Source organism: Komagataeibacter diospyri, assembly GCF_006538165.1.
In the GTDB taxonomy this organism is placed as follows: domain Bacteria; phylum Pseudomonadota; class Alphaproteobacteria; order Acetobacterales; family Acetobacteraceae; genus Komagataeibacter; species Komagataeibacter diospyri.
Genome location: NZ_BDLU01000066.1, coordinates 1 through 57671, shown reverse-complemented (window position 1 = coordinate 57671; position 57671 = coordinate 1). Strand labels below are relative to the sequence as shown.

Sequence of the window (57671 nt, the reverse complement as noted above, 5' to 3'; positions counted from 1 at the left end):
GGCCATGCTGAGCGTGTCGTGGCCCAGGTTGAGCGTCCCGCCGATATTGCCGTGCCAGTTGGTGTAACTGGCGATCGACTGCGTGGGATAACGATGGTCATCCATACCTACCGACGCCCCCAGCGCGTGACGCCGCCAGCGTGAATTGACGCTGACATTGGCCGAAGTCTGTACTACGGGGCTGCCCGACCCCGGGATACCCAGCGTGTTGGAATTATAACCCACGTTTTCCGACGCGCTGGGCCGTAGCAGCCAGCTACCCAGGCCAATGCCGTCCGTCTGCTGGCCCATCATCTGCCGGGTTACGACCGACCCGGTCATATCCGTGGAATAACCGGGAATATCAGACGGGAAAAGCTGCTGGATCAACTGCGCATGCGCACCGTGCGCATGCAGACCGATCCCCAGCACCACCACCCCGACCGGTCCCCGCGACAGGCAGCGCCATACCCTGGCACCATCCTGCAACCGCCCTACCTTCATACCTTACCCTAACCTGTAATCGTAAGACGGGGATTGCCCCCCGCACGCTGGATAAATCGGTGAGCCATGTCACGCAGTCCCGGGTCCAGCCGGTATGCAGCGACAGCCATCGCCAGCCCCGCCATGGTGGCGGCGCATGCGGAAGCTATCAGATTCATGGGAATCAACAGACTCACAATCAGCGCCCCTGTCATTATCAACACCCCCGGCACAAGTCGCCAAGTCTGCTGTGACAGGCAATCCGACAACAGGTAAAGAGCAATTAAATTAATCGTGACCCGCAACGTCCAGGCCGCGGCGGCCCCCGGCAGGCCCCACCATTTTATCATGACCCACAGCACGCAGAAAAAGGGCAGGATCTCCACCATCGAGACCTTGGCCGTGATATGGGGCCGCCCCTGCCCCTGCAGCAACCCATACGGCAGGAAGGCAATACCGTTGGTCCATGCCCCGAACATCAGGATTTCAGCCACGGGGCGCGAAACATCGGCAAAGCTCCCACCAACCCACATATGCAGGAACGCCCCCGAAAACAGGATGCCCGGCGCGCAGATCATGCCAAACCCGTAGGTCAGCGACGCGGTGGCCCGCCGGGTCAGGTCGACCGCCTCCCCCCTGTCAGCGCGCGACAGGCGCGGGAACAGCGTGCGGGCCAGCGCCGTCGCCACAACCTGCGAACGCATGGCAAGGTTCATCGGCACGGTGTACTGCCCCACCGATGTCACCCCCAGCGTCGCACCGATGATAAGCTGGTTGGACGTATCCAGCAGCGGGTTTATCAGGCTGGAAATACTGACCCATGATCCGTAGCCCAGCAGGCGCTTGAGCCATTTCACGTCAAAATCCATTGGCCGGATCGGCCATTCCAGCACCATGACCACGCAATAGGCCAGCCCGATCATGGCCAGCCGTGACAGCACGATGGAGGGAAGGACAACCGTAAGTTGCGGACCGAAAAAATGGATGCAGATCAGCGGAATGATCTGCCCCGCCATGGTGGTGCTGGAATTGAGCATGTTGGACAGCAGGAAGCGTTCACGCGATTCCAGCGCCCCCGTCGCCACGCCATTGACCATGCCCAGTGGCAGCATGACCGCCATCCAGGGATAGGCGTGGCGCGTTTCCGCCAGCAGGTCGGGCGGGATACGCACGAAATGCAGCAGAACCATGTCCCCGATCGGATACAGGATCAGCCCCCCCAGCGCCCCCAGGCCAAGATTGCTGTAGAACGCCGTCATCAGCACGGGCGAACGCTCACGCGCCGTGGCGTGCCCCAGCTGCGCCAGCGCATTGGCCGATGCGCGTGACAGCCCGAAATCCAGAAACCCCAGATACCCCAGCAGGATCCACGAAATCGCAACAATGCCGTACCGGTCCGTGCCAATAAGGTGAAGGTAGAACGGCACGGTGCCCAGCGAGACGATGATCGGGAAAATGGAACCGAATACGTTGAACAGGAAATTGGTGGAAAATTTGCTCTGCGCCATCACTCCGCCCCTGCTGTCGCCATGACGGATCGTGGCCCCGCCTGACCCAGAACCTGTTGATAGAGGCGCACATATTCCTGCGCGACACTGTTCCAGTCGTAACGGCTGGCCACTTCCATATTACGCGCCCGCAATGCATCCGCCGTATCGGGCAGGGATGCGGCCAGTGCCTCCACTTCCCGCGCGCCGGGGGCAAGGTTGTCAGGATCGACCATGACGCCTGCCGCTCCCTGCTGCATGAGCCGGGCAAAGGGTGTGATGTTGCTCAGGATCGGGACCAGCCCTGCGGACATTGCCTCCACCGCCGCAAGGCCAAATCCCTCATGCGCGGACAGACAGCCAAAGAAGCTTGCCTCCCCCATCAGGTCACGTAGGGCGGCATCCGACGGGCCTGACACGATACGCAGGGCATCCGTAATGCCACATGCCTGTGCCTGCCGCTGCAGATCGGCCACCGTCAGGTTGGAATCCTGCCCCGCAACGATCAGTTTCCAGTCCGGACTTTCGCGCCGCAGCAGGGCGACAAGCTGGAACAGGAGCTTGAGCCGCTTGTGCACGGCAAAACGCCCGAAGGCGAGGATGGTGCGCCCCGGCGCATGGGATGCCGCATCACGGAAGCGCGTCTGGTTGATGCCGTTTTCAATCGTCTGCAACCGTCCCGCCGCCACGGTACGGAACAGGTCGGCATCACTGTAGCTGCATGCGACAATGCGTTTATATGCCCGCACGGAAACCGGCGTGATGGTGCGGAACCATATTTCCTTGATCCGCCGCAACGCACCGGTATGGAAAAAACCGCCATGGGTGGACGCGATCATGGTCTTGCGGTGGAACGGCCATGTCCATGCCAGAAAATCGAAAAAGAAATCGATCGCATGGACATGCAGCAGGTCAAACGTCCCGATATGCCGCAGCACCTGTGGCGCCAGCGGATAGCGGGTCGAACCCCGCCACGGAATGCGGATGACCGGTATGCCATCGACCATGTCACGATGCGCAAGCCTGCCCGGGCGCCCGAATACACTGTCGAGCGTCAGGACCTGCGCATCAATGCCCATATCCTGTCTCTGGCTGCGGGCAAGGTTGAGCAGTGAATCCTCCAGCCCACCGACAGAGGGACTGAACTGGCGACAGATATGCAGAACTTTCAAGATTTCGTCCCCCTGTTGTTCATTTCTCGTCAAAACGGCTCAGGATCTTGATGTCCCGGTTGCCGTAGCTGTAGCCCATCACGTCCATGGCGTTATCTTCCACCATGGTGGCCACCACGCCCGCCACTGGCGCGCCATATCCCTCCAGCCGTTCCAGGCAGGCCATGACGGCGCGCTGCGCAGTGCTTTTCCAGCGGCAGACAAAAATGACCTGATCGGCCATGTTGGCGTGCACCAGCGCGTCACTCAGTCCCAGCAGTGGTGGGCAATCGATGATGACCAGTTCATACGACCGCTTCAGTTCCGTCAGTATCGCGCGCAGGCGCCGGATTTCGACGGGGCTGAAGGCATGCTGCATCGTGCGGCCTGCGGGAATGTAGTCAAAACCGGTATCGGGGTCGGTGCGGATGACGTCGGCCACCGGCACCCCTGTCGTCACAAGATCACTCATGCCCAGTGAGGGACGGCCCGTCGTGGCATCGGCCAGGTACTGGTCCAGCATGCCCCGACGGTGGTCGGCATCGATCACCAGTACCTTCTGCCCGCCCCGCCGTGCCACTGTCGCCATCCACAGCGCCAGCGTGCTCTTGCCTTCTTCCGGTCCGGCAGAGGTAATGGCAAGGCACATCGGCTGCCCCGCTTCATGCACCCGCATGGACAACTGCATGACAAGACTGCGTACCGCCTCGGTCGCGCGGGAATACGGGTGGTCGATCACATGCCGTCGCACGGCCTGTTCCGTCCGTCCCCCCACCTTGGGCACGACCGCCAGCAGTGGCAGCGGAACGGCGGCACGCAGGCGTTCGATTTCGGTAAAACCCGCGGCAAAGTAATCACGCAGCAGGACAGCCCCCGCCCCGGCCGCCAACGCCACGGCCATCAGCCCCAGACCGATTTTCTTGCGGTTGGGAAAGCTGGGCACATCAGGGGCGGAGGCGTGCGAGACGACAGCGATGGGCGGCTGCAGCAGGGCTGCGCGGTCCACCACTTCCTTGGCGTGCTCCAGAAAGGTTTCATACACGGCGCGTGCGCTCTGCGCTTCCTGGTCCAGCGTGCGGTACTCCGCCTGCGGAGCACTCTGCCCGCCTGCCTTCTGGCGCAGCAGGTCCAGGTTTTCATTCAGGCGCTGGACTTCGGCGCGGGCGGAAATCTGGTCTTCGCGGATGGTGCTCAGGGCCGCCTGCGTCTCGGCTTCCAGGCTGGCGCGGGTCGTTGCGATCTGCTGGTCCAGCGCGCGCAGGCGCGGGTGCTGCGGACCATAGGTGGCCGCTTCCTCCTGCCGTGTGCTCTGCAACTGCATGAGCGCATTGGCCGTAGCCACCAGAATGGGTTCCTGCGACAGGGCAACCGCCGCACGCGCATCCCCCCTTGCGGCCGCATCACGCAGCGCGTCGGCACGGGCCTGCGCTGCGGCCAGCCGCCCTTCCGCCTGACTGAGGTTGGCGGAGGTGTCGGCAATCTGGCGTTCGATCAGCGGCGTGCTGGTACTGCCCTCGGTGGTATTGGTCAGGCCATGGGCATTATCAAAGGCATTGGCCTTCTGCACCGCATCCAGCCACCGCTGCCGCAGGGCGGCCGTCCGGTTGTCCAGCCATGTCGCCACATGATTGATGTCCGCCGTCTGCCGCGCCAGCGCGATGCGCTGGTAATTCGTGACCACGGCATTGGCCAGGGCCGCCGCACGCAGGGGATTGCCATCAACCACGTTGATATCAAGGATCTGCGTGCGGGGTTCCGGTGTTATGGTCAGGTTGTTGAGGAAGGCGTCTTCCTCATGCTCACGCTGCACCTGCGGGTCAACCGGCGTGCTGGCATGGCACAGGAACCCCAGCCCCATGTGGCACAACCGGTCGCGCATGCCCACATGGGCTGCGGCGGCCGGTGGCGGCAGTTCCGCCAGGACGGCGGCAGCGACATCACGCGAATGGATCATCGCGGCTTCGGTCGACACCAGTTCATCATCTGGCGGGGCCAGGTTCTGCTGCTGCCCGTTGGGGGCCAGCGGGTCCTGCTGCGCGCGCCCCGACACCACGACGGTCGTGGTCGCGGTATAGCGCGGCTTGAGCGTCAGCATGACCGCCCCGCCCGTGACCAGCACACCCAGAACGGTCAGCGCGAACAGCATCCTGTGCCGCAGGAATGCCCGTATTGTCTGACGGATGACAAGGCCCACATCGTGCGCTGTCCATGACATTGAAGTGGCCCGCCCCTGTATGGAAACGTAATTCATGCTGTTTATCCGGCAAGTTTCCGCGAAATGGACGACGAGGACCGATGCAACAGCCTGCGCCGCAAATAAACGAGGACATGAAACCCGAATACAGGCAGTCCCAGCAGGTAACGCCGCCACAGCCTGCGCGGTTCACGCACCAGCCGCACAAGCCATTCCAGCCCCATGTTCGCCACCCATCGGGGGGGACGGCGCACACGTCCGGCCGCATGGTCAACCAGTGCGCCCGCCGTAATGATGACACCGGTGGAAAGGTGATCCATATTGTCATACAGCCAGCGTTCCTGTCGGGGCATGCCCATGGTCAGCAGGATGATGTCAGGTTGCGTCGCCCGCAGGCGTTCAAGCAGCAGCGTGGATTCACGCGATCCGGGTGTCGGGTCAAAAAAGCCATGCTGCGTGCCCACCGTGTGCACGCCATACCTGTCGGAAAAGGCTTTTGCCGCCCTTTCCACCACATCCGGCTTCCCCCCGATCCAGAACACCGATGCATCCCGCCCCAACTGCGACAGGGCCGCCCCGATCCATTCGGGTGGCGTGGTGCGTGGCAGGTGACGCCCCGTCAGCATGATGCCCGCAAGCTGCACACCCGCCCCGTCACAGAACGCAATGTCGGCACGTCGGAACAGCGTGCGCAGCCATGGCTGTTTTTGCGAAACCACCGCCATATGGGCGTTGGCGTTGACGACTGTCATTTTCTGTCCCGCCCGAACTGCATTCACCACGCGCTGGACAATGTCCGTACGCGATATGTCGTGCAGCGGCAGGCCCATGACATCGACAATCGTGTCGTCCACTGCGATTCCTGTATTTGCGTTCATTTGAATACACCGTTCATCATCATGAAAATTGAGGAATTCAGAACGCATTCCGACTGAAAATCTCGCGCTTTATGGTCAGGAAAATGATCTTGATATCCAGCCAGATCGACCATGCGCGTATGTATTCCAGGTCCAGTACCACACGGCGGCGCAGGTCATCACGCGTGACCAGTTCCCCCCGCGATCCATTGATCTGCGCCCAGCCGGTAATGCCGGGCTGCACACGGTGACGGGCGACATATTCCTCCATCGCCTCATGCAGCAGTTGTCCGCCCGCACGCGTCTGCGGTGCATGAGGACGTGGACCGACAAGCGACATCTCACCGCGCAGCACATTGAAAAGCTGCGGCAGTTCATCAATGCTCAGCCGTCGTATCCATCTGCCAACACGGGTTACGCGCGGGTCGGTGCGCGACGTCTGGCGCGCGGCGTCCATATCCGACATATCCGTGTACATGGAGCGGAACTTGAATACGTTGAAGTAACGGTTGTTGAACCCCTGCCGTGGCTGACAGAACAGCACGGGACCACGGGAATCCAGCTTGATCGCCAGTGCGACAAGCCCCAGCACCGGGGCCAGCGCCACAAGCAGCAGCATGCTGGCGGTCAGATCGAACGCGCGTTTTTCCAGCATGTCCCATTCACTTAACGGACGGCGCTGCAATACGGTCAGGGAAAACGGTCCGAAGCGTTCAACCGGCCAGCCGTGACAGTCCTCCGTCATAAGCGATGGCACGACATAAACATCCGCCAGCACGCCACGCAGGCGCCACAATATGTCCATGACATGCTGCTGCCCGCCCTCGGCCGGGGAAAAGCATATGATGACTGCATCAATGTCATCCTCCCGCGCATGCGCGACCAGCTGTTCTATCGTGCCGTCAACATTGCTGCCCTGATCGTCAAAAATCCCGACGAGGCGGAACATGCGCTGCATGCGGGTATTGATGCGGGTGGCCATCTGCGCCGCCTCCCCGCCCGAACCGATGATCGCCACCTTGCGCGCCAGGCGACGGGTCACCGTGCGCGTATGCACGATATATGTGCCCACACACCGTTCCAGCATCAGCGCAATCACCACAAAGGCCAGCCATTCCGCCCCCATGCGCAACGTAACGGCAGGCGGCCATGACAGCATGAGCAGAACGGTGCAGAAAATCACCTCGCCGAACACGACAGGCAACAGCAGGTAGCGGATCTGACACGACACCCGCGTCAGGTCGGGAATATCCAGAAGCGGAATATTCTTGGGGAACAGAAAAAACGCCCCCGCCGCCATGATATTGGCCAGCAGAAGGGCGCCAGACAGTTCATCAGGTGTGTCATAAATACGCTGCCACGTAATACATGCCATGATGGCAAGGCATACGGACATGGCATCCGACACGACCACCGCCTGTGTCAGAACGGGATGACGGTAGGCGAAGCTGTCATCCCCGGTGCGCGCCGTATGAACCCGTCGGGGGATGCTGTCGATCCCGGCAGATAGCGACGACAGGTCCGTTTCATCATTTTTCAAGTGCCTGAGTGCCTCGCTCATTTTGAAACATCTCCTGTCGGCGCGGAATGCAACCTGACGCCACGTAAGGCTTCGCCTGCCATTTTCCGCACTGCACAATCGAGTGCGAAATGATCCTCATCTGTTGTTGTTTTTTACAGTGCCCGGAATGCCCGGTTATCCTGACCGGGATGTTCCGGGTATTTTAGGGCAAAAATATGTCATGACACAAATACATGGAAAGAATTTCCCACTCATATTTTATTCATGACAGCCGCATATTTTTTACAAGTACGTTATTATAACGTAACGATATGAACGCATATCCGGAAACATGGACTGTTCAATAAAAAAGCCGGTAGCCACATGCGTGAAACCCTTACTGCGACCTTCACGCATGGACCGACACTTTATCTTACTGCCGACCGTAAGTGTCCTCAAAGCGGACGATATCGTCTTCACCCAGATATGGACCCGACTGGACCTCGATCAGGGTCAGGGGGATACGCCCCGGGTTTTCCAGCCGGTGCATACACCCTAACGGCAGATAGACACTTTCGTTTTCCTGTAACATAAGTTTTTCTTCATTCCGCGTGACGATTGCGGTCCCACTGACCACAACCCAGTGTTCCGCCCGGTGAAAATGCTTCTGCAGCGACAGCTTCTGGCCCGGATACACCACGATCCGCTTGACCTGGAACCGTTCACCCTGAATCAGCCCTTCGTAAAAACCCCATGGCCGGTAACAACGATTGTGAATTTCGGCTTCCGCCCTGTTGGTCGTCCTGAGATGTGACACAAGAGCGGAAACATCCTGCGCGTAATCACGATGAATCGCGAGAACCGCATCAGATGTCACCACCAGCACGATATCCGTAAGCCCCGCCACGGCCGTCAGCATCCCTTCGCTGCGCACGTAACAGTTATGGGACTGTTTCAGTACGACATCGCCTACCACCACATTCCCGCTGGCGTCCTTGTCCCCCAGTTCCCATAACGCATTCCAGTTCCCGACATCCGACCAGCCCAGATCAGCGGGAATGACCACGGCGCGGTCCGTGCGCTCCATGACCGCGTAATCAATGCTGACATTGGGAGAACGCAGGAAGGCTGTGGTTTCCAGCCTGCGGAAAGTCAGGTCGTTTTCACTGTTGAGCAATGCCTGCCGCACGTTTTCCAGTACGTCGGGTTCATGCCGTTTCAGTTCTGCCAGCATGACGGATGCCGGGGCAAGGAACATGCCCGAATTCCACAGATATCCCCCTTCATTCAACATTTCGGTCGCACGCAGATGGTCAGGTTTTTCAATAAAGCGGGCGACCCGGTACACGCTGTCATCAGGGTGATCGGGATACAGGGGCACGCCAAGGCGTATATAGCCGTACCCCGTCTCAGGCACGTCGGGTTTCATGCCGAATGTGACGATATAGCCCTCGCGCGCCACGACTGATGCTTTTTCCAGAATTGCAGGCAGGCGCTCGGGATACCGAAAAACGGCATCGGCGGCCATGATCCACAGAAGGGTTTCGGGATCATCCTGTGCCGCCAGCAGGGCTGCGGCCGCAATCGCTGCCGCCGTATTGCGCACGGCGGGTTCCAGGATGATACGCCCGTCCTCGCACCCGTTTTCGCGCAACTGTTCCGCGACAAGAAAACGGTGCGCGTTATTACAGACGACAATCGGCGGCGCGAACGCCGTCCCCGTGGCGCGTTGCAATGTTTCGCCGATCATTGTCTGGCTGGATGCCAGTGCCCAGAACTGCTTGGGGTGGCTGGCACGCGAAACGGGCCACAGCCGCGTTCCCGTCCCACCGGACAGGATAACGGGCGTAATGGTCCGGTTACGGGGTTCAGGCACAGATACGGTTACATCCGTTGCTGTCATAAACGTCATGATCGTGACTCCGTCCTGCGTGTTTCATGCTGCACGTATCCGCTGTTTCCCGAAGGGAACAGAACCGGTCATGGCGGACATTGATGTTGCGAATGCACTTAGCGGAAATTTTTTTGTCAAGAATGTGGTGCTCAAACATATTTTCGTCGTGATCATGCCCTTGTGTAGCATCCGCATGACATCTTCCGGGTTACGGAACATGCGCATCTTATTACTTTTGTTTTTATTCAACCCGCTTTGAAAAGCTTTAGATTCCGGCCTGTTACGGACAACAGGCCGTGATACGAAATCAGGGAGGTCCAGGTGCGAATTGCTATGATTGGTGGAGGCTACGTTGGGTTGGTCTCCGGTACATGTTTTGCTGAATTTGGCACCGACGTTGCCATTGTTGAAACCAACCCGGACCGCCTGACCGCCCTGCGTGAAGGGCGTATCCCGATTTATGAACCCGGCCTGGACCGCCTGGTTGAAGAAAACGTGGAAGCAGGGCGCCTGACCTTTGGTGACGACATTGCCGCCGCGGTCAAGGGAGCGGATGCGGTGTTCGTGGCGGTGGGCACGCCATCGCGCCGGGGCGATGGACAGGCGGATACAAGTTATGTCTACGCCGCCGTAGAACAGATCGCGCGCGTGGCGGACGGCTACACCGTCATTGTCACCAAATCGACCGTGCCCGTTGGTACGGGGCGCGAAATTGCGCGTATCGTGCGCGAAACGCGTCCGGACCTGGATTTCGATATTGCATCGAATCCGGAATTCCTGCGTGAAGGCAACGCAATTCAGGATTTCATGCGCCCTGACCGTGTCATTATTGGCACTGACCAATATAAACCTGAGGGTACGGAACGAGCACAGAACATATTGCGCAAGCTGTACAGGCCGCTCTACCTGCTGGAAACGCCCATTGTCTTTACAGGACTGGAGACGGCGGAACTGATAAAATATTCCGCCAATTCGTTCCTCGCGATGAAAATCACCTTTATCAATGAAATCTCGGACCTGTGTGAAAAGGTTGGCGCCAATGTCAACGACGTGGCGCGCTCCATCGGGCTGGATGGACGTATTGGCAAGAAGTTCCTGCACCCCAGCCCCGGCTTTGGTGGGTCCTGTTTTCCTAAGGATACACGCGCACTGACGGCAATCGGGCGCAATGCGGGATCACCCGTACGGCTGATCGAAACCACGGTTGCGGTCAATGATCAGCGCATGAAGGATATGGGTGAACGTATCATCGCCTTTGCCGATGGGGATGTACGGGGGCTTACGATCGGAGTGCTGGGACTGACTTTCAAGCCTGAAACCGATGACATGCGCGAGGCGGCGTCCATTACCGTTCTCGACATGCTGGACAAGGGGGGGGCGCATATCCGTGCGTTTGATCCCGCCGGCATGACAACTGCCCGCCCCGTGCTGCCACACTCCGTTACCTACTGCACGGATGCACTGGACGCGGCGAAAGGTGTCGATATTCTTGTGGTGCTGACGGAATGGAATGAATTCCGCTCACTTGCCCCGGAAAAGCTGGCGCGGGAAATGAAGGGCCGCAAGATTGCGGACCTGCGCAATATCTGGGACCCCAAAACCATAAAGGATGCGGGGTTCAAATATATCTCCCTCGGGCGGCCGGACGCGGTTCAGCCGCGCTAACCACAGCACAAAATCCGGACCATGCATGCGCATGGTCCGGATGCTTATTGCGACATTTTCCAGAAAATGCTCGAAAACGGATTATTGATAAAAACAAAAATTTTCGGGTACTGCCTTTTCAAAAAAAACGGTACCCGGGAACTTTATTTCTCATCAATGAACTATTTGAACACCATACCGGACATCAGGAATGGCATAACCTGCGCCTGAGTGCAGCCGCCACCTGCCGGATCATGGCAGGCAGGAATGCCGGTCGCCGCATGATACGCCGGAAAATCGCCCCTACTGCCCCTGAACGCAGCGCCACGGACACAAAATAGGAATCATCCAGACGCTGCAGTCCCGCCGCACGCTGGTGCAGCAGGTCCACCAGTTCGGGATTGTCCCGGATACGTGGATCCCGCGCCAATGCCAGCGCGGTATCGTGCATGTCACGATAGGCAATGACCGTACGCGACATGCCCGATGCACGTCCACTGACACTGCCCTGCCGCTGTGTATAAAGATACGTGGCATGATCGATCAGGAAAAACCTGCCGCCAGCCATAAGGAAGGCGATCATAAGCAGGAAATCCTCCCCATGCCGCACCACCGGATCATAACGTATGCCATGGGCAAGCATGAATTCCCGCCGGAAAACAGGCTTGAGCAGCCCCCAGTCAAATCCGTCCCCGCCCGAGCGGTTATGGGCAATGTAATCACGCAGGCCAACAGGATTACGCGGCACCTGCCCCGCCCCCATCGCGCGGCCCGTCACCTGGCCTGCCATGGCGTCATAATAGGCCAGATCATCCGCCACCGCGTCACAATCCCCGACTGCGGCACGTGCCATCAGCACTTCCAGCCTGTCGGGAGCAAAGGCATCATCCGCATCAAGAAAGGCGATCCAGTCGCCCCGTGCGGCACCCAGCCCCACATTGCGCGCAACCGATGGTCCCCCGTTATACGGCGTGGACATGACGCGGATACTATCATGCGCACGCGCCAGCCTGTGCAGCAGATCTGGCGTGCTATCGGTGGAACAGTCATCCACTACGATGATTTCCATCGGCGCATGCGTCTGTTCCAACGCGGAACTGACGGCACGCATGATGAAGGCCTGTGCATTATAGGTGGTAATGACCAGACTGACGGACATGGGAACGTTCATGGGATGCGTCCTGTCATACTGTCGTAAATGTTTTCCAGTGTTGCCGCCCAGCGGGCGACGTCATGCTTCTGCGCCACGAAAACCGGCCCGGCCGCAGACATACGTGCTGCCAGATCATCATCACGCAACAGGTCCAGCAGGCGCGCGGCCAGCGTCGTGACATCCCCTTCGGCAAAGGCGAAGCCTGTCGTGCCATCAATAATGCCCTCCGTCGCACCACCCCGCGCCGATGTTACGACCGGGACTCCACTGGCCTGGGCTTCCAGCAGGACCAGGCCCATGCCTTCCGCATCACCATTGGCGGCGGTGACACTGGGCAGACAGAAAACACGGGCCTGTTCCAGCAGCGGCTGCATTTCGGCTGCTGAATACCGGCCGTAAAACGAAACACCATCCATTCCCGTGGCAAGGCTGGTCAGCATCGGGCGTTCGGGGCCGTCCCCCGCAATGACCAGTTGCGCATCGGGCATTTGCGCACGAACGGTGCGAAAGGCATCGATCAGGTAGCGACAGCCCTTTTTTTCCACCAGCCTGCCTGCGAACAGGATAACCGGCGCCCGCCGGGCAACCGGCTGGCCGGTCGGATGAAAGCGACGGACATCAATCCCGATGGGACAGACATGGATACGCTGTTCGGGCAGGCCCGCACGCAGCGCGGCCTCACGTATGCTGTGGGATACCGCTACGAAACTGACCTGTGGCACGGTAGCCAGCTGTTTCAGCCTGCCGGGATAGGCACGCCATCGCCGTCCCCCGCCACCTGCGGCGAACCAGTGCATATGGGTCGTGATATCCGATCCATGCAATGTGACCAGCAGCGGCACATGCAATGCCCGCGCCACGGACCATGCCTCCACGCCGTCAAAACCGAAATGGGCGTGCACCAGATCCGGATTTACCGCGCGCGCCAGTTTCATCATACCCGGCACGGGGCGTTCCAGGTAACGCGATCCCATGCCGATCAGGCGCTGGAACAACGTGGGCGGCCCATCATGCAGCGCCCGGATGGCCATGCCGTCCAGCGGCAGCTGCCCTATCGTCCGCTCCCCGATCAGCACGGGGCGCCAGCGTATCAGGGCACGGGCCTGATCGCGCACGAATGTTTCCGACCATGGCAGGATCTGCGTTCGGTATATTGCCACACAGGGCCTGGATGCACCAGGCGTCCCTTCCTGTGCCATCATTTTCATGCCGCAACGGCCTGCGCGGGGACGGTCTGGGTCTGGGTTACGCCGTGGCCATGCCCGCGACGACACGCACGATCGGTACGCGAGGATTCCCGGCCATAACGCCGCACCAGCGGTGCAAGCAGTACGCCCAGTACAAGGTCCTTGTACATGGCGCGATTGCCGAAGGTCCAGAATGAACGTTCACTATACCCCCCTTCGCGCACCAGTCTCACAAAGGCTGCGATGCGGCGTGGCAGGCTGCTGCCGGAACAGATTTCGGCGCGCGTGGTATAAAGTCGCTCCAGTTCGCGCCATGCTTCGGCTGCAGTACGCGCACGGGCGCGCAGCGTTTCAGACCAGGATGCCGTCTGGGCCAGATCGGCAAACATGTTGCTGTCCTGCACCGTCATGCGTGCAAGGTAGCGGTAGGTATCAGCCCGATCTTCCAGCCGGTAACGCCAGCGATCCACAAAGGTGGGTTTGGTCCGCTTGCCCGACCCCACCGTATTGCCACCATGCAGCCGGTATTCCGTCAGTTCGTCATCCAGATAGACAATGGTGCCAATACCGGATGCGACAAGGAAAAAAAACAGGTCATGGCCCATTTCCTTGCCCGGGTTGTAATGGTCCCCCATGCGTGCCCACAGGGCTGCCGAAGGTTTCAGGTCCGCGCGGAATGTCTGCATGAAACCATAGGAAAAACACCACGGCTGCAATGTCAGCGGACGCGAAACGGGGGGAACGGGCGGGGTTGCATAAAAAGGCGATATGGGCACGCGCCGTTCATTCACCAGATGCGCGTTATGAAAGACCATCATGACGTCAGGGTCGTTCATGAATGCCTGCCGCACACGTTCCAGGTTATCGCTTTTCCAGAAATCATCCTGATCGCAAAAGGAAATCAGATCCCCTGAACTCAGGCTGACCGCATGCATGAAATTACCCTTGTAGCCAAGGCGTTGCGCATTGCGGTGAATCTGCACCGGAAAGGGTGCCGTACGGGCGAAATCGGCCACGATATCCAGCGTGGCATCAGTCGAACCGTCATCCGTCACGACCAGTTCGGCAGGCAGGCACGTCTGTGCCGCCAGACTGTCCAGCTGTTCGCGGATATGGGCCGACCCGTTATAGGTTGCCATGACAACCGAAATGCGTGGTCCGTTATCACCTGCCTCAGTCATGTTCTCGCTCTTTCCTAATACTTTGCACAGGGACAGGCCTGCATTCAGACACGCGTGTCGGGATAGGCTTCGGGGGTCAGGATACGCTGCACGATTTCAGGCCAGCTATGGGCATCAAGTTCGATCACGTCCGATGACTGCAGGGCGGCATCAATCGCGCGCCCGATGGATTGCGCATCCCCCGGCCTGTAACCATACCGGCCAGCCGTGTCATTCAGTGCAAAATCGGGACAGACGGCGGGAATACCAAACAGCGCGAACTGCCGCAGTTTCAGGGACGTATCCAGCAGGTAACGGGGCGTATTCGCGTCACGATACGGGGCGACGCCAAAACTGGCATGCTGGAGATAGGACAGCGTGCGTTCAAACGCCATTTCGGGATGAATGATGATATTGGGCGCATCCAGCCCATCCGCCGCATGGCCCGCACCTATGATATGGAAATCGATATCCGGCCTGATCTGTGCCGCGATCTGGAAAAAGGTCCGGTCAAACAGCATTGACCCGATCGAAACACAACTGATCCGACCGGGCGTATAGGGATTGGGATAGTTTTTTTCGGCAATGCCACGATCAATGCCATGTGGTGCAAAAACGGCTGAACGCGCATGGGGCAGGCGTTCAAGCAGATAGCGCGAGGGCATGCGCACCGTGTCGATCATGTCGAAATTTCGCACGAAATCATTCTTGATGGTATCCGCACATCCCACGACTTCCAGGTCATCGGACATCAGATAAATAATGCGGGCCGACGGATTAAGTTTCCTGACATCGGAAATAAATATCGGCGCCATACCGGATTCAATAAAGACAGTATCAGCACGTCGTATCCATTTTCGCGCAATGGCGGGCAGCATCTGGCGGTACAGCCAGAACATCCCCCGCTCTACCGGCGCCAGCACCGCACGCCGCATGTTGAACGGATGCCATTTCATGCGCCACAGATAGCATTCCACACCGTCCACCGTTTCCACCTGATTGGCACGGTCCGCAAGGCTGGCGCGCGTATCCCCACGCCGCAGCGACAGCGAACTCAACCCGATGGACAGGAACGCGGTAGGCCCACGGCGGGCCATCTCCGCTGCGATGAAATGGACACTGGCCTTGCGCAAACTCCTGAAATCATGGACGGAAATAAACAGGGAGCGCGTCATGGAATTATGGTCTCCTGCCGTGCGCCACGTTGGCGGCAGGCCGCATGCGCATGGCGCGCGGCCCCTGGGTTCATATCGATCGCGCAAAAACATCCGGACCGTCACGCAGCCCGTTTCACGCCGTGCCAAATCCACAGTGTGATTGCGGCAAGATCATGACATGATCGTGCCGCGATAAAGGCGGCGGCACAAAGAATTGTGTAGGCACATTTTGCATGTTTTCTACATTTATATTCTGATACGCTGTGTCCGCCATAACAGAATCACTGTATTGCCTGCATCACGCCATGCCATTCATGCACCGGGGGAACCGACGATGTCGTCTGTGACGGAAACTTCGGGAACGGAACGAAATTATCTGCACCAGCTGACATCCCTGCGTGGCGTTGCGTGCCTTGTCGTACTGTTCGGTCATGCCATACAGGTTTTCCGTTACCAGAACCCGCAACGTACGGGATCACAGGCAGCAATGCATGACATTGTGACCTACGCATTCAATGCGGAAGCGGCGGTGGTACTGTTTTTTGTACTCAGCGGGTGCGTCCTGTCGCTGTCACTACGCAAATACACGCATCTGACAGGCCGGATTGTTGGCAGTTTCTATGTCAAGCGTGTGTTCCGGATCTATCCGCTGCTGTGGTTTTCAATCGGGCTGGCCATCGCCAGCATGGTTGTTGCGCGCGGATGGGTCAGTGATGGTGTATTTGTCGGCTGGCTGTCGCGTAATCTGCAGACACCGGTGTCCATCCGCAACACCATCATGTCGGTTGCGGGCGTTTTCACCCGTTATAATGGACCGATGTGGTCGTTGCGGGTGGAACTCATGTATTCCGTGGCCTTTCCGTTCCTGTTCTGGCTGGTGCGTGCGCCACGGCTACGGGTGGTTACACTGGCGGGCCTTGCCGCAATCGCCCTGCTGCCCCTGCCGCATGAAGTGGGTACGGTCTTTGCACTCTCGTTTGGTGTCGGCGCCCTGATCCCGCTGCTGCCGACAGCCCTTTCCCCCCGGCATGGACTTTATGCGCTGCTGGCGCTGGTTGTGCTGCTGTATGACCGTTACGGTCTTGTGGCGATGGGACTGAACGTACCTGAACGTATTCCTGACATGATTGAAACGGTCGCGGCTTTTGTGCTGATCCGTGACCTTTATGCATCGGGGCGGCAGTATCGCGTGCTTCTCAGCAGGCCGGTCATCGCCATCGGGGAATTGTCCTATGGCATTTACCTGCTGCACCTGCCCATCATGTTGATGGTGTTCAGCATAATGGGACATGCCATGGGGGCGTCCACCCTTCTGTCGCATCCGTCACTGACCCAGGCGGGGCTGGGGATCGTGACCGTCATGCTGACCACGGCACTGGCAGCCATAACCTATAATATACTGGAACTGCCCCTGCATAATCTGGGACGGCGACTGGGTAATGCCCTGCTTGTACGGCCTGCCCGTCCGGTGTCCCCATCACAGGATGCAGATAGGCATGCGTCACGCATCTGATACGGGAAGCATCATGTCCGCTACAGCGCATGTTCACCTGCCCCATCGGTCCATGACCAGCGCGCCCGCCCTGTCACGGGTGGATGGCATATCATGGCTGGTGGTGGCGGGGGCGATTTTCAACCTTGTCCTGTGCTTCATCAACACACGTCATGTCATCACGATCCGCAGTTCGGAAATCGTATTGTGCGAACTGGCCATCATCTTTCTGGCGTTTATCGAGGTGCGCAACACGATTTCCCCTGCCGTGGTGCGTATTACGGGAGTCATGATCTGTTTCGAGATCGGGGCCAAGCTGATCAACCCCCGTCTGGACATGAAGATCCTGCATGATCTGGCCATTGCCTATGTATTCTACCAACTGGGCACCCGTTCCACCCTGCGGTCTGGTGAGCGTACCATGTGGGTGATGATGGCCATGATCATGTTCGTTGGCTTTTTTGAACTGCTGTTCACCAACCTGTTCGGCACGATATTCGATGTCTGGACCTATTACGTGAACAAGGGTGTCATCAGCAGCAGCACTGTCAATTACAGCAATACGAACCTGTTTATCAGCGGAAACCGGGGGGCTGCCGCGTCCCGTACGTTTTTCCAGTCCATATTCGGATCGCACCGCGTGTCGTCGCTGTTTCTGGAACCGGATTCACTGGGCAATTTCTCGGCCATCGGGTTTGCGTGGTGCCTTAGCACAAACCTTGGCTCCCGGTTGCGGCATGCGTTCCTGTTCTTTCTGTCGGGGTTGTGTTTCGTGCTGGCTGATTCGCGCTTTGCCTCGGGCTGCGCGCTGGGCATGATCCTGTTGCGCATGACACCGCTTTACCGTTCACGCTTCGTGGTGTTCGCCATGCCGGTTACCGTGATGATGGGCCTGATGCTGCAGGGCGCGAATCACGAGATGCCCGGTATCCTGCCCTCCATCATTGGGGACAATTTTTCCGGCCGACTGCTGTTTTCCGGGCGATTGCTGGATTACTGGAACCTGCCGCAATGGTTCGCGATGGCGCCGTCGCAGGTGTACACGGCCGATACGGGCTATGCCTATATCATCAACAACCTTGGCCTGCCGCTGACGCTGTTCCTGCTGGCGCTGTTTACCCTGCATCCTGCACGCACCGAAGCAGCCGTGTCGATGAAAGCGATGATCTCGCTTTATTTTTCCACATCCCTGTGCATCGGCGCATCGGTCTTCACCATCAAGACGGCGGCGTTGCTGTGGTTCCTGTACGGCACGACCAACAGCGTCGTTGCACCATCGGAACCAGAAGTCAGGGAAAAGGTGCCTGAACGCCTGAAATCATTCCGTTTCAACCGGTTTTCACCCGCAGCGGAGCATATCGCATGACATTACCCCGTTTCCCCCGCTTATGCCGCTGGCTTTGTGGCTGCATGGTCGCAGTCCCCCTTACGCTTTCCGTCCATGGACAGGCGGATGCGCAGACATATCGTGGCGTAAACCTTGCGGGGGCTGCCTATTCCTCCTCCAAGCTGCCGGGCCGTTACGGGTATGACTACCTTTATCCCAAGTCTGCGGAGGTGGATTATTTTACCGCACAGGGCATGAACACATTCCGCCTGTCGGTATTGTGGGAACGTCTTCAGCCGACCCTGAACGGCGCGCTGGATGAAAAGGAACTGCAGCGCGTACAGCAATTCATTGCCTATGCGCAGGGCAAGGGTGCCACAACAGTGCTCGATATCCATGATTACGGGCGCTATCGCGGGCAGGAAATCGGGTCCACAGCCGTGCCGGATACGGCCTTTGCCGATTTATGGTCGCGGCTGGCACAGGCGCTGGGCAATAACCCGCATGTCCTGTTTGGTCTGATGAACGAACCACAGCAGCATTCGGCCGAGGCATGGAAAAACTCGGTACAGGCCGCGATTGACGCCATCCGCAAGGCCGGAAGCCATAATACCATCCTCGTGCCCGGCATTGGCTGGGACAGCGCACAGGGTTTCCCGAAACTGAATGGCGATGCGCTGGGGCAGTTACACGATCCCGATAACCGTCTGGTTTATGAAGTGCATGAATACTTTGACCCTGATGCATCGGGCACCAAACCGGCATGCATTTCACAAGACCAGGCCCTTGGGCGGCTCAAACCCTTTACCGACTGGCTACACGCCCACAAGGCGCACGGTTTCCTGGGAGAATTCGGGGTCAGCCGCCAGCCGGAATGTGTCGCCCTGCTCAATCCCATCCTGTCCCACCTGCGTGAAAATGCAGATGTATGGGATGGATGGACCTATTGGGCGGCTGGGCCGCTATGGGGCAATTACATGTTTACGCTTGAACCCGACCACGGTCAGGATCGCCCCCAGATGACGGCCATTAAGCCTTTCCTAAGCCAGACAAAGCAATAACGCGGATATCAGCCACCACCGCACGGACAGGAGAACAGGGGATCCCATGGAAATACAGACATTTAACATCGCGGGCATGATTCTGCTTACCCCACCGCGTTTTGGTGATGAACGTGGTTATTTTTCGGAAACGTTCAACGCGGCCCGCATGAAGGAAATTGGCATTCCCGGCCCCTTTGTGCAGGACAATCACAGTCTGTCACGCCAGCGCGGCGTGGTACGCGGACTGCATTGCCAGCTTTCCCCCCACGCGCAGGGCAAGCTGGTCCGCTGCACCCGTGGCAGCATATGGGATGTAGGCGTGGATATCCGTACGGGATCACCCACCTTCGGCCAGTGGGTGGGAGCTACCTTATCCGAGGAAAACGGGTCGCAGTTATGGATCCCGGCCGGCTTCCTGCACGGTTTCTGCACATTAAGCGACAATGCCGAGGTGCAGTACAAATGCACCGATTTCTGGGATCGTGACTGCGAACGATCCGTGCGCTGGGATGATCCGCTGCTGGCGATCGACTGGCCCGTTGCGGAAAAAGACGCGATCCTGTCTGAAAAGGATGCTGGGGCCCTTCCCTTCTCCAATGTTGATGACTGGTTTCATATATAAAAGGCAGCACAAAAAAATTTATTTTATCAATAGGTTGCTTTCAAAAAAATCTCCAGGGGTGGCATGTAAATGCCCGACCTTCCCCGTTTCATATGAAAGAAGAAGCAGCACGTGATGCATACGCAATCGATTCTGGTAACCGGGGGACATGGCCAGCTTGCAACGGCGTTATCCAACCATGACGGCGTGGTGCGGGTCGGGCGACCGGATTTCGATTTTGACCGGCCCGATACGATTGATGCCGTTATCAGGGCGCATAACCCGTCCGTGGTCGTGAATGCCGCGGCATGGACAGCCGTGGATGCTGCGGAAACAGATGTGGAAGGGGCACAGCGCGCCAACCATACCGGCCCCGCACGTATGGCGGCGGTATGTCGTGAACTGGGTATTCCGCTAATCCATGTTTCCACCGATTATGTCTTCAGCGGGAATAAAGGCAGTCCCTACGTGGAAACGGATCCGGTTGATCCCCGCTCGGTCTATGGGCGGACCAAGGCGGAAGGTGAACAGGCGGTGCTGCTGGCGCAGCCTGACAGCATCATCCTGCGCACGGCATGGGTCTATTCCCCCTATAATCGCAACTTCGTCCGCACAATGGTCGATGCCGCAACCAAACGACCAACCCTGCGGGTTGTCAGTGACCAGATTGGCAACCCGACCAGCGCGGATGCACTGGCGGATGTCATCATGCATATCATCAGACAGATCCGCGATACCGGATGGAAAGCGGAGTATGCCGGGATCTATCATGCAACCGGACAGGGTCAGGCAAGCTGGTACGAACTGGCCTGCACGGCAGTAAATGCCGCGGCAAGCCACGGCAACCCGCAGCCGGTCATGGAAGCCATTACCACAGCCGACTGGCCGACACCGGCACGCCGGCCGCCAGATGCGCGACTTGACTGCACACGCCTGCAACAGGTGTTCGGCTGTGCGCCCGGCCCGTGGGAACCTGAGGTCAAGCGCGTTGTGGAAAAACTTCTGTCACAACCAGCATAAGCATGCCCTTACGGGGCGCCGCACACCTGTCGCAGCCGTTCGGCCGCACGCAGCATGGCGGCACGGTACAGTTGCCGCCGTGATATGGCACCGGGAAAACGGCTGAGTTCACGCCGTAATGTACTGCCGCGCATAAAGTAATGGCGCACGAAATGTGTCTGCCGCAGCAGGCTTGCAATATACCTTTTCTGGTCCAGGACAGGATGCAGGAAGGTATGCCCGCTTTGTGGCAGTACAAGGCCCGTGGACAGTATTGGCGGAAACCAGGAATAGCGCGAAACATCACCATAACGCGCAAGCGGGATGAAGGTCAGGTCCGCCGCCGCCACTTCGGATGCGACAAAGGCTTCCCCCAAGGGCCAGAAACCCGTTTCATCCATATTGGCTGACATCGCACGCCGCCGCTGCGCCAGATGGTTCAGGGCACGACGGGAAAAAAACGAAATACAGTTCAATGATGCCCGCAACTGTCCCGCAGGATAAATACCTGTATGGAAGCGATGCCAGTACCATGCCGGTCCTGCATCAAGGGGATGGGATATGAAATCCGCCTCATCCGCAATCATGTCAGCCAGCAGACGCGTTCCATTCCCGGCGATACAGGCGTCATATTCCACGAAAAGGTAATAATCATAGTCCGGAATCTGGGCCTGCACCTGATAATGGGTGTAATCGGCGTTCCACCATAGCAGACTGCCCTTTTCAAACCGGTTGGCAAATCCTAATGCCAGCATTTCTGCATTACATGTGCGCAGCACCCGGTCATATGGAATGGTTCCCGCAAAACCATTTGTTTCATCAATGGAAATAAAAATATCAGCTTCAGGAAATGTCGATTGCAACCGTTGCAGCTGCAGTTGCACGAAGCTGTCCCATGTATAGGTTTTCAATACAACCGCACATTTTTTTTCTGCAATCACGTCAGTCATCCCGCATCACTGGATTACATCATTCACAAAATAAAAACCGATCATTTTACTTAATTGTCGAATATGTCATTCGGGTAGGAACGATCCGTAAATCATGAAATTGCATGAATTCCCTATATTATTTTAAAATATCATATATTCCATACGCGCATAGTAATCACATAAACGTGTAGTAAATAATATACTAATATTTGCATTGAATGTGCATGAATTATCTGCTTTTAACGTAAATGGCCAACGTGACACGCCACCTCCCCTGATATCTGCCAGACATCATGATCAGGTCATCTGTTTGACGAAACCGGAATACAGAAATGTCCTATACGGAAATATCCTTCATACGTTCAAATATTCCGAAAATAAGCCAGTTGGCCGATGGCATTATCGCAATGGAAAACTCTGGCATCTATACCAATTACGGGCCAATAAACCAGAGATTCGAAAAACGTCTGGTTGAACAGATGTTCAGTGGCGTGGGCCATTGCGTCACGGTATGCAACGCCACGATCGGATTGATGATGGCGCTGAAATACGCAACACGACACAAGGATACCCGTGTGGCGCGTTATGTTCTCATGCCATCCTTTACTTTCGCAGCCGCGGCCCATGCTGTATTATGGGCAGGCTTTACACCCCTGTTCTGCGATATCGACCCTACGGACTGGATGGCGTCCCATGCGGCGGAAAATGAATTACTGCATGAATATGGTGAACAGATTGCAGCAATATTTCCCTACGCCACATTCGGGAACGCAACCGATATCAACCATTATACGGAACTGGAAAAACAGACAGGTATTCCCGTTGTCATAGATGCGGCTGCATCCCTTGGAGCACATGACGCACTGGGACAGGGATTTGGAACCGGTTCGCCGCATGCCATCATATGTTCCCTTCATGCAACAAAAACAATGGGGATCGGGGAAGGTGGTTTCATTTACGCCAATAACCCCGACATGATCGAAGCCCTGCGGGCCATGGGCAATTTTGGCTTTGGCCAGATCCGCCATGCCACGATGCCCGGTCTTAATTCCAAGCTACCCGAAATCGGTGCATTGCTTGCCCTGTCGGGACTGGACCATCTGGAAAGCGTCGTTGAAAAGAAGTGCCGTATAGAACAGATGTATTACGACCTTCTGCCCGGTTTTGGCTTCCAGCGGCAGCGTGGCGCACGCATGTCCTATCAGTTCCTGCCAGTACGCCTGCCGCCACAATATGCACCACACCGCAGTGCGATACTTGCCCGCATGAAAGAAAAGCGGATCGGTACATCAACCTATTTTTCACCCCATCTGTATGAACAGAGCTATTTTGTCACCCATTGCAGGGCAGGTGACCTGCAGGCAACCAATGCACTTGCATCTTCCATTGTGTCCCTGCCCTTATGGCATGAAATGACGCCGGAAATGGTACGTTACGTGTGCCAGGAATTCATGAACGCCTGCAACGCTACAGATATGTAAGCCCCCGTTCCTTATCACCTATGGAAAACGGATACATGCAGCCATGTCCACAGATACAACAACGCCCGTCCTTATTGTCGGTGGTGGCCCCGCCGCCATTGCCGTCCTGCTTGCTGCATCACGCATAGGCGAACTGCCACGCCTGCTGGATGAAGGCCTGACGCTGGTTGAGCGGGGGCCGCATATCGGTTCGGGCATGCTGGGGCGCTATGTCATCAATTCCGACAGTGCGGCGGAAACATTCGTTGATGCGATAACGGACAATCCGGTGCCCGAACTGGCGCGCCTGACCTACCATCCACTGGTGGCAATGATACGCAGCCGGGGCAGGCTCCCATTGCCGTTACGTGTTGTCGCGGATTTTCTGGATATGGTGGGGCAGGTACTGACAACCCTCATCACGGCCCATCCAGCATCACGGATACTGACCGGATGGCAACTGAAAAGCCTGCACCAGAACGTGGAAGGTAAATGGCGGGGTTACCTTATCTCCAGCGATGGGGCACATACGCAACACGTCATCGCCAACAAGGTCGTACTGGCAATGGGCGCACACCAGCCGGAACAGCGGCTGCATGATGAAGTAGTGGGGGATAGTCCCCTATTGCCCCGCCATGCAGGCAGGGTCATGCAGTCCGACGCCCTGCTGTCCCCCGATGGCATCGCCAGATTACGCACCATGACGGCAGAACAGGAAAATCCCAGGATTGCCGTGATCGGGGGTGCCAGCAGTGCGTTGTCTGCCGCACGCGTCATAATGCGTGACATGGCGGACCGACTCGTGCCAGGCAACCTGACACTACTGCACAAATCCCGCCTGAAACTGTTTTACCGTACGGCGGAAGAAGCCGTGGCTGATGGATATACGGAATTCCATGAAGATGATATCTGCCCGGTCAGCCAGTTTGTTTACCGCTTTGGCGGCCTGCGTTATGATTCGCGTAATCTGGCCATGCAGTTGATGGGCATTGCCAATGCCCCGCCCGAACCCCGCCTGCGTGATGTGCAGATAACGGACGATAATCATGCGGAAGTACAGGCCATTGTTGATAATGCCGATGCCATTATCGCCTGCTTTGGCTACCGCCCCCGCCGTATCACCATAATGGATGCGTATGACCGTCCGATTGCCCTGTCTGCCGATGCACCCGATGGCTGCCTGACCGGTGCGGAATGCGGTATCCTGGATGCAACGGGAAAGGAAATTCCGGGCCTGTTTGGCCTGGGCCTGGCATCGGGGTTCCGTCCCACAGGGGCGATGGGGGGCGAAGCCAGTTTCCGTGGTCAGGTCAATAGCCTGTGGCTATGGCAGACCGCCATTGGGGAAAAGATCCTGCATCATCTCCTGCCCCCCGAAACGCCACTACTTGTCCCGGCGCCACGTCTGCGTGCCCCTGTTCTGGAACCTGCACGTGGACATCTTCACCCCTGAATGCCCTTTTACAAAGTATACCTACTACTTCCTGCGCAATCAGAACATGCGGGACATTTTTATTGTCCCGCCATGCCCATATTATCAGAGACTGTCTGAAACACCCTGCATATCATAAGGACGTTTCTGGGAAATATTCTTTCAAAAACCATCGCGAAACGCTGCCTTAACAACGGCGGCATCCATGAACTTTTGCTTTGTATTATGCCCGCACAGTCAGTCAGGTCAGGGTATTGAACGTACCCGCCTTGAGGGCCGTTTCGATTTCTTCCAGTGATCGCCCGCGCGTTTCGGGCACATAACGCCAGACAAAAACAAAAGCGAGCAGATTGATCGCGGCATACATCCAGAACGTGCCTGCTGCCCCCAGCGCCTGCACCAGTGACAGCGTGGTCAGCGAAATCAGCAGGTCCGCTGTCCAGTGTGTCGCCGCGACAAGGCTCATACCTTTGCTGCGGCACGACAGGGGGTAGACCTCCGCCCCCACCAGCCATATGGCGACAGACAGGCTGCCCACATTGAATATTGCATAACTGACCACTGCCGCTGCCGTTATCCATGTATTGATGCCATGGGTTGACCCGATGGCAAACATTGTGCCCAGTACCATGAGGGAGACAACCGCACCGGGAATAAGCCGCAGCAGCAGCCTCCGCCGCCCCCATGCATCAACCGCCCAACTGCCAAACGCAGTGGACAGCACCATGGCGACCCCGATGGCAATGGAGGTCAGCAGGGCGGACGCCTGCCCAAAGCCAACGCCTGCAAAAATGGTGGGGGCATAATACAACACCGCGTTAATTCCGGTAATCTGGCAGAATAACGCCACCCCGACCGATGCGATTACTGCCGGGCGCACCCATGGTTGCAGCAATGCGGACCATGGTGCCTGCTCATCATGCATCGCGACAATGGAATCCAGTTCGATCCGCGCGGCCTGCGGGTCACGCCGCAGGCGCTGCAGTACTTCGAACGCGCCTTCAAGGTTTCCTTTCATGGCCAGCCAGCGCGGACTGCGTGGCAGGACCGACATACCGACAAACAGGATGATGGCAGGCACGATGCCAAGCCCGAACATAAGCCGCCATGACTGGTGTCGGCACAGATACCCCGCAATGAAGGAAACAAGGATACCGCACACAACCGCAAGCTGGAACAGGACCACCATCTGCCCGCGTTTTTCACGTGGGGCGATTTCCGCAATATAGACCGGCACGATCTGCGAACACATGCCCACCGCCATCCCCAGGATGAAGCGCGCGCAGACCAGCACCGCCACCCCGGGTGCCAGCGACGCAACCAGAGTGCCGACAATGAACACAAGGGCCGCGAACATGATCATGTAACGCCGCCCCAGCCGGTCCGACAGCGGGGCCGCCACAAGACAGCCCCCCAGCGCACCGGCCACGATGGCGGATGTCACGACCTGCTGTCCCAGCGTGCCCAGGGTAAAATCAGTGGTAATCTGCAGCAGTGCTGCGGAAATTATACCGGTATCGTAACCGAACAGTAACCCACCCGTTGCGGCCACACCCGCAATGAGGTTCACAATACCGGATCCAGGGGTCGTCTGCCTGTCATGCGCCATTATTATGCGTTCTTTCCAGCTTGCCCTTCAGGCTTATTTCAGGGGAATGCGCACCACCAGCCATGGCCGCTCTTCCATGTCGTGACCGTCATGGAATACGGGTAGCCGCCCCCACTGGCCTACCGTCAGCCACAGGGCGCCATCTTTCAGGGTCAGTCCATCCGGGGCGACCAGGCGCGGGTCATGCGCGACAACGGACAGATGACCATCAGCCGTGCGGCGCAGCACGGCGTGACGTTCGATGTCCGTCAGATACAGGGTATTATCCGGGCCTGTGGCCATGCCATCGACCACCGCATCTTCCCCCTCGTCCTGCACGGCGCGTTCCAGTTGCGCAGACTTGACGGCGGGGTCGGACAGCAGGGCCGTGGGTGCGCTGTAAAGCCTGCGGCTGGACAGGGGCTGCCAGTACAGGCGGCTTGAATCCGTGCTCAGCGTCACGCCATCAATGCCCCCCTGCCCCATGGCCGGGTGCGCCATGTCATAACGCAGCATCTGTCCGTCCAGTTCCATGGCGAAGCCTGGTTCCGCACGGGTCGAAGGAGCGTTTTCCAGCACGCGCCGCGCGTGCCCGGTGGCGATATCGACCACGATGATCGCCGGATGGTCCATAAGCGATGTATCACTGACATAGGCCGTGCCCTGCGCGCCATGCGTCATGTCCACACGCACGTCATTGACATGGCTGTCGGACCGCGTGGCACCCGCGCCCAGCGGTATGGTCGCCACGATCTGCCCGGTATGCCCATCCAGCCCGATCAGCGCCGGGGCGGCCTGTGCTGTCTGTCCGGCAACGATCCCTTCATCCACGATCCACAACCGACCGGTTGCATCCACCGTCATCCCAAGAGGGGAGACAAAACGCGCCTGCGTTGCCGCATCGGGAAAGGGAACAGCCTTGCCTTTCTCCAGTACACCCAGACGCGGTCCCTTATGGTCGGCAGCACTGCGCGGAAAGGCCAGCACGATGCGCCCATCGGGCAGGGTTGCGATGCCCGACGGCTGCATGTCGTAAAAGCGCGCGACAACGCCAATATTCCCCGATGGGGCCGCGCCATGGTCCACACTGTCGCGGGCAACCGCCGCCACGGGGGGCAGAAGCCCCAGCATGGTGGCCGCACATACGGGATATAATGCCTTGTGAAATAAACCTGTCTTCATAATGCTCTCCGTTCCCCCCCTGTTCATGACGATATGGTCGGCATGGTCATTATAGGCCTATAACAGCCTTTTACCCGATCGGGACATGCCACAGGCATGACAGCATGCCCATTCAGGCAGACCGCACGTCCATTGTGGAACGAAGGGCAGGATAAAGCCTGCGGTAGAACGCCAGTGGCGCGGCATAGGCGTGAGTCAGGTCAGGATCGGGAACCAGCGTTTCCGCACGCGGCTGTGGCAGGCAGACGGTATCCACCGCCTCCCCCGTGACGGCCATGCGGGCCAGGCGGGCGGCGCCGAATGCGCCCCCCTGTTCCCCATGCGCCAGACGGTGCAGCGACAGGCCCGTGACGCTGGACAGAATGGAAACCCATGTGCGGCTGTTGGACCCGCCGCCAATAACATCGGCCTGCGTCACGATTGAACCGGCATCCGCCAGCGCATCCACCACGTCGCGAAAGGAAAAGGCGACACCTTCAAGCACGGCCTGCGTCATGTCCGCGCGCGTAGTGCCGGGGGACAGGCCGGCAAACATGCCGCGAATACGGCCGTCATTATGGGGGGTCCGCTCCCCCGACAGGTAGGGCAGGAAAACAACGGGCGACGGACGCGTGATGCGCGCGGGCAGTTCCGCCAGCAGATCGCACTCCGCCATGCCGGTCGTACGCGCCCACCACGCAAGCGAGGACGCAGCCGACAGCGTCACCCCCATCTGGTGCCATGTCTCGGGCACGGCATGACAGAAAGCATGGATGCCCCCCTGTGGATGCGGCCGAAACCGGTCGGTTGTCACCCACAATACGCCCGACGTACCCAGCGACAGGAAAGACGACCCGGCCCTGACCGCCCCCAGTCCCACCGCACCCGCAGCATTATCTCCGGCGCCCCCCGCCATGACCGGGCGTGTATTCATGCCCCAGCGTCGGGCAAGGGTTTCATGCAGCATGCCCGCGGGTGCCGTGCCTTCCACCAGCGCGGGCAGGTTGTCACGCCGCAGGCCGGTTGCCGCCAGCGCATCATCGGACCAGCAGCGATGGCCGACATCCAGCCACAGCGAACCCGCCGCATCCGACATGTCCTCGATCATGTCGCCGGTCATGCGATAACGCAGCCATGCCTTGGGCAGCAGGACATGACGGGTCGCGGCAAAGACCTCCGGTTCATGTTCCGCCACCCATATCAGCTTGGGCGCGGTAAAACCCGGCATGGCGATATTACCACATATTTCACGACTTTTTGGAAACCGGCGCTCGAATTCCGCGCATTGCGCCGCGGCGCGCACATCATTCCACAGGATGCACGGACGCAGCACATCGCCATCCCGCCCCAGCAGGACCGCACCATGCTGCTGACCGGACAGGCCCATGCCCGTAACCTGTGCCATTTCTCCGGGATGGGCCGCCGCCAGCGCGTCCATAACCCCCAGCAGGGCCGTCCACCAGTCCTGTGGCGCCTGTTCATTCCATCCCGGGTGCGGGGAACTGACACGCAGCGGATAGGAATGGCTGCCTATGACATGCTGGTGGCTATCGACCAGAACGGCCTTGAGGGCGGAGGTGCCCAGATCAATTCCGACAAACATTATTATTATTCCCATGCCGTCACTGGTTTTCCAGTCCGGCTATTCTTGCTTTGCCGCTTTGTTATGTCCCAAGTGAATACACATCGGGGATGGCATGGCAAGTATGGGTGGGACACCTTCTGGTGACCTGCAATCACAGAAATTTTTCCGTCATTTCGATATATTACAGAACATTACTGGCAGAACAGGAACAGTATCCGCCATCATTCCAAATTCAAAACCATTACCTGTAGAACAGGACCGTTTCCGTGCTTCCGTGAAAGAACCTGCACTTCATAAGGGGGATCTGAAGTGAATAATTGAATATAGTGTCCGGGGAAACTCCACCTGTTTGAAAAAAGGCGATACCCAAAAGCTTTTATTACTTCCCCAATAGGCTGTTTTGAAACAGCCTCCTGGCCGAGGATGGCAATGCAGGCTGAAACCTGCACGCCATCCTGGAACGGCCTTTGTATTTACGTGGCGATGACTTTTGATTTCATGAAGTCTTCCACCATTTCGTTGACCTTATCTGCGCATTCAAGCTGTGGCATATGCCCGATATCAGGCAGGATATGCCGTTCAACCGAAGATGACAGGCCATCGGCCTGTGTCGCGGGCAGGATTTCATCCTCCCTGCCCCATATCACCGTTACCGGGACATCTTCCCCCGCCAGCACGGGACGCAGGTCATCACCCTGATGTCCGCCCGGGAAACAGGCATCCGCCACCGTGCGCAGAGCGGTCTGCACCCCATCCAGCCGTTTGTAGCGCAGCACATCATCAGACATGCGCCGTCCGATCAGTGATTTGTCATGCACAAGGTATTTCAGCACGTCCTGCACCGCGCGCACGCGATCGGCTTCGATAAAACCGTTGATGAAGTCCATGTTGATCTGCGGCCCAAGCCCGGCAGGCGCCACCAGCACCAGCGAAGCCACGCTTTGCGGAACAGTATGCGCCAGCGTCAGCGCAATACCACCGCCCAGCGAATGCCCCATGACATGCATCTGCCTGATCTTGAGCTGCGCCAGGAGCTGCGCCGCGACATCCGCGAAGAACGCCAGCGTGCCCGGCCCGACATCCTTCGATGATTCGCCATGTCCCGGCAGGTCAAAGGCAATGACGCGCCGCCCGCGCGCAAGGGCTGCGTGGTTGAGCATCCAGTTTTTCAGGTCACCGCCAAACCCATGGATCAACAGGAGGGGCGTGCCGTCGCCTTCCCCACGTTCATGCACGCGCAGGGTATGATCGCCGACTGTCATCATGACCGGTTCATCAACAGCGGCATTGTCCGACTGCGTATCGGATGACGCGGCAAAGTCAGCCTGAAAACGGGTAATGAAGGCGTCAATATCCGTATCGGGCACCGCCGGATCGGCTACCACGCCAATCAACGCGCCCACGGGCAACATTTCCCCGTTACTTGCGACCTGCCGCCGCAACGTGCCTGTGACAGGACTTTCAAAGGCATTGGTGATCTTGCTGGTTTCGATATCAACCAGTTCATCGCCGGTTTTTATTGCGGCACCTGGTTCGACCATCCACCCGGCAATCTTGCCTTCAGTCATGGCCAACCCGAATTTGGGCATGGTGATGGGGGTTATGTCATGGGTCATGTCAGACTTTCTCCACTACGCGGTGGGCCATGGTGGCGGTCACGGCAGCCTCGATCCTGTCCACGCTGGGCAGATAGAGCGTTTCCAGAACGGTGGCGAAGGGAACCGGCGTATGCGGCGGCACCACGCGACGGATGGGCGCGCGCAGGGTATCGAATGCTTCTTCCGCCACCAGGGCCGCGATATCGGTGGCCATGTTACACCGCGGGCTGGATTCATCGACGATCACCAGCCGCCCTGTATCGGCCACGCATTCCAGAATGGTGTCGCGATCAAGTGGGGAGGTCGTGCGCGGGTCGATGACAGTACAGCTTATGCCCTTCTTTTCCAGCCGGTCAGCCGCCTGATTGGCCAGTCCGACCATGCGGCCAAAGGCGACAATGGTGACATCGCGTCCCTCCCGCGTCAGGTTGGCTTCGCCAAACGGGATGGCATAGGGTTCATCCGGCACGTCTTCCTCCTCATCATACATCACCTTGTTTTCAAGGAAGATGACGGGATCATCGTCACGGATGGCCGAAATCAGCAGCCCCTTGGCTTCGTAGGGTGAGGACGGGATGACCACCTTCAGGCCGGGAATATGGGTAAACAGGGGATACAGCGCCTGACTGTGCTGGGCGGCGGCATTGAAGCCTGCGCCAAACATGGCACGGATCACCAGCGGGGTCCGCGCCTTGCCACCAAACATGTAGCGGAACTTGGCTGCCTGATTCATGATCTGGTCCAGGCAGCAGCCGACGAAATCAACAAACATCAGTTCCGCCACCGGGCGCAGGCCAGTCACGGCGGCACCTGCGGCGGCCCCGATATACGATGCTTCGGTAATGGGCGTGTCCAGCACGCGGGTGTCGCCAAATTCCTCCAGCAATCCCTTGGTCACGCCCAGCACGCCGCCCCATGCGTCCTTTATGCCAGCCGATCCGCCACGTCCGCCGGCCACGTCTTCACCCATAAGGATGACGGTGGGATCCCGGCGCATTTCCTGCCGCAGGGCTTCATTGATCGCCTGACGAAAGCTTTTCTTGCTCATGGTTCATTTCTTCCGTGCATTGGAGGCTGTTCGAAAAACAACTTGGTGATAAAAAATAAAAGTTTCCGGGTGCCACCGTTTTTCAAGAAGGTGGCTTCCTTGAAGCTTTTTGAAAAATCTTCACCAGAAACTTCCTTATGATTGCAGGATGTTTCCTGATCTGGCTTTCCAGGCAGCCTCCTGGGGATACGTATCAGTAACGGACATACACATCCGCCAGCAGATCAGCAGACTGGGGCAGCGGGTCGTCCTTGGCCTGCACCACGGCGGCCTCGATCTCGTCCGCGACGGCGGCATCGACTTCATCAAGTTCACTGTCTTCAAACAGGCCTGCCTGCGTCACGCGCGTACGGAACAGCTTGAGACAGTCATGGTCGCGCCGGGCGTTGGTCACTTCATCCGCTGCGCGATAGGTCATGGCGTCACCTTCAAAATGCCCGTACCAGCGCGCCAGATGGACATGCAGCATGACCGGCCCCTTGCCTGCACGCGCATGGGCGATCGCCTCGCCTGACGCCTGATGGACGGCGAAATAATCCGACCCGTCACATTCGAGATAGGGCATGCCAAACCCCGCCGCCCGCGCCTGCTGGGTGCCGGCGCAGGCATAGGATGCGGCGGTGGCCTCGCCATAACCATTGTCCTCCACCACGAACACGGCGGGCAGGTTCCATACGGAGGCGAGATTGAGGCTTTCGAGTGTTGATCCCTCGTTCGACGCCCCGTCACCGTAGAACGCCACCGCCACCCCGCCGTCACGCAGGGTCTTGTGCGACAGCGCCGCCCCGCAGATCAGTGGCGGCCCGCCACCCACGATCCCGTTGGCCCCCAGCATGCCACACGCAAGGTCGGCAATATGCATCGACCCGCCCTTGCCACGGCATACGCCGGTGCTGCGGCCATAGATTTCAGCCATCATGCCCGCCACACCCACGCCCTTGGCAATGCAGTGGCCATGACCCCGATGGGTGCTGGCTATGGTGTCGTTATCCGTCAGGTTGGCGCACACGCCCACGGCGGATGCTTCCTCACCACAATACAGATGCACGAAACCAGGGATTTCCCCCGTGGCAAATTCAACATGCAGGCGCTCTTCGAACATGCGGATGGTACGCATCGCCCGGTAGGAGCGCAGCAGCGTTTCACGCGCTATTTGCATGGTTGTTTCCCCTGTTTTTTCTGGTCCCGCGGCACTGCGTCCGTGCATGCCGCCGGGCTGTGTGCAGCACACACGCATTGCGCCATTGCGGACAAGGATACACCATGGTCCCTTCACGCCCATGTGACACGGGGCGTACGAAGTGTCGCGAAACCGCGACACTCGGGCAGGTGTTTACCCGCCAGCATTCCTGAAACACTGAACGCAAAGAAACAGCATGCTGCGTGGTCCCGGCTTTTTGCGTCCTGACCTGACCTTTTCCGCCATGGCCATGGTCCAGACCGGGCTTGATGCCTCATGGCATCGCTGCCAGCATGAGTACGGCCTTGACCCCGCTGCCGCCCCCCTGCCGGATGTCTTATCGGGCGCGGAACTGCGACAGGCATGTCTGCACATGGGACGACTGTTGCATTTTGCCGGGCCGGAAATGGAACGACTGCATGCAGCCCTTGCCCCGGTGGGCTATACCGTCATGCTGTCGGACATGGATGGCATCGTGCTGACGCATCAGGCAGCCGGCGCCCTCCGGCGCGGTTGCCGCAGATGGCATTTCTGGCCCGGTGCTGTATGGAATGAACGTCATGCCGGGACAAACGGCATCGGAACATGCCTTGCCGAACAACGCAGCATAAGCGTGCATCGCAACCAGCACTGGCGCAGTAGCCTGCATGGTCTGGCGGGCATTGCAACGCCGGTTTATGATGCATCGGGTCGGATGGCGGGCGCGCTGAATGCCAGTTCGTTCCGTCCATCGCCTGACGGCAGCCTGGGCGTGCTGATCGCATCCAACCTGCTGCAGGCGGCGCACCAGATCGAACAGACCTGTTTCATGGACCGGTATCGGGGCCACGCCATCATGCTGCTGGGCAATGCAGTGGGCGCGTCCGTCCCGCTGGTCGCACTGGATCGCGACCGGCACGTGGTGGGCGCAACCCATGCCGCACGCGCGCAGATGGGCATCCCGCCCCTGACGGATGTCAGCATGTGCCTGCTTGATGATACGGCCACCCCTGCCCCGACCGCACCACTTCGCGAAGCGCAGACCATGGCCATCCATACGGCGCTGGCCAGCGCACGTGGCAAGGTTGCGGTCGCCGCGCGCATGCTGGGTGTCAGCCGGTCCACCCTGCACCGCAGGATCCGTAACATTGCAGAACAGGAACAGGCCGGGACGCGCTCCTGAAGAACAGCCCCGCCATCCACCGGATGGCACGGACATATATGAAGCATGACGGCAAGACTACCCATTTCCCTCAGGGACAACCAGCCTGTTTTCATGCCCATGGTAGCAGGCTGTGGCCGTTCGTTTACGGATTGATCATTTTTATAAAATAGACTGCGAATTCAGATTTTATGGACTTTCCGGTGTCAATCGCTCCAGAAAAAGGTGTCAGCCATGTCATTCATGAAAATAAAAATCCGTCATCATAATTTTAAAATAAATACATAAGTGCATAAGGATAAATAAAAATGCCTGATTCGACCATTCTTTATGCATACGGGAATACCGTCGACACCAGCGGTGACTATGTCCTTGCTCCGGCATTATGGGTATTGGGTGTTGCTGGTGTAGGCGGAGGAAGCGCTACGTTCGAAGGGAGTGATGTCAATGCAACCCTTTCCTTCGCCCCGACCGTAATAGGCCTGCTGAGCCCCTATTCCGTAACGTCCGAGGACGGAGCACATGTCACACTGACAGGAACCGACGGGTCCCTTGTTTCCGCCCTGACTGGTACCACGATTACCGCGAACGGGGGAACGGTTACGCTGGCGGGCGAAGATGCCATTTCAGCCCTGTCCGGTACCACCTATAATATTGAAAATGGTGGCACGTTGATGATCAACCAGGTGCAGGGGGCCGATGCCATCGCCGCACTGGGGGGGTCAACGGTCAATTTCGGAACGGGTGGTGGAACACTGGTCATCACCCCCGGGTCCAACGTATCCATTCTGGAATTCCCCAGCATCACCGGGTTTGACCAGCCGGGCGCAACCATAGAAATTCCAAATGCAACCGCCATTTCTTCCGTATCGCAATCCGGCAGTGACACCAATATCGTCACAACCACCGGCCAGACCATTCAGGTTCAGGGTGATTTTTACGATTACGCGACCCAGCACAACCTGTTCCAGTCAACCAGTGACGGGAACCTGTATATCAGCACCACCCCCGTAAACAGCACAGGCGATACGGGTGTTCTGGTCTGTTTCCTGCCGGGTTCAATGATCTCCACCCCCTCCGGCACGGTCGCGGTGGAGGATATCCGGGAAAATGATGACGTCATGGCCTGGGTGGACGGTCAGCAGATCCCGCGCAAGGTCACATGGGCAGGCAAGGCACGGGCGAATGTGCGTGCGGGCATGCCCGATGATGAAGCGGGATATCCCGTGCGTATCCTTCCAAACGCCATTGCCGACGGCGTGCCCTATAAGGACATGCTGGTAACTGCTGAACATTGCCTGTTTTTGGACAGCCGGTTCATCCCTGCCCGCATGCTGGTCAACGGACGGTCGATTTTTTATGACCGCTCAATCACTTCCTATGATTACCATCACATCGAGACGGAAGAACATTCTGTCATCATGGCCGATGGCGTAATGACCGAAAGCTATCTTGATACCGGGAACCGCCGCGCCTTCCAGCAGGCTGACAATATCATCCGGATCGGGGAAAAGGTCCGTAACTGGTTACATGATGCTGCAGCCCCGCTTGGCGTCAGTCAGGCTTTTGTTGAACCCCTTTTTCGCCAGATTGCGGCGCGGGCCATTGCAGCAGGCCGGGAAAACGTATCTGAAGCCCCTGTCCTGAGTGATGATCCGGCACTTTACCTGTTGACGGAAACAAATGCCGTCATCAAACAGATACGCGCCGCCAACGGATTTGTCTTTTTCATGATTCCCCCGGGTGTGCAGGACGTACGCATCATGTCCCGTACCAGCCGCCCGTCGGATACAATCGGCCCCTATGTGGATGACCGTCGCCGACTGGGTGTTCTGGTCAAGGATATCAAACTGTTTGAAGGCAATGCCGTCCGTGCCATCACGACGCATCTTGCACAAAATGCACCATCTGGGTGGTACGATGGCTGGTACGCACCATCCAATGTCCCCTGCCGATGGACAGATGGTCAGTCATCCCTGCATCTGGGTACTACGCATCGCGCTACTTCCATGGGCCTGCTCTGCATCGAAATTCTGGCAGGAGGCCCTTACGCTGTTGTAAACAACGCCACCCCTGCAACAGATATACCCCGCCTTACAGCCTGAACTGGCACATTTACTGCAGATAAGCGGTAATGTCAGCCGATCAGGGAAGCAGATGCTGGCGCTGCTTCCCTATCGTGCAGACCCCATCAACCCGGCACCCATGAATACTGTTCGGTCTTGACTTGCCTGTACCCGCATCTCTCTCTTTTCCAGACCAGCAGCAAGCCGGTTTCAGGATACTTTATGCCGACTATTTACCACCCCGCTGAAAAATGGTCCGCAAGTCTAAAAAAAAATCTGGTGAAGATTTTTTTAGATATTCGAAGAACGCCGCCTTTTAAAAAAGGCGGCACCCAAAAATATTTATTACTCCAGTTAATTATTTTGATTTCGGCTGACCAGGCGCCTGTTTTTTACCAAGAGCCTTGCGCATCGCTGGCATGATCTTGCGTGGTTGCCTGAACCACGCTTCAAGATCCTTGGGCGCCATGGGTTTCGCGAACAGATAGCCCTGCATGACATCACAGTGCAGGCTTTCCAGAAGTTCATACTGCGCTTCTGTTTCAACCCCTTCGGTGACAACCGTCATACCCAGACGGTTACCAATCCCGATGACGGCGGTCGTCACGGCCTGCGCATTCGCATCATGTTCCAGATTCATGATGAAGCTACGATCAATCTTGATTTCCGTAAGCGGCAGACGGGTCAGGCGAGACAGCGATGAATAACCGGTTCCAAAATCATCCATGGACAGGCCAACATCCAGGGCACGGATGGCATTCAGCACATCCATCGTGTCCTTGTTTTCATCCATCATGACGCTTTCGGTTATTTCTACCGTCAACCGCTTCGGTGCGATACCGAACCGTGTCAGCAGATTGGAAATCATTTCAGGCAACTGACGTTTGCGGAAATGCCCGGCGGACAGATTGACGGATACAGCCGGGATCATGACACCATCACGGTCCCATGCGACAATCTGGCGGCAGGCTTCTTCCAGGCACCATGCACCGATAGCCTCGATCTGCCCGGTATCTTCCGCCACCGCGATAAAACGTGACGGGAAAATGTTGCCCAGATGCGGATGATGCCACCGCGACAGGGCTTCCACACCGTACAGTTCCCCTGTTTTCGCCTCGATCTGTGGCTGGTAATGAAGGTTCAGCAAGCCCTTGGCCAGGGATTCACGCAGGGCGGACCCAAGAACAAGACGATCCTGCGCCGCTGCATGATCTTCCGGCGTTGCAACACGGAATGTGCCCCGTGCTTCCTTTTTGGCAAGGCGCATCGCGGCTTCGGCATGACCGATCAGGGATTCACTGTCCGGCCCGTTTTCGGGGAACATGCTGATCCCCACGCTAACCGAGGCCGCAAGGAAATTGCCCCCGATTTCGATGGGTTCTTCCATGCCCGCGATCAACGTTTCGGCAAATGCCGTTGCATTGGCGGCCTTTGTGTCAGGCAGGATGATGACGAACTCATCCCCGCCTGCGCGGCTGAGGATATAATGGCTACGGCAAAGGCTTTTGATCCGTATGGCTACCGCCTTCAGGAAATCATCCCCGTTGGCATGCCCCAGCGCATCATTAATGTCGCGAAAACGGTCCAGATTGAGCATCAGAACGGCAAAATGGTTATCTCCCGGCTTGCCGACCAGGGTTTTCAGGACTTTATGGATCGCGGTCCGGTTGAGGAAACCCGTCAGGGGATCATAATTCGCCAGTTGGGAGATATGGTGCCGGGCATCATACTGCTCGATCAGCACACTGCAGAAGGGCACGCAGCCTGCCACGACTTTTTGCGGCCAGTCGCTGGTTTTATTCAGGTTGCGTGAAAACAGGGCGAATATTCCCGATATCTTCCCATTTCCTGCCTTGATCGCCGATGCCCAGCAATGATGGAGACCCAGCGAAACCCCAAGGGATTTATAGCTGTCCCACACCACCGTCGCAGCTTCGTCCAGATCATTGGACAGGGCCATGATATCCGCATCGGAAAGGGTCACGTTCTCCAGCGCCCCGGCATAACGTCGCGGCAGGCCAGGACCCGACAGAACATGCAGGCGGTGATCCTCACCGATCAGGACCAGAATGGCGACAGTATTAGGAACGAAATTTTCAACCTCGCGACAGACAAGATCAGCCACATCCTGAATCTGCATTTCGGTCGAAAGGGACTGAAAGACCGTATTCTGCAGATCCAGCAGCTTCTTGCGATGGTTTTCCTCCGTTACGGCCTTGATGGACGCCAGATAGTATTTCGCGCCCTTCGGACCAACGGGGCTTGATGACAGGGTCAGTTCGCCAGTGATGTAATCGCCATGCTTGTTCTCGAATATGATTTCCCGTGATATGCCAATAATGGTGCTGGCATCCGTTTCCCGGTTATGGGCAACGTGACCATCATGTTCATGCCAGACGAAATCCGGGACAAGCATCCTGACGTTATGGCCAAGAACCTCACCCTGCGTATAACCCCACAGCTTTTCCGCCCCGGTGTTGAAAAAGATGATGTCATTCTTGTCGTTGACAACGACAATGGCCTCGGTCGCGTCATGGAGCAGGGCCAGTGCCGCATCCCCTGAGAGGGCGGGTTTCCTGGACGGCGGGGAAAGAAGAAGTTCGTTCATGATGATGGGCCAGTTCACAATTGGGCAGGTACGGTGCGTTAGTCTGCATCGGACGGTAAAACGGGGTCGTGGGTCAGGCTGATTGCAGTCCCAGTGCCTCAGGACGGGCCGGACGCCCCAGCAGGAAGCCCTGTCCCGCCACACAGCCTTCGCCCCGCAGGACTTCAAGCTGTCGTGGCGTTTCAATCCCTTCCGCCAGCACGGAGATATTCATGGTGCGGCCAAGGGCCAGGACCGAGCGGACAATGGCGGCGGCATCCGAATTGGTTTCGATCCCCTTCATGAAACTGCCATCCAGCTTGATCCGGTCAAATGGGAAGGACCGCAGCGTATCGATGGATGAATAACCCGTCCCGAAATCATCCAGTGCAATCGCAACGCCCAGTTCCTTGATCCTGCGTACGATTTCCAATGCACGTTGCTTGTCATCAATAATTGAAGTTTCCGTTAATTCCAGTTCCAGCCGGGCTGGCGCCAGCCCGGTATTTTCCAGCGTTTCCTGAACCAGCCGAAACAGGTCAGGATGAAAGAACTGTACCGGCGACAGGTTTACCGCCAGTTTATAGGCAGGATCCCAGTGGGCCGCCTGTGCGCAGGCGGTCTGCAGCACCCATTCACCCAATGGAATGATCAGGCCATTTTCTTCCGCCACGGGAATGAACGTGGCGGGAGGCACCTCGCCACGTTCCGGGTGGTTCCAGCGCAGCAGGGCTTCGTAGCCAAATATCTCGCCCGTCGCTATGGCCGTCTGTACCTGATAATGCAGGGAAAGTTCACCCTTCTCCATTGCAGTCCTGAGATCCGCCGCAAGCGCACGTGCCTCACGGACCGTTTCATCCATGGATGGTTCATAATAGGCGACAGTCCGCACCGGGTCCGCCTTGGCGCGATACATCGCAAGGTCCGCGCGTGTCACAAGTGTTTCCTTGTCGGTCGCATCCTTCGGGAACAGCGCCAGCCCCACGCTTCCGCCGGTAGTGACGGCGTAATCATCAATCGGGATGGGCAGGTTGATGGCTTCCTCGATCCGGGCAACAAAAGCCGTCAGTTCGTCGGGATTGCTGGTCAGGTGGACCGCCGCGAATTCATCACCACCCAGACGGGCCACGAATTCCCCTTTCCCCAGCATTTCGGTAAACCGGTTGGCAATGGTGACCAGAACGGCATCCCCTGCAGCGTGCCCCCTTACATCATTGATTTCCTTGAATTTATTTAGGTCAATGCCGATCAGGGCAAATTGCGTTCCGTCCTTTTTGGCATCCTCGATCACCTGATCCAGATGATCGTTGAAGCTGACACGGTTCGGCAGCGACGTCAGGGCATCGTGCAGGGCCATCTGCCGCATGCGTTCATAGGATTCCGCCCGCGTCGCATCATCAATCGAAAAGCTGTTGCCCCCCGTGGCGACAAGCAGAAGGGTCGTGATGGCCAGCGCAACCCCGAGCACGACCGGTGCATTGCCACCAGATGTAAGGTCAGCAGACAACATGGTCGTGCGCATGGCTGACACGCCGACAAAATGCAGTCCGGCAATGGCAGCGACAAACAGGACCGTCGCCAGAAATTCGCGGTGCCGGTTCGCGCTGCGCAGCAGGCACTGAAGCGACAGGGTGCCAAAAACCATGCCCAGCAGCAGGGACAATGCGATTGTTGGCGCGCTCCATGCCATATGTTCGCCAAAATCTACTGCATACATTCCTGAATAATGCATGCCAGCAATAGCCAGCCCCAGTACGGCGCCCCCCATGGCCGGCCCCATCCGGCTTTTGCTGGTGGTCGCGATGACGGTTGCCGCCAGTACGCCCCCGGCCGCCACAATGAACGAAAACAGCGTGAGCGGAATGTTCAGCAGGCCAGCAACGCCGGGCATGTAAGCCAGCAAGGCCAAGAAATGGGTGCACCAGATGGTGGTCGCGCCAGCTGCCGCACATTGCAGATACCATGAATGGTTTTGTCGTCCTGGCGTTGCAGCGATACGCGCCATGATACGTACAGTGATCCACGAACCCGCGATACAGACGATCAGGGCAGAAATAAGAAGGGGCATGTTGGAATCCACTATCGTTTCAAACAATTGGGGCACGGCATCATTCCATGAGTAAACACACGCCATAATACATATGACCAATTTACTTAGACAAAATGTGTATGACGTAGATTATGTTATATTTTATAACTGTGTGGATAATCAATAATTTGAATATCCATGTTACTTTAACGATTTCTGTGGCGGATTAAGCGCTTACGTCCTTAATCGAATGCTTGTTGCAACAAAAATATACCTTACCCGATCGCCGATAAGTATCATTAATACAAATCAACTAATCGTGATATATTATTTATCCCAATTGGTATAATTCACAGATGCATTCCAAAGGATATATTTATCCTTATAGTCTATATTATGCCGAAATTACAATCATATCATTTTTTTCTTATTTTTCATCGCATTGGCTTATATTCATCCAGATCATCGGTACAACGGTTTGTAACGATCATGCGCAGAAAGATAAAATGACCATCACTAAATATTGCAAACGCATTACAATCGATAATACTTATAAAATATACGTATCCATTTGCCCAAATGAAATATCATCTGCATGACCTGCCACACCAGGACAGACAGGCGAAATCAGACAGATGGCCATCACCATTCATGTAAACTGACCCAATGACATGCTGCGTATGACAGCTTCAGGGTTTCGAATACGGAAAATGACTTCTGGCAAGGGCTGAACTTACGCCCCGGTTTACCCAAAAGTAAAAATCCCGGGAGATAAGCTCCATACCAGAAAATAAAGAAAACAGCGCATCATTTTTCTGAATTCCGCAAATCCACGACAGATCTGCCAAATGCACATCCTGTTTCACATTACACAGATCAGTCCCTCCTATTACGCGTATGGGGCGACGCCCCTCATGGCAGCGTCTCCTGCCCATGCCGGCTGGCACGCCAACATGGATACCGCACCCCATAGCCAGGAATGTCCGGGCCCGAAACGGGTCGGGCACCAGTAAAGCAGCAGCGTGCTGATAGCCGACTACCGCCCGTTTTACAGGGGCAGGCCATGATTTTCGGGCGCAACCTGCTACCCGAAAAAACCGGACACGTCATATGAAATCCGTCGTAAAAAACGCATGACTGGATTTACCGACAAGCGCTGGTCTTTCCCCATCAACATCCATATCTGCGCCTGAATAATTTTTTCGTGAGCAGTGTGGATGAAGAATACCGGTCTTTCGGCGGGCATGATGCTGGCGTTTGCGGCATTCGCCTCGTTTTCGATCAGTGACGCTTATTCAAAGCTGCTTGCGGGGCAGATTGATCCGTTTGAAGTGGCGTTTTCCGGCGGTGTTTTCGGGCTGCTGCTTATTCCCTTCATACGGGGAAAAAACGAATCCTACCGCGACCTGCTCGTAATCAGGCAGCCGGTCATGTGGCTGGTGCGGGCGGTATCCACCTTTGTCGCTACGGCGGCGAGTGTCGAAGCCTTCATGCTCCTGCCCATGCCGGAGGCTTTCTCCCTTATTTTCCTCATGCCACTTTTTGTGACCATCCTCTCGGTCTTACTGCTGCGTGAAAAGGTTTCCACACTGGGATGGCTGTCGGTCATCGTGGGCTTTGTCGGCGTGCTGATCGTGCTGCGACCCGGTCTGCGCGCGCTTCAGTTCGGACATCTGTGCGCGCTGATCTCGGCCGTGGCGAATGCGGTCGGCGTCATTGCCTACAGGTTGTCAGGAAAGAACACACCACGCCTGTCCATGTTCAGTTCCAGCCTGTGCGGTCCCCTGCTGGGCAATGGTATCCTGATGCTGGCCCATGCAAGCTGGCCACAGGGGGCAACGGTATGGATGTTCCTGTTCGGCTATGGTTTTCTTGCCGCACTCGGGCAGCTTCTCATGATGATGGCCGCCACCCGGGCTACCGCCAGCGCAATCGCCCTGCCGCAATACAGCCAGATGCTGTGGGCCGTGGCGTTCAGTTTCTACGTATTCCATGAACCGCTGGACAACTGGACCTTTGTCGGTATCGCTGTAATCGTCGCGTCGGGTCTTTACAAATGGGCCTATCCGCGTGCGATTACCAAACTGGCAGTCATAAAGCGGCAGAGGATCATTCAGCCGCCATGTGGTCCGTACCCACTGGCCTGATATCACGATAACCGTGGACCTTACGCCCGCTGGCTTTTCATGCCAGGGGGCGCATATCATGACCAGCACCCGCCCCATGGTCAGCATGACTGTCGGTCAGGCCAGCATGTACATCCCGACGTCCGGGATCGGCCTGTTGCCTGACGTGACACCGGTCCATTCGCAGGGCCATCAAATATGGAAAAATCAAATCCGATAGAAGGCTCATCCTGATCCTGCTGTTTTAGGGGCTGTCATAGGGCAAGCCAGTAAAGGATTGAGCTCGCAGCCTGATCGTTCGACAGATCTTTTCCGGCAAACGCGGGGCAGTTCATTGTCACGCAATCAAGCCAGCCCCGGGAGCGTGAAGGATCATACCGGGTGCATTCACATTAATTATGCGGGCTGCGTATCAATGCGACAACGATATCGGGCCATATCCGCCTTTCACGATCGGACAATACGATACGGATGCGGACAAGATCGGGAAATCCGTCCGTTGCCCATTCCGCCAGCCACTGCCCACGGGCAAAATAACTGATTTCCAGATCCGAAACAGGGGACAGCAGAACGGCCCTCTGCGGTGGACCCGGCAATCCCCGTGGCATGACATGCTGATGGGGCAGCCAGGATAAAAGCAGAGCGTTCCCTTCGCGGGTCAGGCGGACATCCACCAGACGATCGGCAGACGCCATCGCCGCCCCTTCGGGCAGGCGGGTACGGAAAACCATACCATGATGGGTACCCGTCAACGTGCGGGTATCCAGACTGCTGCCGGGATCAGCCTGTTCGATCATGGGGCGTAACAGGCCGTCAAGATCGATCAGGCGCTCGCTTTCCCCAATGGACCTGCGTTGCCGCTCGAACACCGTGACGCCAAAATAAGTGCCCTGACCCAGCGTGGCCAGCAGGACGCCGAATATGACCAGAACCACCAGCAGTTCCAGCAACGTAAAACCCGCATCGGATACAGGCCCGTCATATCGGTCATGACGGGTCATGGTCCGCCCCCTGCCGCCCGACCAATACGCATCGTGCGCAACAGGACCATGCGCGGATTATCTTCATCCGCCGGCGCTGTCCTGTTCTCACCGCGCGACCACGTTTCCGCGACCTCGACGGAATAAAGCGTAAGGCGTCCCGCGCTCTGGACGGGTACGATGCGCAGTCGCCATCGAAAACCATGGCCATCATCGCCTTCCTGCACCGTAGCCGACACAGCCAGCCCATGCCCTACGACCGCCAGATGGGACTGCGCACGTGACAGGGCCTCTGACGCGCGATCAGCAATCCATGCGTTGCGCCATCCCCCCATGCCCGTATCAAACAGGACACCCAGCGCAAGGGCGGCAATGAAAAAGGCGACCATGACCTCCAGCAGGGTAAAACCCGCATCATGCCCCGCCCGTTCCGTCATGGAACGTTCTCACGCACCGTCACGCTACCCGTCAGGGCACTGGCGGCAAGCGTGATCCGCCGCCCGCCCCGCAACAGCGTGACCGTACGGCCCGTCACACTCCCGTCGGGATGGAATACAAGGGTGACATCATCCGCCAGCATGACGCCGTATGGCAGCGCATGGGACGGCCTGCCCTCCATGCCATACCGGCCCAGCGGCGCATTAGCCTTGAAGATGACGGGGCGGGCCATGACAATGGCGGTCATGCGTCCATCACGCATGGCGGCCGTCATGCCCTGTGCCGCGACGCGCAGTTCCAGCGTGGGTGAACGCATGGGGCCACGAGACACGATCACCATACCAACCAGCCCCAGCACGGCCAGCACCACGATCATTTCAAGAAGGGTGAACCCCTCCGCACGTTTCACGCTAGTGCTGCGCAAGGTCGTTCAGCCCGAGCATGGCCAGCATCAGCGACGATACGATACCGGCGATCATGGCCCCCATGACGATGGTGATCAAAGGCACCAGCAGCGCCACCAGACGCTGTACCCGCAGGCGCACCTGTTCTTCATGAATACCGGCGGCCCGTAGCGCAAGCGGGCCAAGCTGCGCCGTATCCTCTCCCAGCCTGAGCAGATGGATGGTGCGGGAGGGAAACAGGCCGGATGCACCAAGCGAACGCGACAGCACGCCACCACCCCGCGCGGTATCCGTTGCCTGTTCCACTGCCCCCAGCACGGCCCGGTTGCCGATCACGTCACGTACAATGCCCAGCGCTGCCAGCAGGGGCACACCGTTGGTCAGCAGGGTACCCAGAGTACGTGTAAATCGTGCTGCGATCGTCTCACGCAATAACACGCCGATCACGGGCAGATGCAGCCATAACCGGTCAGCACGCAGGCGGGGACCGGGCTGGCGGAGTATCCACCTTCCTCCCATACCGATCAGGAACAGGCCGGACAGCGCAATCACCCCGTATTGCGCCAGCCAGTGCCCCGCCCCGATCAGCAGACGGGTGGAAGGCGGCAGTGTCGCCCCGTTTTCCATGAATAACGGTACGAACTGCGGCAGCACCTGCGTCAGAAGCAGAACGACAGACCCCACGGCGGCGACCGACAGCAGGGCAGGATAGATCATGGCGGACTGGATGGTCGCAACCAGCGCGCGTTCACGCTCCATCATGCCCGCCAGATGTTCAAGCGTGGCAGACAGGCTTCCCCCCGCTTCGGCCGCCCGGACCAGCCCGACATACAGCGGCGGAAAACTGTCCGGGCATGAAGCCAGCGCCACATGCAGGCTGCGCCCGTCACGCAACGCAACGCGGATACGCTCCAGCACCGTGCGCGTACGCGGACCGGACGCCGTTTCGACCAGAAAACGCATGGCCCGGTCCAGATCCTGCCCCGCCGCCAGCATGACGGAAAGCTCCCGCGTCAGGTGCGTGACCTCCGTACGACGCAGGCCGTGGCGGCGACCGGCAAAACGGAAATTTCCCGACGGCAGCCATCCCAGCAGAAACTGGATTATTCCCAGTCCCCCCGGTTCAGCGCGAAGCGGCAGATTACCCTGCCGCCGTATCCATGCGACGGCTTCGGCCTCGCTGGTGGCACTGACCGTACCCCGTATGGTCTGTCCGTCGGGGGTCAGGGCCGAAAAGCGGAATGTATGACTGGCGGACGAAGGCTGGATCATGGCTGTTCCGCCCGTATGCTGCGGGTGACTTCCTCGATCGTGGTCTGGCCGGCAAGGGCGGCGTCCAGCCCCGTCTCGAACATCGGCACCATGCCGCCTGCAATCGCCGCACGTTCAATGGCCGCGTGGTCGCCGCCCGTAAAGACCAGATGCGTGACCACCTCATCAGGCACCAGGAATTCCGTAATGGCCAGACGACCGGCATACCCGGTGTGACGGCAACGGGGACAGCCCATGGGCTGAAACAGGATGACTGCCTGCCCGCCACTGCGTTCCGCCAGGCCAAAACGGGTAACCAGTTCGGGTGATGCCGGCCGGGGCTGGCGGCAGGCCCCGCACAACCGCCGCACTAGGCGCTGCGCCATGACCCCACGCAGCACGGCGGTCAGAAGATAATCCTCCACCCCCATGTCGCGCAGGCGCACGATGGCGGCAGCGGCAGAGTTCGTATGCAGGGTGGACAGGACCAGATGCCCGGTCAGGGCGGCCTGAACCGCGATCTGCGCGGTTTCCACGTCACGGATTTCGCCCACCATCACGACATCCGGATCCTGTCGCAGGATGGCACGCAGTAATGTTGCAAAGTTCAGGCCGATCTGTGGCTTGACCTGAATCTGGCTGATGCCGGGTAGCTGGAATTCGATCGGGTCCTCGACCGTGACAACATTCCGATCAACCGTATTGAGGGTTAGCAGACCGGAATAAAGGGTTGTGGTTTTCCCCGATCCGGTCGGCCCGGTCACCAGAACCATGCCATTGGGCAGCGCAAGCGTCCGGGACAGGCACGCGACCACGGCTGGTGCTATACCAAGGGCTGCATAATCAAACGTTACGGCCGAGCGGTCCAGAACGCGCAGCACCACCGTTTCACCATGCAGGGAGGGAATGGTGGAAACGCGGAAATCGACCTCATGCCCCCGGATGGGCAGGCGGATACGTCCATCCTGCGGCAGGCGGCGTTCGGCAATGTCAAGACGCGCCATGATCTTGATACGCGAGATGACAGCCGCCGTCAGTGATGCAGGCGGGCTTTCGACTTCGTGCAATATACCGTCATAACGGTAGCGTATGCGCAGGCGGTCTTCGAACGGTTCGATATGGATATCGGATGCCCGGTTTTCGACCGCGCGGAAAATGATCTGATTGACAAGCCGGATGACCGGCGCTTCAGACGCCATATCGCGCAGGCGTTCCGTATCTTCCTCAAACGGCGTATCGGCTTTTTCTTCTCCTTCCGACGCATCGCTCGGGGGATAAAGACGCTCGAAGGCGGCTTCGATCTCAACGGGGATCGCAATGGCGGGTGTCACCGCAAGGCCTGTGGCGGCAGTGATCGCGGCCGTGGCAAAGTGGTCCAGCGGGTCGGTCAGCGCGACGACAAGTGCATGCTCCGTGCGGACGATCGGCAGCGCATGGACATCACGCAGGAAACGTGGCCGCAACCTGTCGGACAGGATGGGTTCAGCAGGAAACTGGTCGGGGGTGACAATAGGCATTCCCAGCAGCTCGGCATAGGCTTCCGCCAGTCCCCGTTCTGAAATCAGCCCCAGCCGCAGAAGGGCGATATCAACCCGCCCCCCCATATCCGCCGCCGCCCGGCGTGCGCGATCAAGCGTACGCGGATCGCACCGCCCCGTCCGGGCCAGAAGCTGAAGCAGACGTGTCTGCGCTGTATCGGGTGCAGGTGTCCCCTCCGTCACGACTACCGGTACGGGAGCGTCATCCCCATACGGTTCCGTCATCATGACGCGCCGCCCCCCACATCAAAAAGGAATACAAGCCACGTGACCAGACCCAGCCCCGGCCCGAACGGAATGCGGATGGCCGTCACATGGCCCCGTTCGCTGTGCACAGGCCGGACATCCATCTGCCTGTGCAGGAACAGGCCGGTATATGATGCTACCCCCGTTGCAACCAGTGTCACGATGGCGCCACCCGCAATGACGAAAGGCAGGGAATCAAGGCCCGTCCACGCCCCGGCCGCAGCCAGCAGCTTCGCATCCCCCATGCCCAGTCCCTCGTACCCGCGCAGGCGACGGTACATCAGCGCAATCAGACGAAAACTGCCATACCCCACTGCCGCCGCGACCGTATGCGCGGGCACGGCTGCGGGTGACAGCAGGCGACATGACAGCAATCCCCCCAGCAGTAACGGCAGGGTCAGCGCATCGGGCAGACGCAGAATTTTCAGGTCAATCCAGCCCAGTGCAAGCACGCACCAGCCCAGCGCGCAGCCACTCCATATCCATACCGGGTCCGGTGTGGAAAAACGCATGTATCCCGCACACGTCACGATAACCGCCACCCCCAGCGCCAGCAGCTCGACCAGGGGATGGAGCCAGCCGATAGGTACATGGCAGTACCGGCACCGTCCGCGCGCCAGGACATAACTCAGAAACGGCACCAGATCGCGGGCCGTCAGTACCGATCCACAGTGCTCACAGGCGGACCGGGACAATATGACCGGCTGGCCACGCGGCAGGCGACGGATCAGGACACCAAGGAATGATCCCGCGAAAGGGGCGGCCAGCAGCGCAACAAGAGACGTTCCGTCCATTCCCGCACATCCCGTCTAGGGGTTGCATATCTGGTGGGCGGGATCATCTCCATGACCAGCCGGTCCGGCAGAGCACAGGTCATAATCATGACCGGGACGATCGGAAGGATTGCGATAGATATAAGGATGGTTCCACGGGTCGAGCAGCGGATGACTGTCCTTTACATAAGGACCGTTCCACGTCTCGGAATCGGTGGGACGGGCCACAAGGGCCTGCAGGCCTTCATCGGTGGAAGGATAAGACCCGACATCAAGTTTATAAAGATCGAGGATCTGCCCCATCCGTTCTATTGACTGCCGGGCGATGGAGGCCCGCGCCCCACCCAACTGGCGCAGGGCCGCCGGGGCGACCAGCCCGATCAGCAGGCCAAGGATTGCAATAACGACAAGCAGTTCAATTAACGTGAATCCTGCCTCGTCGCGTTTTTCGTGGAATCCGATGAAACGGACGACATTTTTTCTTTTCCCTGAAATAAACTGCCGTTCTTTTCTTGCGTTTTGCAAATGATTGCGCGGGGTCATCCCTCCGCATTGCACAACGTCGCGGTCAGAAGGTGCGGGAGAACGATGGGCATTCCTTATCTGGCCTGCATGGCGCTTGTCGCATCGCTCTATCATCTTCCGCCGCGCGTACTGCCTGCAATCCAGGCGGTGGAAGGGGGGTATCCCGGTCTGGAACACCCCAATACCAACGGCACCCGTGACCTGGGGATCATGCAGGTCAATACGGCATGGCTTGTTCCACTGGCCCGTTATACCGGTACCCCCGTAACCATGGTCTATCGCCGGTTGCGTGATGACATCTGCTACAACATCGCGGCAGCAGGGGCGATCATGCGCACCCAGCTGGATGCCACGCATGACGGTCTGCTTCGGGCTGTCGGCAATTACCATTCCCATACTCCCGACCTGAACCGGGCCTATCAGTTACAGGTCATGCAATCGGCAGCCCGCCTGTTCGCCACGGCACAGACCGGACAGTGAAACGTAATCGCCATGCTGGCCGATACTTTCTCCGACACCCGGAACACACCATGGATGCGAGAGTTTCCCTGACCATGAAAATACGCGACGTGCGGGACTGGTGGTTACGACAGATGCGCGACCTCATGCCTGCGTGGCTCAGGCATGAAAGCCGTGCATTCGATGGCTACATGATCGACTGCCTGCCCGATAGGATCATGCTGCGCCTGCCGGACGGAACGGCCATGCCCCTGCCCACCCCTGCGCGGCAGGCGGAGGATGGGGACATACCGGCGCCCGATCAGTCCACCATGCACGACGCGCTGGCGGCGATCGTGACAACCCATGGTCGCAGGGAAGTCATCCTGCATCCAGATCCCGCGATGCTGCTGGAACGTGAAGTGATCCTGCCGCCAGCAGCGGAACACTCCCTTGACCATGTACTGACCTACGAAATGGACCGCCTGACGCCCTTTGTCGCGGCGGATGTTGTTTTCGGCGCACGGGTCATGCGCCGGGACATGGCGGCGGGACGGCTGCATGTGCTTCTTTCACTTGTTCCGACCGCGGCACTGCGTGGGTTACTGCCCGTCCTGCGCACAGTCGGCATGGAGCCAGTGGCGCTGGAAATCCCCCGTCCCGGTCATAATCCCCTGCGCCTTTCGCTGACACGGCGGGGATCAGAGGCGCAGCGCCGCACCCGGCACCTTCTTACCGGGGCGGCAGCGACATGCGGTGGGCTGGCGGTCGTGGCCCTGATCCTGCCCTTTGTATTGCAGTCCGTGGCTTACGCACGGCTGGACCGCCGCATGGCCAGTGTGCGTGCCCCGGCACAGGCCGCGACCCGCATCAGGCAGGACATACAGGGCGAAGCCGCGGGACGAAACCTTATGCGCGCCGAACAGCAGAGACTGGGTAATCCCCTTGTCATACTCGACGCCCTGACCACGGCCCTGTCCGATGAGACCTACCTGACCGACCTGTCCCTGCAGCAGGGACGACTGCTGATAAGCGGCCAGTCCCATGCGACGACTGCGGTCATACAGGCGATGAACGCCGACCCGGTTTTTGTGGCACCATCCTTCGCGGCCCCCGTCACCCAGTCCAGCGACCGGGGCTACAGCCAGTTTTCCATACAGGCTACGGTGGGAAAACACTGATGGTTTCCCTGCAGCCCCCCACCATGACACAGGGCATCCTGCCCGAAGGGCGGCCGGGCAGGATACTGGCATGCGCCATGACGGGTATCGTCATTCTGGTGATGTGGAACGGCATCGCGCTGCCACTGATGGGCTGGTACCATCAACGGGCCGAAACACTGGCCATGCGTACCGCAATGACTGCCCGCATGACCGAACTGGCGGCGGCCCTGCCCGCCCTGCGCCAGCGGGCCGCGACATCCCGCCCCACGCCGTCGTTTTTCCTCAACGGGGCCAACGATACGGTTACCGCCGCCGCGTTGCAGGACCGGGTGCAGGAAATGGCATCTGCGCTGGGCGCGACTCTGTCGAGTGTGGAAACCCTGCCCGCCGTGCAATCAGGGGCCTATCACCGCATCAGCGTGCGGATTGCCACCACGGTTTCCTTTGAAACGGATGTCCGGCTGCTGGATGCAATTGCGCGGGCGACGCCAGCAATGGTGGTTGATGAACTGCAACTGCACCTTGCCGCAGGGGCGCGGCGCGACAGTCCCATGCTGGATACGGCCATGACCGTCATTGCCTACAGGCCGGAAAGCAGCACGCCACGCAAGGGGGGGCAATGATCCGCCCTTCCCTGCCCCGCCGGCTGCCCGTTCCTGCCGGCCTGCTGGCGCTGGTCTGCTGTGGCGTGGTGCTGGCGGGCATTGTGATTGAAGAATGCCGCAGTCCCGCCGCCCCCCACCAGCCTGCGCAACCCGATATCCTCAGGGGACTGCCCATGGCGCAGGGGGGCGGGCAGAATGGGACAGACCGGCTGGAAGGCCTGTTGCCGACCATCCTCCAGCGGCCCCTGTTCGTTCCCTCCCGTCGCCCGGCAAATAACGGTACCATGGCCATGCCGGGCATGCGGCTGAGTGGCATCGTGGTCGGACCGGGCGGCAGCAGGACTGCCATCTTTTCCCTGCCCCGCGGCGCGGTTCCATCGGGCGCCATGCACGGCCCCGGCAATCCCGTGGTCGCAGGCAGTCGCGGCATACTGGCGCGTGAGGGGGACGTGATCGGGCCATGGCGCATACGCCGGATCGGACCGGGAACAGTGGGCGTGGAAGGCAGTCATGGCATGACGGAACTGCGTCCTGATCGGGAGCGCGGTGGTGGCAAACCCGCCCCACCAGGCAGCCTGCAGGGCGACGATGCGTCTGCCGGTCCGGATGATGCCATTACACTCCCTGAAGCCCGCTTTCCCGTTCCCCCGCCCCCTCCGGCCCGGTCGCATCCATGAACCCATTTTCTATTGCCCCTACCCGCTTCGCCACCCTGTCCGGGTGGTGTACCGCCCTGCTGGTGTGCATGTCCGTGACAGGATGCGATACGGGCGCACCGCCCAAGGTATCGCCACTGCCCGGTCCCCAGTTGCTGCATGGCGGGACCGAACCCCCGGTGAACGGGCCGGTCGGATCGACCGATCGTCCCATGACGGCACAGGTCAGCTATGGCCGAGACAGCAGCCCCCATCTGGGTCACGAAGTGCAGACGACCCCATCGGGAACCGTGACGCTGGATTTTGCCGATACGGATATCCGTGATGTCGTGGCGCAGATATTGGGCAATGTGCTGCACGTCAATTACACGATCGATCCAGCCGTAACAGGCACGGTCACACTGCATACCGCAACACCACTACTGGCCGGTGAAATGCTGCCGGTCCTGCAGATGCTCCTGTCGGAAGTGGGTGCTACACTGGGCCGGATGGGCGACCTGTACCGGGTAACGCCCGGTGCCGGCAGACCTGCGGGCACCGCTGCCGGGGCGGGTACCGCTGGCGGCAGTCCGGTGGGGCTGGCGGAAGATCCGGCAATGGCGGGCAGCATCATGGTACCCCTGCGCTATGCCGGGGCGGAAGACCTTGCCAAGGCGCTGCAACCCTTCATGCAGGGCAGCGGCCATGTCAGCGCAGTCAGCGGAGCGAATGCACTGCTTGTCGCCGGCGATCCCGTCACGCGCAATACGATCGTGGATCTTATACACGCCTTCGATGTCGATATGCTGGCGGGACAGTCCTATGCCCTCCTTCCCGTCTCCTCCGGTGCGGCACGCGACATGGCCACGGCGTTGCAGGAAGCCCTGCGCGGTCATGGCGGCACACTGGCGCAGATGGTACGGGTCATTGCGATGTCGCGCGTGGACGCCGTGCTGATTGTGGCCAGTTCCGCCCGATACATTACCGACACGCGTCGGCTGTTCGACCTGCTGGAACGGACCCGGCGGACGACAATGCGTACATGGCATGTCTATTATATCCAGAATACCAATGCCAATGACGCGGCCTATATCCTGCAGCAGGCCTTTACCCCTGACGATGTGACAGCCCAGCCCACCCAGCCACCACAGGCAAATATTCCCGGTGCGGGCCAGCAGGGCACCACGGGCATGGGTGGGGGCCTGTCCGGCCTGGGGGGTATGGGGGGCATGCAATCCGGCAGCACGCCGGGTGGCGGGGCCGGACTGGGGGCCGGCACGGGCATGATGTCCGGTGTCACACAACCCGGCGCACAGGGCGGTGCGGCTGGCGGCACGCAGCCTGCGAACGCCAATCCACTTCTGGGCGGCCTTGATAATACCGCCGGGGGAAACGGTCGGGTCCGGGGCATGCGGATCATCCCCAGCCCCCAGCATAATGCACTGCTGATCTATGCCACCGATCAGGAAAACGACACGATTGAAGACATGCTGCGCAAGGTGGACATCCTGCCCGTGCAGGTACGCATCGATGCCGTGATTGCCGAAGTGCAACTGAATGACGCCCTGCGCTACGGCACGCAGTTCTTTTTCAAGTCGGGTGGCATCAACGGGGTCCTGAGCAGCAACAGCCAGACCATTACCACCGGCAAGCTGGCCTCCGCCGCGTTCAGTCATACCCTGCCCGGTTTCATAATCGGCAGCGCAAGTGGCAGCGGGGGCGCCCCCATCGCCCTGGACGCACTGCAGAATGTGACAAAGGTACATGTCCTGTCCTCGCCCCAGATCATGGTGCTGGACAACCAGCCCGCGCGCCTGCAGGTGGGACAGCTTGTTCCGATCCAGACGGGATCACAGTCCAGCACGATCGGGACCTCGATCTACAACCAGTTCACGTACCAGCCCACCGGGGTCATCATGCAGGTGACGCCACGGGTCAATAACGGCGGACTGGTGACGCTGGATATTTCGCAGGAAGTCAGTTCGGTCAGTTCCACATCATCCAGCACGGTCAACCCGACCTTCAATGACCGCTCCGTCACTTCCCGCGTGGTCATACAGGACGGGCAGACGCTGGGGCTGGCCGGGCTGATTACCGATACATCTTCACGTAACAACAGTGGCATTCCGTGGCTGAAGGATATCCCGGTGCTGGGCATACTGGCAGGCGACCAGAGCAATAACCGCCAGCGCACGGAACTGCTGGTTCTCATTACCCCCCATGTCATGCATGACCAGCGTGATGCACAGGCGCTGACCGCCGACCTGCGCGATGCATTGCCCAATGCGGCAGGCGTGCCCGATGAACTGCTGAACATGCGTTCCACCGGCAGCGCCGACCCGCAGGCCCGCATCCGACGTGGCGTCGGTCTGGGGCCATGAAAACCCCACCGCCGTGCCTGCGAACCATGACCGATGGTGGTTTCGCACTGCTGATCGTATTATGGACGGTGGTCCTGCTGTCATTTCTGGCATTTGCCATCACATCCGCAGGACGGGGGCAGATACATGCGACCGACATGCTGCGCCTTCATGCACGCCTGCAGCAGGAAGCCGATGGAGGGATATGGGAAGCAGCGTTCCACCTGCTTGATACTTCGGCCGGGCATTGGGGGGCGGATGGAACCGATCACCTGATCCGGCACGGAAACACCCGCCTGGACCTGCGGATCACCAGTGAAGCGGGAAAAATCAATCCCAACATTGCCTCAACCGGGCTGCTGCTGGCGCTGTTACGGGCGACAGGGTCGGATATGCACGAAGCGCAGGCGCTCACCCTCAATATCCGTGCGTGGCGCTTCCCGGCATCATCTGACAGTGCAGCACTGCCCGGCACAATGGCCGCCTATGTCACGGCCGGCCGGCCCTACGGACCGCCGGGCGCACCATTCCAGAGCGTGGGAGAACTGCGTCTGGTGCTTGGCATGACGCCCGTAATCGCAGCCCGGCTTATACCGCATCTGAGCATATACTGGGATGATGAACCGGTTGTCGAACAGGCTGATCCGGTGGTGCGTCAGGCCATGATGAGCGTTGGGAACACTTTTCCCACTGGTGGAATGCCCCGGGCCGAGCGGGTGGTCAGTATTGAAGCCGCTGCGATAGACAGGTCCGGCGCACGCGCCTTCCGTCATGCGATCATCATGAAGGCACCTGCGGATAACTCTGCAGTCCCCGTCAGATTACTGGAATGGGATATTCCTGTAGGAAAATAAAACGTATGGCTGTTCTTCGGGTCTGCATTAAAAATCAGTTAAAATATTTTTCTGTCCCGGCAACCTGTCCATAACCCTGCCGTTCGAGACACGAGGTCTCATGCCTGTATATTCTTGAAATATGGCAAGATGATTCTCAAATAAAACGAAAATAGACGCGACAGTCATGATCGTGTTCTTATGCCCTGAAATATCCAGAAATAATGATATGGAACAAGTAATGACGTCGAGTCCATAACCCGTATACTTCGGCACGGCGTCTGAAGTGCGGGTTCATCCTATGCCGGAGTACGTAAAAATGGAAATTTCCAATCAGGATGTCCCCAGAATAATCGGCAACGGTCATTCTGGCCGAAAAGTATATGGGACCGCCATCAGGCTGGTCCTTGCCAGTAGCATTGCGGGCTATATCCCCTTTACCATGGCGCACGCGCAGACCGCAGTAACCCCGGTTCCCGGTTTTCCGGCGCCCACGACCCATTCGCAACAGGCCTACAGCCCGTTCGACACGTTCACCTCCCGGTGGACACGTGCGGATGCGCGGCAGATCAAGGCCCGATCCGACCCGAATGTTGCGGTAGGGGCGAATTCCATGCCGACCAGCGTGACAATGCCCGATATACCCGCCGACTTTCCCCAGACGAACCCCGATGTCTGGCTATGGGATACATGGACGTTGATCGATGCCCACGCCAACCAGTTCAGCTACAATGGATGGGAAGTCATTTTCGCGCTTACGGCTGACCCCAATGCCGGATACACGTTTGATGACCGGCACGTGCATGCACGTATCAGTTATTTCTATCGCCGTGCAGGCATCCCCGCTTCGGCGCGGCCGCGTAACGGGGGCTGGATATATGGTGGTCACCTGTTCCCCGACGGAGCCAGCATAAAGGTATTCGGTTCCACAACACTGACCAACAATGCCGAATGGTCGGGATCGACCCGCCTGCTGAAAACGGACGGGAACGAGGTGGCGGTGTTTTATACCGCACTTGGCTTCAACCGCACGGCGGATGGTGCAAACGTCGCGCCCCCCGTTGCGATCATTTCCAAGGCGAATGGCCGGATCCATGCGGACCTGAACCATGTCTGGTTTACCGGTTTCAACAACCATACCGGCCTGCTTCAGCCTGATGGAACCTATTACCAGACCGGGCAGCAGAATGAATTCTATTCCTTCCGCGACCCCTTCACGTTCGAGGATCCGCAGAACCCCGGACAGACATTCATGGTATTCGAAGGGAACACGGCAGGCGAACGCGGCGCCAAGGACTGCACGGCAGCCGATCTTGGCTATCAGGCGGGCGACCCATATGCCGAAGACCTGGATACCGTACAGAATTCGGGGGCAACATACCAGAAAGCCAATATTGGCCTGGCGGTATCCACCGACAGCTCCCTGACGCAATGGCGTTTCCTGCCACCCCTTATTTCTGCAAACTGTGTCAATGACCAGACCGAGCGGCCTCAGGTCTATATCAAGGATGGGAAATACTATCTGTTCACCATCAGTCATCGCTCGACTTTTGCAGCCGGCATTGATGGGCCGGATGGGGTCTACGGTTTTGTCGGCAATGGCGTGAGAAGCGATTTCGAGCCGCTGAACTGGGGCAGCGGTCTGGCACTGGGCAACCCCACCGACCTCAATACCGCAGCGGGTTCGGATTTTGATCCCGATCCACAGCAGAACCCACGAGCTTTTCAGGCCTATTCGCATTATGTAATGCCCAATGGCCTGGTTGAATCGTTCATCGACACGGTAGAAGGCCGACGTGGCGGGGCACTGGCGCCCACCGTGAAGATCCAGATCAGTGATGCAATCACCCAGATCGACCTGTCTTACGGTCAGAACGGACTGGGGGGATATGGCAACATCCCGGCAAACCGGCATGATCTGGACTGGCAGGGATTTGTGCGTGATCTGCTGCGGTCCGGAACGTCATCCAGCGCCAATGTGTCACTTGCTTCGTTCGTCCAGCAGCAATAATGCGGCCACTGTTCATATGATGCCTGCATTCTGAAGGGGGAGACATCAATAATATGCGGGCAGAAACGATACGACGGACTGTATTGATGGTATTACTGACCAATCTGCCTGCGCTGGCGATGGCGCAGGCAGCCGACACGCAACAGATCCCTCCGTTACAGGCCACCACCCCGCAGTGGCGGCCGCTGCTGCATTATACGCCCCGACGCAACTGGATGAATGACCCCAA

At 58.6% G+C, this 57671-nt stretch carries 46 protein-coding genes (1 of these 46 running past the window's edge); 19 read left to right on the top strand and 27 right to left on the bottom strand.

Annotated features, from left to right (window positions below; translation table 11 throughout):
* The 7 genes from MSKU9_RS16035 to MSKU9_RS16005 all read right to left on the bottom strand — a co-directional run.
* Window positions 1-483 carry the beginning of an outer membrane beta-barrel protein gene (locus MSKU9_RS16035; RefSeq protein WP_227001127.1) on the bottom strand. It extends 894 nt beyond the left edge of the window, so 483 of the gene's 1377 nt are visible here — the first part of the coding sequence; it begins with the start codon at window positions 481-483; the stop codon falls past the left edge of the window.
* 8 nt (window positions 484-491) lie between these two features.
* Complete coding sequence (locus MSKU9_RS16030) at window positions 492-1970, bottom strand: flippase (protein WP_141262380.1); 1479 nt, start codon at window positions 1968-1970, stop codon at window positions 492-494.
* Window positions 1970-3121 (bottom strand): glycosyltransferase family 4 protein, encoded by a 1152-nt coding sequence (locus MSKU9_RS16025; protein ID WP_141262379.1) that lies wholly within the window; start codon window positions 3119-3121, stop codon window positions 1970-1972. The genes MSKU9_RS16030 and MSKU9_RS16025 overlap by 1 nt, the downstream gene beginning before the upstream one ends.
* A 19-nt stretch (window positions 3122-3140) precedes the next feature.
* Complete coding sequence (locus MSKU9_RS16020; protein ID WP_227001126.1) at window positions 3141-5351, bottom strand: GumC family protein; 2211 nt, start codon at window positions 5349-5351, stop codon at window positions 3141-3143.
* A gap of 5 nt (window positions 5352-5356) precedes the next feature.
* Complete coding sequence (locus tag MSKU9_RS16015) at window positions 5357-6172, bottom strand: WecB/TagA/CpsF family glycosyltransferase (protein WP_141262378.1); 816 nt, start codon at window positions 6170-6172, stop codon at window positions 5357-5359.
* Window positions 6173-6209: 37 nt separating this feature from the next.
* Window positions 6210-7712: an exopolysaccharide biosynthesis polyprenyl glycosylphosphotransferase gene (locus tag MSKU9_RS16010; RefSeq protein ID WP_227001125.1), complete on the bottom strand. Its 1503-nt coding sequence runs from the start codon at window positions 7710-7712 to the stop codon at window positions 6210-6212.
* Between the two features lie 373 nt (window positions 7713-8085).
* Complete coding sequence (locus tag MSKU9_RS16005; protein ID WP_141262377.1) at window positions 8086-9564, bottom strand: mannose-1-phosphate guanylyltransferase/mannose-6-phosphate isomerase; 1479 nt, start codon at window positions 9562-9564, stop codon at window positions 8086-8088.
* Window positions 9565-9879: 315 nt separating this feature from the next.
* Here MSKU9_RS16005 and MSKU9_RS16000 point away from each other — a divergent pair, with 315 nt between their 5' ends.
* Window positions 9880-11211 (top strand): UDP-glucose dehydrogenase family protein, encoded by a 1332-nt coding sequence (locus MSKU9_RS16000; protein WP_141262388.1) that lies wholly within the window; start codon window positions 9880-9882, stop codon window positions 11209-11211.
* A gap of 184 nt (window positions 11212-11395) precedes the next feature.
* Here the strand turns inward: MSKU9_RS16000 and MSKU9_RS15995 are convergent, their stop codons facing one another.
* From MSKU9_RS15995 to MSKU9_RS15980, 4 genes are read right to left on the bottom strand one after another with little or no spacing between them, the layout of a single operon-like run.
* A complete protein-coding gene (locus MSKU9_RS15995; protein ID WP_141262376.1) occupies window positions 11396-12361 on the bottom strand; it encodes a glycosyltransferase family 2 protein in 966 nt (321 codons plus the stop codon).
* A complete protein-coding gene (locus MSKU9_RS15990) occupies window positions 12358-13503 on the bottom strand; it encodes a glycosyltransferase (protein ID WP_227002523.1) in 1146 nt (381 codons plus the stop codon). Before MSKU9_RS15990 ends, MSKU9_RS15995 begins: the two co-directional genes overlap by 4 nt.
* Before the next feature lie 44 nt (window positions 13504-13547).
* Window positions 13548-14711 carry a glycosyltransferase gene (locus tag MSKU9_RS15985; RefSeq protein WP_141262374.1) on the bottom strand — a complete coding sequence of 388 codons (1164 nt, stop codon included), beginning with the start codon at window positions 14709-14711 and terminating at the stop codon, window positions 13548-13550.
* 44 nt (window positions 14712-14755) lie between these two features.
* The gene (locus tag MSKU9_RS15980; RefSeq protein ID WP_141262373.1) at window positions 14756-15865 is read right to left on the bottom strand and encodes a GumK N-terminal domain-containing glycosyltransferase; all 1110 of its coding nucleotides are present in this window, start codon (window positions 15863-15865) and stop codon (window positions 14756-14758) included.
* A 316-nt stretch (window positions 15866-16181) separates the two neighbouring features.
* On the opposite strand from MSKU9_RS15980, the gene MSKU9_RS15975 reads away from it, so the two are divergent.
* The 5 genes from MSKU9_RS15975 (at window position 16182) to rfbD (ending at window position 21330) form a co-directional block, all read left to right on the top strand.
* On the top strand, window positions 16182-17360 hold the full coding sequence (locus MSKU9_RS15975) for an acyltransferase family protein (protein WP_141262372.1): 1179 nt from the start codon (window positions 16182-16184) through the stop codon (window positions 17358-17360).
* 13 nt (window positions 17361-17373) lie between these two features.
* Window positions 17374-18705, top strand: coding sequence for a polysaccharide polymerase (locus MSKU9_RS15970; protein WP_141262371.1), 1332 nt, complete (start codon window positions 17374-17376; stop codon window positions 18703-18705).
* A gap of 44 nt (window positions 18706-18749) precedes the next feature.
* Window positions 18750-19727, top strand: coding sequence for a glycoside hydrolase family 5 protein (locus tag MSKU9_RS15965; RefSeq protein ID WP_141262370.1), 978 nt, complete (start codon window positions 18750-18752; stop codon window positions 19725-19727).
* Window positions 19728-19773: 46 nt separating this feature from the next.
* Window positions 19774-20331, top strand: coding sequence for a dTDP-4-dehydrorhamnose 3,5-epimerase (gene rfbC / locus MSKU9_RS15960; protein ID WP_141262369.1), 558 nt, complete (start codon window positions 19774-19776; stop codon window positions 20329-20331).
* 114 nt (window positions 20332-20445) lie between these two features.
* Window positions 20446-21330, top strand: a complete 885-nt coding sequence (rfbD, locus tag MSKU9_RS15955) for a dTDP-4-dehydrorhamnose reductase (RefSeq protein ID WP_141262368.1) — start codon at window positions 20446-20448, stop codon at window positions 21328-21330.
* Window positions 21331-21338: 8 nt separating this feature from the next.
* Here rfbD and MSKU9_RS15950 read toward each other — a convergent pair whose 3' ends face one another.
* On the bottom strand, window positions 21339-22064 hold the full coding sequence (locus MSKU9_RS15950) for a hypothetical protein (RefSeq protein WP_141262367.1): 726 nt from the start codon (window positions 22062-22064) through the stop codon (window positions 21339-21341).
* 584 nt (window positions 22065-22648) lie between these two features.
* On the opposite strand from MSKU9_RS15950, the gene MSKU9_RS15945 reads away from it, so the two are divergent.
* Both MSKU9_RS15945 and MSKU9_RS15940 read left to right on the top strand, forming a co-directional pair.
* Window positions 22649-23722 (top strand): DegT/DnrJ/EryC1/StrS family aminotransferase, encoded by a 1074-nt coding sequence (locus tag MSKU9_RS15945; RefSeq protein ID WP_264371856.1) that lies wholly within the window; start codon window positions 22649-22651, stop codon window positions 23720-23722.
* Window positions 23723-23765: 43 nt separating this feature from the next.
* A complete protein-coding gene (locus MSKU9_RS15940) occupies window positions 23766-25154 on the top strand; it encodes an FAD-dependent oxidoreductase (protein ID WP_141262365.1) in 1389 nt (462 codons plus the stop codon).
* 220 nt (window positions 25155-25374) lie between these two features.
* On the opposite strand, the gene MSKU9_RS15935 is transcribed toward MSKU9_RS15940, so the two are convergent.
* The 3 genes from MSKU9_RS15935 to xylB form a co-directional block, all read right to left on the bottom strand.
* Window positions 25375-26742 (bottom strand): sugar porter family MFS transporter, encoded by a 1368-nt coding sequence (locus tag MSKU9_RS15935; RefSeq protein WP_141262364.1) that lies wholly within the window; start codon window positions 26740-26742, stop codon window positions 25375-25377.
* A gap of 33 nt (window positions 26743-26775) precedes the next feature.
* Window positions 26776-27903 carry an L-dopachrome tautomerase-related protein gene (locus tag MSKU9_RS15930; protein ID WP_141262363.1) on the bottom strand — a complete coding sequence of 376 codons (1128 nt, stop codon included), beginning with the start codon at window positions 27901-27903 and terminating at the stop codon, window positions 26776-26778.
* A 112-nt stretch (window positions 27904-28015) separates the two neighbouring features.
* Complete coding sequence (gene xylB / locus MSKU9_RS15925; RefSeq protein ID WP_141262362.1) at window positions 28016-29485, bottom strand: xylulokinase; 1470 nt, start codon at window positions 29483-29485, stop codon at window positions 28016-28018.
* Between the two features lie 103 nt (window positions 29486-29588).
* On the opposite strand from xylB, the gene MSKU9_RS15920 reads away from it, so the two are divergent.
* Window positions 29589-29780 carry a hypothetical protein gene (locus MSKU9_RS15920; RefSeq protein WP_141262361.1) on the top strand — a complete coding sequence of 64 codons (192 nt, stop codon included), beginning with the start codon at window positions 29589-29591 and terminating at the stop codon, window positions 29778-29780.
* Window positions 29781-29940: 160 nt separating this feature from the next.
* On the opposite strand, the gene MSKU9_RS15915 is transcribed toward MSKU9_RS15920, so the two are convergent.
* The 3 genes from MSKU9_RS15915 to MSKU9_RS15905 all read right to left on the bottom strand — a co-directional run bounded on the left by MSKU9_RS15915 (window position 29941) and on the right by MSKU9_RS15905 (window position 33272).
* The gene (locus MSKU9_RS15915) at window positions 29941-31083 is read right to left on the bottom strand and encodes an acetoin dehydrogenase dihydrolipoyllysine-residue acetyltransferase subunit (RefSeq protein ID WP_141262360.1); all 1143 of its coding nucleotides are present in this window, start codon (window positions 31081-31083) and stop codon (window positions 29941-29943) included.
* 1 nt (window position 31084) lies between these two features.
* Complete coding sequence (locus MSKU9_RS15910; protein ID WP_141262359.1) at window positions 31085-32113, bottom strand: alpha-ketoacid dehydrogenase subunit beta; 1029 nt, start codon at window positions 32111-32113, stop codon at window positions 31085-31087.
* Window positions 32114-32306: 193 nt separating this feature from the next.
* Window positions 32307-33272, bottom strand: a complete 966-nt coding sequence (locus tag MSKU9_RS15905; RefSeq protein WP_141262358.1) for a thiamine pyrophosphate-dependent dehydrogenase E1 component subunit alpha — start codon at window positions 33270-33272, stop codon at window positions 32307-32309.
* 217 nt (window positions 33273-33489) lie between these two features.
* Between MSKU9_RS15905 and MSKU9_RS15900 the strand changes: the two genes are divergently transcribed.
* Window positions 33490-34455: a helix-turn-helix domain-containing protein gene (locus tag MSKU9_RS15900; protein WP_141262357.1), complete on the top strand. Its 966-nt coding sequence runs from the start codon at window positions 33490-33492 to the stop codon at window positions 34453-34455.
* 287 nt (window positions 34456-34742) lie between these two features.
* Window positions 34743-36539 carry a Hint domain-containing protein gene (locus MSKU9_RS15895; protein ID WP_141262356.1) on the top strand — a complete coding sequence of 599 codons (1797 nt, stop codon included), beginning with the start codon at window positions 34743-34745 and terminating at the stop codon, window positions 36537-36539.
* A 319-nt stretch (window positions 36540-36858) separates the two neighbouring features.
* Here the strand turns inward: MSKU9_RS15895 and MSKU9_RS15890 are convergent, their stop codons facing one another.
* Entirely contained in the window at window positions 36859-39108 is a 2250-nt protein-coding gene (locus MSKU9_RS15890; RefSeq protein ID WP_227001123.1) for an EAL domain-containing protein, read from the bottom strand.
* Between the two features lie 73 nt (window positions 39109-39181).
* A complete protein-coding gene (locus MSKU9_RS15885) occupies window positions 39182-41155 on the bottom strand; it encodes a putative bifunctional diguanylate cyclase/phosphodiesterase (RefSeq protein ID WP_227001122.1) in 1974 nt (657 codons plus the stop codon).
* Between the two features lie 1178 nt (window positions 41156-42333).
* On the opposite strand from MSKU9_RS15885, the gene MSKU9_RS15880 reads away from it, so the two are divergent.
* Window positions 42334-43263 (top strand): DMT family transporter, encoded by a 930-nt coding sequence (locus MSKU9_RS15880; RefSeq protein WP_141262355.1) that lies wholly within the window; start codon window positions 42334-42336, stop codon window positions 43261-43263.
* Between the two features lie 371 nt (window positions 43264-43634).
* Here MSKU9_RS15880 and MSKU9_RS15875 read toward each other — a convergent pair whose 3' ends face one another.
* Genes MSKU9_RS15875 through gspG form a run of 7 tightly spaced genes read right to left on the bottom strand, consistent with a single transcriptional unit; the run spans window position 43635 to window position 49334 of the window.
* On the bottom strand, window positions 43635-44243 hold the full coding sequence (locus tag MSKU9_RS15875) for a prepilin-type N-terminal cleavage/methylation domain-containing protein (protein ID WP_141262354.1): 609 nt from the start codon (window positions 44241-44243) through the stop codon (window positions 43635-43637).
* Window positions 44240-44659 (bottom strand): PulJ/GspJ family protein, encoded by a 420-nt coding sequence (locus MSKU9_RS15870; protein WP_141262353.1) that lies wholly within the window; start codon window positions 44657-44659, stop codon window positions 44240-44242. The genes MSKU9_RS15875 and MSKU9_RS15870 overlap by 4 nt, the downstream gene beginning before the upstream one ends.
* Window positions 44656-45069: a prepilin-type N-terminal cleavage/methylation domain-containing protein gene (locus MSKU9_RS15865; RefSeq protein WP_162515749.1), complete on the bottom strand. Its 414-nt coding sequence runs from the start codon at window positions 45067-45069 to the stop codon at window positions 44656-44658. The genes MSKU9_RS15870 and MSKU9_RS15865 overlap by 4 nt, the downstream gene beginning before the upstream one ends.
* A 1-nt stretch (window position 45070) precedes the next feature.
* Window positions 45071-46336 (bottom strand): type II secretion system F family protein, encoded by a 1266-nt coding sequence (locus MSKU9_RS15860; RefSeq protein ID WP_141262351.1) that lies wholly within the window; start codon window positions 46334-46336, stop codon window positions 45071-45073.
* Window positions 46333-48081, bottom strand: a complete 1749-nt coding sequence (locus MSKU9_RS15855) for a GspE/PulE family protein (RefSeq protein WP_227002522.1) — start codon at window positions 48079-48081, stop codon at window positions 46333-46335. Before MSKU9_RS15855 ends, MSKU9_RS15860 begins: the two co-directional genes overlap by 4 nt.
* A complete protein-coding gene (locus tag MSKU9_RS15850; RefSeq protein WP_141262350.1) occupies window positions 48078-48893 on the bottom strand; it encodes a prepilin peptidase in 816 nt (271 codons plus the stop codon). Before MSKU9_RS15850 ends, MSKU9_RS15855 begins: the two co-directional genes overlap by 4 nt.
* A 15-nt stretch (window positions 48894-48908) precedes the next feature.
* Window positions 48909-49334, bottom strand: coding sequence for a type II secretion system major pseudopilin GspG (gene gspG / locus MSKU9_RS15845; RefSeq protein WP_227001129.1), 426 nt, complete (start codon window positions 49332-49334; stop codon window positions 48909-48911).
* A 126-nt stretch (window positions 49335-49460) separates the two neighbouring features.
* On the opposite strand from gspG, the gene MSKU9_RS15840 reads away from it, so the two are divergent.
* The 7 genes from MSKU9_RS15840 to MSKU9_RS15810 all read left to right on the top strand — a co-directional run bounded on the left by MSKU9_RS15840 (window position 49461) and on the right by MSKU9_RS15810 (window position 57442).
* Window positions 49461-49877: a lytic transglycosylase domain-containing protein gene (locus tag MSKU9_RS15840; RefSeq protein WP_141262348.1), complete on the top strand. Its 417-nt coding sequence runs from the start codon at window positions 49461-49463 to the stop codon at window positions 49875-49877.
* Between the two features lie 50 nt (window positions 49878-49927).
* Window positions 49928-51016, top strand: coding sequence for a PilN domain-containing protein (locus MSKU9_RS15835; RefSeq protein ID WP_141262347.1), 1089 nt, complete (start codon window positions 49928-49930; stop codon window positions 51014-51016).
* On the top strand, window positions 51016-51621 hold the full coding sequence (gene gspM, locus MSKU9_RS15830; protein ID WP_141262346.1) for a type II secretion system protein GspM: 606 nt from the start codon (window positions 51016-51018) through the stop codon (window positions 51619-51621). The genes MSKU9_RS15835 and gspM overlap by 1 nt, the downstream gene beginning before the upstream one ends.
* Window positions 51618-52280 (top strand): hypothetical protein, encoded by a 663-nt coding sequence (locus tag MSKU9_RS15825; RefSeq protein WP_141262345.1) that lies wholly within the window; start codon window positions 51618-51620, stop codon window positions 52278-52280. The genes gspM and MSKU9_RS15825 overlap by 4 nt, the downstream gene beginning before the upstream one ends.
* Window positions 52277-54619 (top strand): type II secretion system secretin GspD, encoded by a 2343-nt coding sequence (gene gspD, locus MSKU9_RS15820; RefSeq protein ID WP_141262344.1) that lies wholly within the window; start codon window positions 52277-52279, stop codon window positions 54617-54619. The genes MSKU9_RS15825 and gspD overlap by 4 nt, the downstream gene beginning before the upstream one ends.
* Complete coding sequence (locus MSKU9_RS15815; protein ID WP_141262343.1) at window positions 54616-55452, top strand: type II secretion system minor pseudopilin; 837 nt, start codon at window positions 54616-54618, stop codon at window positions 55450-55452. Before gspD ends, MSKU9_RS15815 begins: the two co-directional genes overlap by 4 nt.
* A 298-nt stretch (window positions 55453-55750) precedes the next feature.
* The gene (locus MSKU9_RS15810; protein WP_306343023.1) at window positions 55751-57442 is read left to right on the top strand and encodes a glycoside hydrolase family 68 protein; all 1692 of its coding nucleotides are present in this window, start codon (window positions 55751-55753) and stop codon (window positions 57440-57442) included.
* Window positions 57443-57671 lie beyond the last annotated feature (229 nt).

What these genes read in the sequence shown, in the direction of transcription:
- MSKU9_RS15885 (WP_227001122.1), bottom strand. Translation starts at nt 41,155, where the DNA reads ATGCCCCTTCTTATTTCTGCCCTGATCGTCTGTATCGCGGGTTCGTGG.
- MSKU9_RS16010 (WP_227001125.1), bottom strand. Translation starts at nt 7,712, where the DNA reads ATGAGCGAGGCACTCAGGCACTTGAAAAATGATGAAACGGACCTGTCG.
- MSKU9_RS15870 (WP_141262353.1), bottom strand. Translation starts at nt 44,659, where the DNA reads ATGACGGAACGGGCGGGGCATGATGCGGGTTTTACCCTGCTGGAGGTC.
- MSKU9_RS16015 (WP_141262378.1), bottom strand. Translation starts at nt 6,172, where the DNA reads ATGAACGCAAATACAGGAATCGCAGTGGACGACACGATTGTCGATGTC.
- MSKU9_RS15935 (WP_141262364.1), bottom strand. Translation starts at nt 26,742, where the DNA reads ATGGCGCATGACAGGCAGACGACCCCTGGATCCGGTATTGTGAACCTC.
- MSKU9_RS15950 (WP_141262367.1), bottom strand. Translation starts at nt 22,064, where the DNA reads ATGCTGGCATTAGGATTTGCCAACCGGTTTGAAAAGGGCAGTCTGCTA.
- MSKU9_RS15905 (WP_141262358.1), bottom strand. Translation starts at nt 33,272, where the DNA reads ATGCAAATAGCGCGTGAAACGCTGCTGCGCTCCTACCGGGCGATGCGT.
- MSKU9_RS15835 (WP_141262347.1), top strand. Translation starts at nt 49,928, where the DNA reads ATGGATGCGAGAGTTTCCCTGACCATGAAAATACGCGACGTGCGGGAC.
- MSKU9_RS16020 (WP_227001126.1), bottom strand. Translation starts at nt 5,351, where the DNA reads ATGAATTACGTTTCCATACAGGGGCGGGCCACTTCAATGTCATGGACA.
- gspM (WP_141262346.1), top strand. Translation starts at nt 51,016, where the DNA reads ATGGTTTCCCTGCAGCCCCCCACCATGACACAGGGCATCCTGCCCGAA.
- MSKU9_RS15855 (WP_227002522.1), bottom strand. Translation starts at nt 48,081, where the DNA reads ATGATGACGGAACCGTATGGGGATGACGCTCCCGTACCGGTAGTCGTG.
- MSKU9_RS16005 (WP_141262377.1), bottom strand. Translation starts at nt 9,564, where the DNA reads ATGACGTTTATGACAGCAACGGATGTAACCGTATCTGTGCCTGAACCC.
- MSKU9_RS15890 (WP_227001123.1), bottom strand. Translation starts at nt 39,108, where the DNA reads ATGAACGAACTTCTTCTTTCCCCGCCGTCCAGGAAACCCGCCCTCTCA.
- MSKU9_RS15975 (WP_141262372.1), top strand. Translation starts at nt 16,182, where the DNA reads ATGTCGTCTGTGACGGAAACTTCGGGAACGGAACGAAATTATCTGCAC.
- MSKU9_RS15930 (WP_141262363.1), bottom strand. Translation starts at nt 27,903, where the DNA reads ATGAAGACAGGTTTATTTCACAAGGCATTATATCCCGTATGTGCGGCC.
- MSKU9_RS15815 (WP_141262343.1), top strand. Translation starts at nt 54,616, where the DNA reads ATGAAAACCCCACCGCCGTGCCTGCGAACCATGACCGATGGTGGTTTC.
- MSKU9_RS15850 (WP_141262350.1), bottom strand. Translation starts at nt 48,893, where the DNA reads ATGGACGGAACGTCTCTTGTTGCGCTGCTGGCCGCCCCTTTCGCGGGA.
- MSKU9_RS15840 (WP_141262348.1), top strand. Translation starts at nt 49,461, where the DNA reads ATGGGCATTCCTTATCTGGCCTGCATGGCGCTTGTCGCATCGCTCTAT.
- MSKU9_RS16000 (WP_141262388.1), top strand. Translation starts at nt 9,880, where the DNA reads ATGATTGGTGGAGGCTACGTTGGGTTGGTCTCCGGTACATGTTTTGCT.
- MSKU9_RS15895 (WP_141262356.1), top strand. Translation starts at nt 34,743, where the DNA reads ATGCCTGATTCGACCATTCTTTATGCATACGGGAATACCGTCGACACC.
- xylB (WP_141262362.1), bottom strand. Translation starts at nt 29,485, where the DNA reads ATGTTTGTCGGAATTGATCTGGGCACCTCCGCCCTCAAGGCCGTTCTG.
- MSKU9_RS15995 (WP_141262376.1), bottom strand. Translation starts at nt 12,361, where the DNA reads ATGAACGTTCCCATGTCCGTCAGTCTGGTCATTACCACCTATAATGCA.
- gspD (WP_141262344.1), top strand. Translation starts at nt 52,277, where the DNA reads ATGAACCCATTTTCTATTGCCCCTACCCGCTTCGCCACCCTGTCCGGG.
- MSKU9_RS15915 (WP_141262360.1), bottom strand. Translation starts at nt 31,083, where the DNA reads ATGACCCATGACATAACCCCCATCACCATGCCCAAATTCGGGTTGGCC.
- MSKU9_RS15880 (WP_141262355.1), top strand. Translation starts at nt 42,334, where the DNA reads ATGAAGAATACCGGTCTTTCGGCGGGCATGATGCTGGCGTTTGCGGCA.
- MSKU9_RS15810 (WP_306343023.1), top strand. Translation starts at nt 55,751, where the DNA reads ATGGAAATTTCCAATCAGGATGTCCCCAGAATAATCGGCAACGGTCAT.
- MSKU9_RS15860 (WP_141262351.1), bottom strand. Translation starts at nt 46,336, where the DNA reads ATGATCCAGCCTTCGTCCGCCAGTCATACATTCCGCTTTTCGGCCCTG.
- MSKU9_RS15920 (WP_141262361.1), top strand. Translation starts at nt 29,589, where the DNA reads ATGGGTGGGACACCTTCTGGTGACCTGCAATCACAGAAATTTTTCCGT.
- rfbD (WP_141262368.1), top strand. Translation starts at nt 20,446, where the DNA reads ATGCATACGCAATCGATTCTGGTAACCGGGGGACATGGCCAGCTTGCA.
- MSKU9_RS15945 (WP_264371856.1), top strand. Translation starts at nt 22,649, where the DNA reads ATGGAAAACTCTGGCATCTATACCAATTACGGGCCAATAAACCAGAGA.
- MSKU9_RS15980 (WP_141262373.1), bottom strand. Translation starts at nt 15,865, where the DNA reads ATGACGCGCTCCCTGTTTATTTCCGTCCATGATTTCAGGAGTTTGCGC.
- MSKU9_RS15875 (WP_141262354.1), bottom strand. Translation starts at nt 44,243, where the DNA reads ATGACCCGTCATGACCGATATGACGGGCCTGTATCCGATGCGGGTTTT.
- MSKU9_RS15825 (WP_141262345.1), top strand. Translation starts at nt 51,618, where the DNA reads ATGATCCGCCCTTCCCTGCCCCGCCGGCTGCCCGTTCCTGCCGGCCTG.
- MSKU9_RS15900 (WP_141262357.1), top strand. Translation starts at nt 33,490, where the DNA reads ATGCTGCGTGGTCCCGGCTTTTTGCGTCCTGACCTGACCTTTTCCGCC.
- MSKU9_RS15965 (WP_141262370.1), top strand. Translation starts at nt 18,750, where the DNA reads ATGGTCGCAGTCCCCCTTACGCTTTCCGTCCATGGACAGGCGGATGCG.
- MSKU9_RS15910 (WP_141262359.1), bottom strand. Translation starts at nt 32,113, where the DNA reads ATGAGCAAGAAAAGCTTTCGTCAGGCGATCAATGAAGCCCTGCGGCAG.
- MSKU9_RS15940 (WP_141262365.1), top strand. Translation starts at nt 23,766, where the DNA reads ATGTCCACAGATACAACAACGCCCGTCCTTATTGTCGGTGGTGGCCCC.
- MSKU9_RS15985 (WP_141262374.1), bottom strand. Translation starts at nt 14,711, where the DNA reads ATGACTGAGGCAGGTGATAACGGACCACGCATTTCGGTTGTCATGGCA.
- MSKU9_RS15970 (WP_141262371.1), top strand. Translation starts at nt 17,374, where the DNA reads ATGTCCGCTACAGCGCATGTTCACCTGCCCCATCGGTCCATGACCAGC.
- rfbC (WP_141262369.1), top strand. Translation starts at nt 19,774, where the DNA reads ATGGAAATACAGACATTTAACATCGCGGGCATGATTCTGCTTACCCCA.
- MSKU9_RS16030 (WP_141262380.1), bottom strand. Translation starts at nt 1,970, where the DNA reads ATGGCGCAGAGCAAATTTTCCACCAATTTCCTGTTCAACGTATTCGGT.